Source organism: Micromonospora lutea, assembly GCF_016863535.1.
GTDB classification, from domain to species: domain Bacteria; phylum Actinomycetota; class Actinomycetes; order Mycobacteriales; family Micromonosporaceae; genus Micromonospora; species Micromonospora lutea.
In genome coordinates, this window is the sequence record NZ_BOPB01000007.1 from 113,165 (window position 1) to 169,681 (window position 56,517).

Consider the following 56,517-nt stretch of genomic DNA (forward strand, 5'->3'; position numbering starts at 1 on the left):
GCCGCCTGCACCGGGCCCACCGCGGCCTCGTTCTGGACGACCAGGGCGGACAGCTCCGGCTGTCGGGCGAACAACTCCACCACCCGGGCGTGCACCTCGGCGGCGTTCTCCTCACAGGGCAGCGTCACCGCCTCGACGCCGTGCCGGGCCGCGGCCTCGACGACCCCCGCGCGGGTGCGGTGAGCGAACCCGGTGCCCCGGTCGTAGACGGCGGACGGGGCACCGAGCAGCGCGATCCGGCGGTGACCGAGGCTCACCAGATGATCGACGCAGACCTGCCCGGCCCGGTGGAAGTCCAGGTCCACACAGGTCAGGGCGTCGGTGTCGGCGGGCAGGCCGATCAGGACACTGGGTCGACCCAGCTCGCGCAGCAGCGGCACCCGCACGTCGTGCAGTTCCACGTCCATCACCAGCACCCCGTCGACCAGGGCGCCGGCGGCGATGCGGTGCAACCCCTGCGGGCCTTCGTCGGAGGTCAGCAGCAGCACGTCGTGGTCGTGCCGGCGGGCGGAGGTCACCACCGCCGTGGCGAACTGCATCACCACCGGCACCTGGATGCCCGAGCGCAGCGGCAGCACCAGGGCGATCACGTTGGCGCGTCGGCTGGCCAGGGCCCGCGCGCCGGCGTTCGGGTGGTAGCCGAGCAGCCGGACGCTGGCCAGCACCCGGTTGCGGGTCACCTCGGAGATGGCCCGTTTGCCGCTGAGCACGTACGACACGGTGCTCACCGCGACACCGGCGTGTCGGGCCACGTCGGAGATGGTGGGCTGACCGGACGGTACCCGGCCGCGCCCGCTCACCGGACGCCGCTCGTGGCGCGCGGCCGGTTCGGTCGGGCGTGGGGCTCGCCGCGTACGGCCACGGCACCGACCAACCGGACGTCGGTGGCGGACCGCCCGACCAGAACGGTGTGGGTGGCGTCCTCCACCACGGTGGTGCCCCGGTCGGCGTCCCACCAGCTCAACTCGGCGCTGCGCAGCCGCAGCGTGACGGTGCGCCGTTCACCGGGAGCGAGGACGATCCGGGTGAAGTCGCGCAGTTGCCGGAGGGGCTGCTTGACCCGGGAGCGCCGTTGTCGGGTGTAGAGCTGCACCACCTCCACTCCGGGGCGGTCGCTGGTGTTGGTGACGTCCACACTCACCTCGACATCCTCTCCGACGCTCACCGACGTGGCGCTCAGCCGCAGGTCCCGGTAGTCGAAGTCGGCGTAGGACAGCCCGTGCCCGAACGGGTACAACGGCTCACCCCGGTAGTACAGGTAGGTGGAGTCCGCGCCGATCACGTCGTAGTCGAGCAGGTCGGGCAGGTCCGCGGTGTCGGCGTACCAGGTCTGGGTGAGCCGGCCGCCGGGCTCGGCGTCGCCGAGGAGCACCTCGGCGACGGCGTGGCCGTGTTCCTGCCCGCCGTGCGCCGACCAGAGCACCGCCGGCAGATGCTGCTGCGCCCATCCGACGGCGTACGGGTAGCTGCTGGTCACCACCAGCACGGTGCGCGGGTTGGCGGCGTGCACGGCACGCAGCATCGCCTCCTGCCGAGCCGGCAGGGACAGGTCGGTTCGGTCCTCGGTCTCACGTCCGTTGACCATCGGGTGGTTGCCCAACGCCACCACCGCCACGTCGGCGGCGGCGGCCAGTTCGGCGGCCCGCGCCGCACCGTCGGTGATCACGTCGATGTCGAAGGGGGTGCCGGCCTTGCGGCCGTCACCATCGACCCGCAGCCGGTCGTCCTGGTCGACGGTGACGTACCGGTCGGTGGCCAGGTGGCGCAGCAGCACGGTGCCGTCGGGTAGCGGGTCGAACTGGAAGGTCTCCCGGACCACCCAGCCGCCGGGTCCGGGCCGGTCGTTGACCAGCGCGCCGTCGTCGTCGACACCGACGTGGCGGCCGTTGCCGGCGGCGCGGAACGCCACCGTGTCCCGGCCCCAGTCGAACACGTCGAAGCAGGCGGGGTCGCCGCCGACGCGCAGCGGCCCGCCGTCGGCGCTGTCGGGGCATCCCACGTAGCGGTCACCCACCCGCAACGTGATCCGGTCGGTGCCCGGGTGGCTGGTGATCGTCGGCAGTCGCTGCGCCAGCCCCGCACAGATGCTGACCGAGTACGGCAGGGTGCCGCTGTACCAGTCGGTGTGCACGACGTCGGCGAGCGGACCGAGCACCGCGATCCGCAGGTCGGGGGCGAGCGGCAGCAACCCACGGTTGCGCAGCAGCACGATGGACTGTCGGGCGGCTTCCCGGGCCAGGCTCCGGTGTGCCGGGCAGTCGATCACCTCGGGGCCGATGGCGGCGTACGGGTCGGTGTCCGGCGCATCGAGGTCACCCAGCCGCAGTCGGATGGTGAGCACCCGCCGGACCGCCCGGTCCACGTCCGATTCGGTGATCAGGCCACGGTCCAGGGCTTCGGTCAGGTGACGTCGGGTGGGCGCGCTGTCGGCGTCGTCCTCGGTGAAGCTGTCGATTCCGGCGCGCAGCGCCGCGGCGAATCCGCTGACGTCGTCGGGCAGGTGGCCCTGTACTCCGGCGATGTTGCTCACCGCGCCCGCGTCGCCGACGACCAGCACCTCGCCGGGTGCCCACCGGCGCAGCTCGTCGTCGATCAGCGGGCTCAGGTGGGCCGGCACCCCGTCGACCAGGTTGTAGGAGGCCATCGCGGCGACCGCGGCGTCGGCGGCGAGGGGTGCCCGGAAGGCTGGCAGTTCGTACTCGTGCAGCACCCGGGGTGGCAGGTCGCTGGAGGTGGTGGCCCGGTCGGTCTCGTTGTTGTAGCCGAGGAAGTGCTTGACCGTGGGGGCGGTGCGCAGCCGCTCGGGATGCCCGCCGCGCAGCCCTTCGGCGTAGGCGGTGGCGAGCCGGCCGGTCAGCCACGGGTCCTCCGACCAGCCTTCCTCGTTGCGTCCCCAGCGCGGGTCGCGCAGCGGGTTGACCACCGGGGCCCACACGTTGAGGCCGACGCGCTGCGGGTCGGCGTGGTGTTTGGCGCGTACCTCGTCGCCGACGGCGTCGCCGACGGCGCGTATCAGGTCGGGGTTCCAGCTGCTGGCCAGGCCGACGGCCTGGGGGAAGACGGTGGCTGCGCCGAGCCAGGCGACGCCGTGCAACGCCTCGGTGCCGGTGCGGAAGCCGGGCAGGCCGAGCCGGGGGACGGGTGCCTGCCACTGGTGCAGCAGCCCGATCTTCTCCGGCAGGGTGAGCCGGGCCAGCAGGTCCTCGACCCGGTCCCGAATGGGGGACGTGGTGCGGTCGGTCATGGTGGATCGCCTTCCAGTGCCCGGCGTGCCGGAGGTCGAAGCGCTTCGACGGTGGATGGCCGAGCGGCCTCGCAGGTCATGGTGGGGTGACGGTCGTCGGCCCGGACGCTGGCGAAGCGCTTCGACAAACCGTGGAAATCAAGCCGCCCCGGGTGCCCGTGCGGAGCGGCTCGCTTCGAGGTTGGCACTCACGGCCGGTCGGGTCAAGACTCCGACCGGCCAAGCGGGCGCGGACCGCCAACCTGGCCGCCGATCAGCGCACGGGCAGCCGTCCGGCCTCGACGGTGGCCAGGGCGGCGGTGGCGCCGCCGAGCGCGCCGGCCGTGTCCAGGGTGGAGGCTTCCAGTCGGCAGCCCCCGGCGCCCGGGGCGTGGGCGCGGGCGGCCAACTCCGACCGGGCGGCCGGCAGCAGCCACGGTGCCAGGGTGGCGAAATGGTCACCGAGTACGACCGTCTCCGGGTTGAGCAGGTCGGCCAGGACGGCGACGCCGCGGCCGAGGTGCCGGCCGGTCTCGGCCAGGCCACCGCACACGCCCGGGTCGTCCTGTCGGGCGAGCGCCACGATCCGGGTCAGTTCCGGCAGGTAATCGGTGACCGGGCCGTCGGCCTCGACGTCGGGCAGCAGCCGGCGCACCACAGCGGGCAGGCCGACCAGGGCGGTCAGGCAGCCGTGGTTGCCGCAGGGGCACGGCGGCCCGGACGGGTCCAGTGACAGGTGCCCGATCTCGCCGGCGAAGCCGCGCCCGCCGCGCAGCAGTCGTCCGCCGGCGATGATGCCGGCGCCCACGGCGAGTCCACCGGTCAGGTGCACCAGGTCGGTGCCGCCCGCGTATCCGCCGTGGCGCTGTTCGGCGAGGGCGGCGAGGTTGGCGACGCTGTCGACCCCGACGGCGAACTCCGGTTCCCGCAGGGCGGCGCGTAGTTCCGCGGCGACCGGGACGTCCCGCCAGCCCAGGGCGCTGGCCAGCGGTACCGCGCCGGACGGGTCGACCAGCCCGGGTACGCCGACGGTGAGGCCGAGCACGGTGCGGCCCTGGGCGGTGACCCGCCCGACCGCCCGCCGGGTGAGCGCGGCCAGGGCACGCAGCGTCTCGGTGGGGGAGACGGTGCTGGCGGCGAAGGCGCGTCGCCAGGTGAGCAGCCGGTTGCCGCCGAGGTCGATGGCGACGGCAACCAGCTCGTCGGCGCCGATCTGCAGTCCCAGGGCGGCGTACGGCTCACCGTCGAGCACCAGCATGGTGGCGGGTCGGCCGACCCGGTTCTCGGTGAGCCCGGTCTCCCGGATCAGCCGCTGGTCGATCAGCTCGGTCACCAGGCTGGAGACGGTGGCCTTGTTCAGGCCGGTGCGTGCGGCGATGTCGGCGCGGGAGCAGGGGGCGTGCAGACGTACGTGCCGCAGCACCACCGCCCGGTTGGCGACGCGTACGTCACCGAGGTCGGTCGGCTGCGGTTCGTTGTGGATGTTGATCACGATCTGCCCGCTCCCTGCGCCGGTGTCGCGGCGCGCGTCCATCATCGCGTACCGCGCTGGCGGGACCGACCAGGCCGCCCGCCCTGTCTTGTGGGACGGATTACCGTCGATTAGTTTGTTCGGCTAGAACCCCAACTAATCCTAGCCCGAGCCGTCAGCTCCGCAAACCGTTACCGATGACGAAGGGAGTGCGCCGTGAAGCCTTCCCTGCCGAGCGCATCCACTGACCGACGGACCATGCTGCGGCTGCTCGGCCTCGGCGCCGCCGCGACCGTGGGCGGCGGTGCCCTGGCCGGTTGCAGCAAGGAAGCCGGGAGCCAGGGCAGCGCCACCAGCGCCGACGCCATCAAGGCGGTGCTGCCCACCTACCAGCGGGCCGAGCTGCTCAAACCGGACCTCCCCGGCGAGGGCCCGATCCCGGACGGCTACCTGACGTACCCGACCGAACTGGTCGACGCCGTCACCGAGGCGCCCGGCCGGGGTGGCCCGCCGATCCGGACGATGAGCCCGTGGTGGGGCCCGACCCCGCCGCCGCTGGGCCGCAACTCCTACCTGGCGGCCGTCAACGGCAAGCTCGGCGTGGAGGTCAACCCGAGCCTGCAGGACGGTCTGACCTACGCCGACAAACTCAACGCCATGCTCGGCGCCCGGGACGTGCCGGAGCTGCTGTCCGCGCCGAACTGGGAGGTGGACAAGGTCGCCCGGTTCTCCGACGCGGTCAAGGCGTTGTTCACCGACCTGACCGACCACCTCCAGGGCGACAACGCCGCGAAGTACCCGTACCTGGCGGCACTGCCCAGCGGCGCCTGGGAGTACTCGGTCTGGGGCGGGCGGCTCCACGCCGTGCCGTTCCCCACCGACGGCCCGTTCGCGTGGGCCATGTTCTACCGCAAGGATCTGCTCGGCGCCGCCGGACTGGCCGCCCCCACCAGCCCCGACGAGCTGTACGAGTTCGGCAAGAAGGCCACCGACCCGGCCAAGGGTGTGTGGGCTTTCGGCAGCGTCTTCGAGATGATCCAGCAGTACTTCGGCTGCCACCAGACCTGGCGCAAGAAGCCCGACGGTGGCCTGCAGCACAAGTTCGAGGACCCGGCCTACGAGGCGGCGCTGGCGTTCACCGCCCGGCTGTTCGCCGAGGGACTGGTGCACCCGGACACGGTGGCCAGCAAGGGCGCCGACGAGAAACAGCTGTTCAACTCCGGCAAGATCCTGATGTACCGCGACGGGCTCGGCGCCTGGCAGGGCATGCAGAGCGAACGGGTCAAGGAGCTGCCCACCTTCGACATGCAGCCGCTGCCGGTCTTCGGCGCGCAGGGCGCCCAGCCGGTCATCTGGGGCAGCGAGAAGCCGATCTTCTACACCTTCCTCAAGAAGGACCTGCCCGCCGAACGGGTCGACAAGCTGCTGCGGGTGCTCAACTGGTGTGCCGCCCCGTTCGGCAGCCGGGAGTTCGAACTGCGCGAGTACGGGGTGGAGGGGCAGCACTTCACCCGGGGCACCGACGGCACGCCGGCCCTCACCGAGCTGGGCCGTAAGGAACTCGGCGCGCAGTACACCCACATCGGCGGCCGGGTGCCGGTCAAGGTACGCAGCGGCGACACCCCGAACTACGTGCAGGACTACATCGGGTACTACCGCAACCACATCGGCCAGATGGAGCAGGACCTGTTCGCCGGGATCAAGCTGGAACTGCCGGCGAACTGGTCGAAGATCATCCAGCCGACCGACGACAAGATCCTCGACATCCTGCGCGGCCGGCGTCCGGTCAGCGACCTGGCCCAGGTCCGCAAGGAGTTCCTGGACACCGGGGGCGAGGAGGGCCGCGCGTTCCACGAGAAGGCGCTCGCCGACAACGGCCGATGAACGGGCCGTTGACGAGCCGCCGACCGGCGGCGGGGGTGCGGTCGTGAGCGCCCCCGCCCCCGTCGACACGCGACCACCCGCCGGGCGTACGCCGTCACCGCGGCGTCCCCGGCGGGGCGGTCGGCGCAATCTGCGGGCCCGGCTGCGCCGCGACTGGCCGCTGCTGGCGATGGCCGCACCGGCGGCGCTGCTGCTGCTGGTCTTCCACTACCTGCCCACGCTGGGCAACGTCATCGCCTTCCAGGACTACAACCCCTTCGTCGGCGACGGCCCGCTGGACGCGTTCCTCAACAGCGAGTGGATCGGCTTCGGCAACTTCGAGGCCCTCTTCCGCGACCCGCTGTTCTGGGACGCGGTCCGCAACACCCTGAGCATCACCGCCTTCCAGTTGGTGTTCTTCTTCCCGCTGCCGATCCTGCTGGCGCTCATCCTCAACAGCGTCGTCTCCGCTCGGCTACGCGGCTTCGTGCAGAGCGTCGTCTACCTACCGCACTTCTTCAGCTGGGTGCTGGTGGTGACCTTCTTCGTGCAGATGTTCGGCGGGGCCGGACTGCTGGCTCAGGAACTGCGCCAGGCCGGCTACGAGCCGTGGAACATCATGACCAATCCGGACACCTTCATCGTGCTGGTCACCGCCGAGGCGGTCTGGAAGGACCTCGGCTGGGGCGCGATCGTCTTCCTGGCCGCGCTGTCCGCGATCGACCAGAACCTGTACGAGGCGGCGGCGGCCGACGGCGCGGGGCGGTGGCGGCGACTGTGGCACATCACCCTGCCCGGCCTGCGCCCGGTGATCGTGCTGCTGCTCATCATGCGGCTCGGTGACGCGCTGTCGGTCGGGTTCGAGCAGTTCATCCTGCAACGGGAGGCGGTCGGTCGGCAGGCCGCCGAGGTGCTCGACACGTTCGTCTACTACCAGGCGATCAGCACCCAGCAGTGGGGGCTCGGTGCCGCCGCGGGCCTGTTCAAGGCGGTGGTCGGGCTGGCGCTGATCCTCACCGCGAACAAGGTGGCGCACCGACTCGGCGAGCAGGGGGTGTACGCGAAATCATGACCGCACAGATCAGTGGTGCCGGGCCGGCGGCACCGACCACGGCGGGGCCACCCGCGCCACCACCTCGACGACGCCACCCCGGGCGTCCGGTGTGGGCGGGCCGCCCCTCGACGTCCCTGACCATCGGCAAGGGGGTCGTGCTCACCCTGCTGGTCGCGGCGGTGCTGGTGCCGCTCTGGGCGGTGCTGGTCACCAGCCTCGCCTCACGCGGCACCATCGACGACGCGGGCGGCATGGTGATGATCCCCCGGGAGATCGACCCGTCGGCGTACATCACCATCTTCAGCGGCGGTGACGTCACCCGGGCGGTGTGGGTCAGCACCCTGATCACCGTCTTCGGTACTGCGGTCAGTTTGGTGCTCACCGTGCTGGCCGCGTACGGACTGTCCCGACCCGGTTCGGTGGCCCACCGGGGGCTGCTCTTCTACTTCCTGCTCACCTTCCTGATCTTCCCGGGGCTGGTGCCGAGCTACCTGGTGGTCACCGGTCTGGGGCTCAAGGACAGCCTCTGGTCGCTGATCCTGCCCAGCGCCATCAGCGTGTTCAACCTGGTGGTGATCCGGGCGTTCTTCATGAACGTGCCGGCGGAGTTGCTCGACAGCGCCCGCATCGACGGTGCCGGCGAGCTACGCATCCTGACCCGGATCGTGCTGCCGCTGTCGAAAGCGGTGATCGCCGTGGTCGGGCTCTTCTACGCCGTCGGCTACTGGAACGTGTACTTCAACGCGGTGCTCTACATCGACTCCAACGACAAGTTCCCGCTCCAGCGGGTGTTGCAGAGCTACATCCTGGCCGGGCAGTCACCGAACGTCTCCGGCGCGGCGGTGAGCCTGCCCGGGGTGACCGCGTACCCGCCGACGCTCGCGGTCAAGATGGCGGTGGTGGTGGTGACGGTCATCCCGGCCGTGATCATCTACCCGTTCGTGCAGCGTCACTTCACCAAGGGCGTGATCACCGGCGCGGTGAAGGGCTGACCACCCGTGCCAGGGTGGCCCCCGTCCGCGCGGCGCCCGGCTCCGTCCAGCCAGGCGCCACGCGGAACGGTCAGCCCTGCGCGGGGAAGAACCCCGCGAAAGGCACGACGGTCACCGCCGCACCGTTGAGCAGTGACCGGGCGGGCCGGTCGATTTCACCGACCCCCGCGAGCGCCAGCTGCCCCACCAGCAGCGGGCCCCGGGTCTGGATCCGCAACTCGTCGCCGTCGCGGATCGCCTCAACGATCGTGTCACCATCCACATCGTGCACGACGGTGTCGCCGTCCGCCGCCCCCCAGCTGACCAGGGTCACGTTCCGGAACGGTCCGTCGCCGACGGTGGCCTCGGGCGCGACCAGCGGCAGCACCGCCCCCCGGCGCACGTACAACGGCATCCGGTCCAGTGGCGACCGCACCCGCAGATGCCGGCCGCCCGGATACAGCTCGCCGGTGGCGGCGTCGAACCAGTCGTCGCCGACGGGCAGGTACACGTCACGCTCCCCGGACGCGTCGGTGACCGGCGCGACCAGCAGGTCCGTGCCGAGGCGGTACTGCAGGTCGGTGGTCCAGGCCGTCGGATCCTGCGGGGTGTCGACCAGCAGGGCCCGCATCATCGGTACGCCGGTGCGGGCCGCCGCCACCGCCGCGGACCAGAGGTACGGCATCAGCCGGTAGCGCAGCCGCAACGCGGCCACCGCGAGTCGTTCCGCCTCGGCCGGGAAGTCCCAGGGCAGCCGGCTGGTGGTGCCGTGCAGCCGGACCAACGGCGACAGTGCACCGAACTGCGACCAACGTACGTAGAGGTCGGGCTCGGGGGTGCCGTGGAAGCCACCGGTGTCGTGGCTCCAGAACGGCACGCCGGACAGGCCGTGCGACAGCCCGCCCCGCAGCGTGCTGGCCAACGCCGGCCAGGTGGCGTTGACGTCGCCACTCCACTGCGCGCTGTGCCGTTGCCCACCCAGATACGACGAACGCGCCCACACCGCCCGGTGACCGGCGACCTCCTCGGTGACAGCGGCCACCACGTCGTTGAACAGCAGGGCGTACACGTTGTGCAGCTCGACGCCGCTCATCCCGTTGTGGGCCATCGCGTCGGCGGGCACCCCCTCGGCGAAGTCGGTCTTGAACACCGCCACGCCCTGCTGCAGCAGTGGTCGCAGCAGCCCGGTGAACCAGTCGACCGCCGCCGGATTGGTCAGGTCCACGATGGCCGAGGCCGGGTAACTGCCGTGCCACACGTCGGCGACGTACGTGCTGCCGTCGGCGCGACGCAGGAAATATCCGGCCGCGTCGGCCTCGGCGTACAGGGGGCTGGCCGTCATCAGGTAGGGGTTCATCCAGAGGCAGACCCGGAAGCCCTGCTCGGTCAGGGTCCGCAGCATCCCGGCCGGATCGGGGAAGGCCTCGGCGTCCCAGCGCAGGTCCGACCAGTTGCCGGCGACCTGCCAGTAGCAGTCCAGGTGCAGCACGTCGCAGGGAATGTCGCGCTCACGGATGCGTCGGGCCCGCTCCAGCACCCGTTCCTGACTGTCGGGGTAGAAACCCGAGGAGACCCAGGTGCCGAAGGCCCAACGCGGCGGCAGGTACGGCTGCCCGGTCAACTGGTGCAGCCGGTCGAGCACCTCGGCGGGGGTCGGCCCGGCCAGCACGTAATAGTCGAGCAGGTCGTCGGGGACCAGGATCTGCACCGCGCTGTGGGTGGACTGGCAGACGTCGAACTGGACCGGCAGCCCACTGTCGACCAGGATCCCGTAGCCCCGGTTGGACAGGTAGAACGGGATGTTCTTGTGCGCCCGGTCGGATTCGCTGCCGAAGGCGTCGAAGTTCCACATCAGGGCCCGCTGGCCGCGCTTGTCCAGTGGCGTGAACTTTTCGCCGAAACCGACGAAGCGTTCGTCGCCGGGGGCGACGAAGCTCTCGTGCCAGGCGACTCGGACCCCGTCGGTGGTGGAGTGCCCGAACGGCAGGGTGCGCCGCCGACCGCTGATGTCGACCGTGCCCGGGTCCTGCTCCAGCAGCAGCGAACCGTCGGGGCGCAGGAACCGGATGTGCCACGGGTCGAGCCGGATCTCGGCGATCACCGCACCGGCGTCGACCCGTACCTGCCGGTCGTCGACGGTGACCGTGGCGGGGTGGGGACGCGGGTGCACCAGCGGCATCAGCCGGGCCGACCGGCTGCGGGCCTGCGGATCCTCGGCCAGGCGTACCCGGATCATCCCGTCGCCGGCCGCGTCGACGCGGACCACCGCCGTCACCCCGTCGGCCAGCACGGCCTTGACGGTCGCACCGTGTGCGTCGGTGCCGGCGACCTCGGCCCGGCTCACCACGGCCGGGCCGCTCTCACCGGGAGCACGCACCGGCAGGTCGGGTGGGTCGGCGACGAAGGTCTCGTAGGGCACCAACGGCGGACGGTACGGCATCAGCTCTCCTCGACGGGGGTTCGTGGCGGTGCCGTCAGTTTCTTTAATTACCCAACGAACTGTCAACGATGATCGTGGATGTGGCCGGATGGCGGGCGGTTGACATGCGTAGAGATGATCCATAGTTTGGATGCATCCCCAACTAAGTCGGGCGGGTGATGGTGATGTGGACCGACGGCCCGCTCTGCTACGGCGGTGACTACAACCCGGAGCAGTGGCCGGCGCAGGTCTGGTCCGAGGACGTCGAACTGATGCGTCAGGCCGGGGTCAACCTCGTCACCGTCGGGGTGTTCGCCTGGTCCCGGCTCGAACCGGCACCCGGGCGGTACACCTTCGACTGGCTCGACCGGGTGCTCGACCTGCTGCACACCAGTGGCATCCGGGTCGCCCTGGCCACCCCCACCGCCTCGCCGCCGCCCTGGTTCTCCCTGGCCCACCCGGGTGCGCTGCCCGTCACCGCCGACGGGATCCGCCTGCACCACGGCAGCCGGGACACCTACTGCGCCGCCGCCCCCGCCTACCGCGCCGCCGCCCTGCGCATCGCCGCCGCCCTGGCCGACCGGTACGCCCACCACCCGGCGCTGGCCGGCTGGCACGTGCACAACGAGTACGGCACCACCTGCCACTGCGAGCACGCCGCCCAGGCGTTCCGGCGTTGGCTGGCCGACCGCCACGGTGACCTGCGCACCCTCAACGACGCCTGGACCACCAGCTTCTGGAGCCAGCACTACTCCGACTGGGCGCAGATCAGCACCCCCCGGACCACCCAGTACCTGCCCAACCCCGGTCAACTGCTCGACTTCCGTCGCTTCTGGTCCGACACCCTGCTCGCCGCGTACACCGAGCAACGCGACCTGCTGCGGGCGGCGAACCCGGCGCTGCCGGTCACCACCAACTACGTGCTCGGCGACTGGGTACCGGTCGACCACGCCCGCTGGTCCACCGAGGTGGACCTGGTCGCCGTCGACCACTATCCGTCGGCCGTCGACGGCGGCGCCGAGGAACAGACTGCGCTCGCCGCCGACCTGGCCCGTGGCTGGGCCCGGCACGCCGCCGCCCAGCGCCCCCACACCCCGTCGTCCGCGGCGTCGACGTGGCTGCTGATGGAGAGCGCGCCCAACCAGATCCACACCGCCGGGCGGATGCACACCAAGGAGCCGGGGCGGATGCTGCGGCACAGCCTCGCCCACGTCGCCCGCGGCTCCCACGGTGCGCTGTTCTTCCAGTGGCGGGCACCGGTCGGCGGCGCCGAACGCTTCCACTCCGCCCTGGTGCCGCACGCCGGACCGGGCAGCCGGGTGTTCCGGGAAACCGTCGCACTCGGCGCCGCGCTGCGCCGGCTCACCGAGGTCCGTGGCGACGTCGAGGCGTCGGTGGCGTTCGTCGTCGACGCGGCCAGCGCCTGGGCGCTACGCCATCCGGGTCTGCCGTCGACGCTGCCGGACCACCACGACGAACTCGCCGCCGCGCACCGCCTGCTCTGGCGCGCCGGTCACGCCTGCGACACCGTCACTCCGGGCGACCCCCTCGACGGGTACCGGCTGCTCATCCTGCCCGCCCTCTACCTGATCGACGACGCCACCGCCCGCTGGCTAGGCGACCATGTCCACGCCGGCGGTCACCTGCTGGCCACCTACCTCAGCGGCGTCGCCGACGAACACGCCCGGGTACGCCTCGGCGGTTACCCCGGCGCGCTTCGGGACCTGCTCGGGGTCCACGCCGAGGAGTTCCACCCGCTCGCCGTCGACGACCACGTCCGGCTCGATGACGGCGGCACGGGACGGATCTGGGCCGAGACACTGCGCCTCAGCGGCGCCGAGACCATCCTCTCCTACGTCGGGGGCGTCCTCGACGCGATGCCCGCCGTCACCCGGCACCGGGTCGGCGACGGCACCGCCTGGTACCTGTCCACCCGCCCCGACGACACCACCTACCGACGGCTGCTCGACGCCGCCGCCCGCGCGGCCGGCGTCACCCCGGTCTGCCCCGGCGCACCCGAGGGCGTCGAGGCGGTCCGCCGCCGCCACGCCGACACGAGCTGGCTGTTCCTGCTCAACCACACCGACGGCGAGCAACGCGTACCGGCACGAGGCTGGGAGTTGCTCCGCGCCACACCGGTCGAGGACGCGGTGGCCCTGCCGCCTGGCGGTGTCGCGGTGCTCCGCGAGCACCAGGGTTGATCCGTCGACCAGTGCTGGCTAGTGTCGAGGCAGCGCGTCGGGAACGCGTCGAGACTCGCCGGTAGGCTTGAAGCCACCCCCACCACCTCATTCGAGCGACGGACACCGAAGCTCATTTCCGCCCGTGCGGGTCCGGGCGAGAAGCGAGGTGCCGTGTGAAGGATCTGCCCGACAACCCCAGCCTCGACCACCTGCGTCAGCAGGCCAAGAATCTGCTGGCCGGCCTGCGCGACATCGACCCGACCGCGACGCTGACCGTCGCGCAGACCCGGCTGGCCGAGCAGTACGGCTTCCCCAGCTGGACAGCCCTGAGGACCGAGGTCGACCGGATGCGCGGCCGGGCCGAGACCGCTGCGGTGTCGCTGGCCCGCGCGATCGCCGACTGCTACGGCCTCGGTGACGTGGTCGCCGAGATGCGCACTGTCGCCCGCGCCGACGACATGGGACGCCGGTGGTCGCTGGTGACGGACCGGGGCCGCTGGGCGGTGCGCACGATGGACACCTGGTGGCCCATCGTCGACGCCGAGACCGACGTGGCGTTGCAGCGGGCCGCCGCGGCCGCCGGCATTCTGCTGCCCGCGCCGGTGCGCAGCCGCGCGGGACAGATCGTGGAGACGATCGGCGGGCACCGCTGGCGGGTCTGCCATTGGCGGCACTCCGGCCCGCCGCTGCTGGCACCGGCTCGTTCGTCGGTCACCCGGGCGGTCGGCGGCGTGCTCGCCACGATCCACGGGCTCAGGCTGCCGGTGGGTCGGGTCAGCCCCTGGCACGCCTCCCGGCTGGCCACCGAAGGCTGGCCCGACCTGGCTGCCGCTGCCGCGGCACGCCACGCTCGTTGGGCTCCGGCGTTGGCCGCCGCCGTAGCCACGTTGACCGACCTCGACGGCATCGGGGGCGACGCCGAACTGCCGGAACCGGTGCTCTGCCACAACACCCTGGGCCCGTCGAGCACCCGGCTGGCCGCGAACGGCCGGCTCGTCGTCGTCGGTTGGGAACACGCTGGTGGCCAACCACCCGGCTGGGAACTGGCGAACGCCCTGCTGGACTGGGCTGTGGCCCCCGGTGGAACGGTCAACGTGGCCGGTGCGCGCGCCCTGGTCGACGGCTATCGCACGACGGCGGGCACCCTACCGCCGCTGGACCTGGCCGCATTCCGCGGTACGGTCACCAGCCTCGCCAACTACGTCTGCGAACAGGTGCGCGGCGCCCTGGACGCCCGCGGCGAGGAAGAGCGGCGGTACGCCGACCGTAGCGTCGCGCACCTGTTGTCGCAGCTGCCCACCCGCGCGGTCCTGGAGCGCCTGCTGGACGCGGTGACCAGCGGGATCCGCCGCTGACCCAGCCGGTGGCTCAGCCGGTGGCGACGGCGGCGCGTGAACGGTCGGCGGCGATCCGCACCGCCAGCGCCGCCAGCACCGTGCCCATCACCATCCGCTGGGCGCGCAGCCACAGCGGCCGCCGGCTGAGGAACCCGGCGATGCCACCGGCGGTCAGCACGATCAGCGCGTTCACCGTCAACGCCACGGCGATCTGGGTCAGCCCCAGCAGCAGACTCTGGCCGGCGACGTTGCCGCGTGCCGGGTCGATGAACTGTGGCAGCAATGACACGTACAGGATGGCGATCTTCGGGTTGAGCAGGTTGGTGACCAGGCCCATGGCGAACAGCCGCCGGGCCGGATCCGGCGGCAGCGGCGTCGGGGTGAACGGCGACTGCCCGCCCGGGCGCATCGCCTGCCACGCCAGCCACAGCAGGTACGCCGCGCCGGCCAGCTTGACCGCCGTGTACAACGCCGGCACCAGCACGAACACGGTGGCGATGCCGGCCACTGCCGCGCCCAGGTAGACGGCGAACCCGGCAGCCACCCCGAGCAGTGAGATCAACCCGGCCCGCCGGCCCTGGGTCACCGAGCGCGACACCAGATAGACCATGTTCGGCCCCGGCGTCAGCACCATCCCCAGGGCAACCAATGCGATTCCGACAATTCCCGCCGTACTCACCATGCCCGTGGCCCCCGTCTCACTGTGTGCCTGAGCGTAGACCAGCGGGGAATGCCGGCCGGGCCGGTAACGCTGCGCCATCGGGAGATGGCGGTCACGTTACGGTTGTCCGGGGAGGTGGCGAGGTTGGAGATGCGGTGGGAAGCCTCGGTCGAGGCGCAGATCAGGTCGGCCCAGCAGCGCGGAGAGTTCGACAACCTGCCCGGCGCGGGCAAGCCGCTCGCCGGACGAGGGCTGCCCTACGACGAGTCCTGGTGGATCAAGAGCTTCCTGGAACGCGAGCAGATCCCCAGCGACCTGCTGCTGCCCACCCCGCTGCTGCTGCGCCGCCGCATCGAGCAGCTCGACGACGAGGTCCGCGATCTGCCGACCGAACAGGCGGTACGCGCGTGCGTGGCCGACCTGAACGCCGAGGTGCTGGCCTGGCTGCGCAACCCGTCCGGGCCCCGGGTGGTGGTGCGCCCGGTCGACGCCGACACCGTCGTACAGCGCTGGCAGAGCAACCGCCGTGCCGCAACCGCCCCCGCCGAACCCGCCGAGGCACCGCGGTCGCCGGCGCGCCGACGAACGTGGTTTCCGTTCCGCCGGCGCGCCGCCTGACCCCGCCAACCCGGCCCGCGCTCCCCGTCGCGACTGCGGACCAGGCGCTCAGCCGGTCCCGTCGAGCACCGGGATCAACTGCTCCTCCTCGTACGCCAGGTGCGCCTCCAGTTCGGCGATGAGCTGGTCGACCTGCTCGCGGACCTGGTCGCGGTCGGCGCCGTCGGCGGCGAGCGTCTGCTGCAACCGGGCCACCAGTTCGGCCACCCGCCGGTGCTCCGCGCGCAGCCGGTCCAGCACGGGTGCCAGCTCCGGTCGCTGCGCGCCGATGCCGACGAACATGCCGCTGTCCTCGGTGGTGTGGTGCGTGTGCAGACCGCCGCAGAGCCGCAGGCAGTTCACCCGCAGTTGGGCGCCGAGCGTCGGACCGGAGTGGTGGATCTCGGCGCGGATCAGCGCCAGCTCCCGCCGGAACGCGTCGTGGACCAGTTTCAGCGCCGCGCCCCACGACGGCGCGTCCGGCGGACCAGCGGCCAGCTGGTGCAGGGCGACCACCGGGATGACCCGCGACGTCATCGCCTGGTACTCGCCCCAGCCGGGGTCGGCCGCCACGGCCCGGGCGAAGAGGCGGTCCCGCTCGGCGCCGGTGAGCACCTCGGCGCGCGCCGGGTAGGTGAAGACGCCGTCCTCGACGGTGACCTGCGGGTCGGCGACCAGGTTGCGGTACCACTGCGGATGCCTGTCGGCGCCCCCGGCGGAGGCGATGACCAGGATCCGTTCGTCGTCGGGCAGGTATCCCACCGGAGTGGTGTGCTTGGCGCCGGTGCGGATCCCGGTGGTGGTGAGCAGGATCAGGCGGGAACCTTCGAACGGGCCACCCACCCGGCCCTGGTTGGCCCGGAACTCGTTGATGATTTGCTGGTTGAAGTCGTTCGGCATGCTCTGCTTTCTGCTGCGGCAGGAGTCAGCCACGTCGAAAACGCCGGTGGCCACGGCGACGATCGCGCCTGAAGCGGCGCGGGGTAGGGCACGCAGCGCCGCGAAGATGGGCGCAGCACGATGATGGGGGAGGGCGGCGGGCCACGGGCCCGCGTACACCTCACCGGCGGGCCGGGTACCCCGTCCGCTCGTGGCCCATGGCCGACCCGGCAGTCACCCGGTCGACCCTAGTAGACACATCGAGCACGGGCAACGGATCGCCCGACAGCGCCTCCACGTCTAGCCAGTGCCCGTCGTGACGGTCCGTCTGAACCCTGTCACGTCGTCGCCGGTATCGCCGCGTGGCAAGAGGTCAGAACGCTTGTCAAGTGATGACCGGCGATATATCGTCTCCTTACTCTCAGTCGGGGAGGCAACAGATGATCCGCCGATTCGTGCACCTGCTCATCGCCGTCCCCATTCTGCTGCTTCCCGCGCTGGTGGCCACGCCCGCCGCCGCTGCGGAGCGACGCTGTTGGACGTCGCTCGGCACCGGGTACGGCCCGGTGTGGGTCTGCACCCTCTCCAGCGGCAACAACGGTCGCGCAGCCCTCTACAGTCCACTGACGGGGCAGTACAGCTATCAGAGCGGATGGATCAGGTCCGGGGTGGAAATCTCCAACTCCGGAATGGTCACCGCAACCGATGGCTATCGGGGTTACTTCATGGGCGGTTCCGGACTGGCCACCGGCTACGGCACGGCATCGTTCGGTGCGCAGTACCAAGGGCCGAATACGGCAGCCAGTAAGGCCCGCTACGGCTGGTACAACCTCCTCACGCTGCAGTTCCATCCAAGCAGTGGGTGGCTCAACGCTGGCGCCTGACCGGCGAGCGCCGGTGGAGGACACGTTCATCGCGGCGGTCCGCGCGGGGGATGCCGCACGGTTCGCGATGCCGCCCGAGCCGGGCACCTGGACCACGACGGCCAAGGAGGCGGTGGGGGGTTGGGTCGCCCACGGGCTCTTCCAGCGCGGTTACGACGACTGGCGCTGTGTCAGCGCGACGCTCAACCGCATGCCCGCCGCCGTGCTGTACCTCCGCACCCCCGATGACCCGGAGTACCGGCTGGTCACCATCGCAGTCCTGCACATCGTCGACGGGAAGATCGCCGAACTCACCGGATTCGACGTCACCGACAAACGGTGGCTGGGTCTGCCCCCGACACTGTGATGCCCGTGCTCATCGCCGTGTCTCGTATCGGGTCAGTACCACGCCGCCGGGAAACGTCCGCGTCTCCAGCAGGTTCAGGTTCACCCACCTGTCCAGGGCCGTGAAGAACGGTGTGCCGCCGCCCAGCAGGACCGGTGCGGTGGCCAGCACGTACTCGTCGATCAGCCCGGCCCGTATGGCCGCTGCGGTGAGGGTGGCCCCGCCGATGTCCATGGCACCGCCGTCTTCGGCCTTGAGTCGGGTGATCTCGGTGACCGCGTCACCGGTGACCAGGCGGGCGTTCCAGTCGACCGTCCTGATGGTGGAGGAGAACACCACCTTCGGCATGTCCCGCCAGCGGCGGGCGTACTCGACCTCGGCCGGTGTGGCGTCGGGCTGCTGGTCGGCGGTCGGCCAGTGGGAGCTCATCGTCTCCCACAGCCTGCGCCCGTACAGCGCCAGGTCGGTCGCCCCCACCCGGTCGGACCACCACTGGAACAGTTCCTCGCTCGGCACACTCCAGCCGAGGTCGTCGCCGGGGGCGGCGATGTAGCCGTCCCGGCTCACGTTCATCCCGAAGATCAGTTTCCGCATCAGTGGCAGCCTCTCGTGAGTCGATCCCACCCGTACCGACGGCGGTGGCGCGGAAACCTCATCGGTGCACCATCGACGACCCTTACCCAATTACTGGATTACCGGTTACATCAATCCAGTAAACATTGCCCAGAAATCGGGCATACCGTACGCACATCATAATGACTGTTAATGTGCGTAAGGACTCACGCTGGTGTAATCGGGCGCTCGGAGCCGATCTGCCTGCACCTAGGGTGGGGCGCATGGCATTGCGGCTCGTACAGGTGAACTTCAAGGCTCGCGACGATGCAGCCCTCGGCCAGTTCTGGGCGGACGCGCTCGGCTGGGGTGTCTCCAGCGAGGGACCCGGCGTGACCAACATCGAACCCCTCGGGTTCTCCTGGCCGGACCCGACCGCTGTCTGCATTGACGTCGTCAGCGTGCCGGACCCGGAGACGGTGCGGTACCGCGTGCACCTCGACCTCGCCACCACGTCCGAGGCTCATCAGGCGGAGCTGGTGGGCCGCCTGATGGATCTCGGTGCGACGCCCGCCGACGTGGGCCAGGGGGACGTCCCGTGGACGGTGTTGGCTGACCCGGACGGCAACGTGTTCTGCGTGCTGGAGCCTCGGGAGATCTACCGGGACACCGGGCCGATAGCCACGGTCGTGGTCGACTGCGCGGATCCGCGAGCCATGGCCCGGTTCTGGGGTTCGGCGACGGACTGGACCCTGCACGAGGTGACCGACGACCATGCACGGCTGCGTTCAGCCGCAGGCGTCGGACCGTACCTGGAGTTCCTTCGTACGCCGCAGCCGAGGACCTGGTGGAGTCGGGTCCATCTCGACCTGAAGCCGTACGCCGGTGACGACCAGGCGGCGGAGGTGGCCCGGCTGACAACTCTCGGTGCGACCGTCATCGACGTCGGCCAGAGCGACGACGTGTCGTGGAAGTGCCTCGCCGACCCGGAGGGCAACGACTTCTGCGTCCTCGCCCCGGGCTGACGCCAGGTGACGTCAAGGGCCTGGCTGATCTTGTCGGTGCAATGCACGATCTTCACACGGCGGACGGTCCAGTGCTTGACTGACAGCAATCCGCGAGCTTTGAGGGGCAGGTCCCATGAAGGCTGTTCAATACACCAAGGTCGGAAATCCTCCCGAGCTTCGGGAGGTTGACAAGCCCACTCCTGGTCCGGGTGAGATTCTCCTGCGAGTTACGGCCTCGGGGCTGTGCCACTCCGACGAGGTCGTCATGAGCTACAGCGCGGAGCAGTATCCCTACCCGCTGCCGATGACGCTCGGGCACGAACCGGCGGGCGTCGTCGAGGAGCTCGGCGCCGGCGTGACCGGCGTGCAGATCGGTGACAGCGTGATCGTCTACGGCTGTTGGGGCTGTGGCGTGTGTCGGATGTGCGCCGACGGATCCGAGAACCTCTGCCTGACGGGCATGGTTTCTCCGGGACTCGGTCGCGACGGAGCCATGGCCGAGTTCATGCTGGTCGACGATGTACGCCACCTGGTGCCCATTGGGGATCTGGACCCGGTCAAGGCGGCCTCTCTGACTGACGCGGCCCTGACTCCGTACCAGGCCATCAAGAAGGTGCTGCCGAAGCTCGTCGGGGGGAGCAGCGCAGTGGTGATCGGTGCTGGAGGACTGGGGCACGTGGCGATTCAGCTGCTTCGGGTGCTGACTCCTACCCGCGTCATCGCGCTCGACCTCGGCGAGGAGAAGCTTGCCTTCGCCGCCGAGATGGGAGCCCACGAGGTACTGGAGTCCAAGCCTGAGGCGGCGGACCGGATCAAGGAGTCCACCGACGGTCGCGGAGCGGACGTGGTGTTCGACTTCGTCGGGATCGACGCGACCGGAGATCTCGCACTGGCTTGTGTCGGGGTGGGCGGCTCGGTCGTTCTCGTCGGCGCCGGCGGTGGCAGTGCACGGGTCAGCCTGCTCACGGCGCCGTACGACGCACAGGTGAGCACCTCTCTGTGGGGACGCCGCAAGGAACTGCTCGAACTCGTCGACATGGCGCACCGTGGTGAAGTCTCTATCCAGACGGTCACCTATCCCCTGGACGACGCCGTGCGCGCCTACAGCGACCTGCACGAGGGCAAGATCCGCGGACGGGCCGTCATCGTCCCCTGATCCGGTGTTCCGCGGGTGGCTGATCGTGGCCGGCGCGACCCGCACAAGCACGGCGGGGTCGTGATCTCTATGCGATGCTGAGAGCGGTCCGTTCGTTCGGCACTGGGAGCCTAGGAGGAAGTCATGAAGGCACTGATCTACAGCGTGCCGGGCGAGACGGAGGTCCGGGAGGTTCCGGATGCGGTGATACAGGAGCCCACCGACGCCATCGTCGACGTCATCGCGACATCCATCTGTGGCTCCGACCTGCACGTGGTCTCTGGGGACCTGGTGCCGGACACCGGATTCATCCTCGGCCATGAAATGGTGGGCCGTATCCGTGAACTCGGCTCCGCGGTGAAGAACTTCTCTGTCGGCGACCGCGTGACAGTCTCCCCAGCTCCGTACTGTGGCGTTTGCGCGAGCTGCCGCCGCGGGAACTACGCGCATTGCCAGTTCGGCGGGGTCTACGGCTGCGGCGAGACGTACGGAGGCTTCGCCGGTTCCCATGCCGAGCGGCTGCGAATCCCCTTCGCCGCCCGCGACATGATTCGGGTACCCGACCACGTGTCCGACGAGTCCGCACTCGCGATCTCCGACGCACTCACCACCGGAGCCGGTGGCGTCACCAAGGCGGTGACACAGCAGGGACGCACCATCGCCGTCTTCGGCTGCGGCCCGGTGGGGCTCTCGGCAATCCACTACGCGACGATCTGGAAGCCCGCGAAGCTGATCGCCATCGACCTCGTGCCGGAACGCCTCGAGATCGCCCGGCAGATGGGAGCAACCGACGTCATCTCCGCCGCCGATCCGCGCGAGGAGCTGCAGCGCATCACCGGCGGCGTGGGCGTGGATGCCGCGATCGACTGCGCAGGCGTGGAAGCCACCTTCCAGGCGGCGATCGACTCTCTCGCCCCGGAGGGTTTCCTGTCGATCATCGGGATTCCCCACAAGCCTGTCAGCTTCGATATCGCCGGCGCGCTGAGAAACGGCCTCAACCTGTGGACGGGACTCGCGGATGTGGGCCCCGCACAGACAATCATGGATTACATCGCCGACGGACTGCTCAATCCCGATGCGATCTTCAACCACGAGACCACCCTCGATGAGGCGCCCGCGCTCATCAAGACGCTCATGACCAGCCGCGACCACGGCATCGTCAAGGCTGTGATCCGACCGTAACCCCCGCCGGAGGCCGTGGCCGGGTCAGGACGGCCCTCGACCGTACGCCGTGCGGGCTTCGGCGACCTCGGCCGCCTGGCGTTCACGCCAGCGTTTCTGCGCCAGGCGGTTGCAGGTGCGACAGACCCGTCGCAGGCGGTCGGTGCCGGGCTCGGTTTCCCGCTCGTGACCGTTGCGGCAGCGCAGGCGCTGGGTTCGTTGCCGGCAGTTGTCCGCGTGGTTGAGCTGGCGCAGATGGGTCGGCTCGATACAGTCCGGGACTCCGCAGTCGTGGTGGACTTCGAGGGCGGGATCGTAGCCGCCGACGAAGACCGCGTACGCCGCGATGTGCGCCCACGCCCGGCCCGCGAGTTTCTGGTACACGCCGCGCCGGCTGCCGTAGCCGCGCACGATGAGGCATCCGCTGTCGGTTCGCGTCGTGCGGCTGAGCAGGTACGCCCGCAGCGTGTCTTCGGTGAAGTGTCGGGACAGGCCGTTGATCTCAGACAGCACCACGTCAGGGTAGGTCGCCGCCATGCTGTCCGGTGGATGCGCGCCGGTGCCGGAGAGAATGCGCCCGCTACCCGGCCGCGCCGCGACGCCCGATCGGATGATCAATTTCTGCCGGCGCGCCTGTTCGCGTACCTCAACCGGAGCTGAGAACCTTTTTCACATGCGCTCCTCCGACACCCCGGTGCGGTACCACCCCCCGATCCACCCCGCCCTGCCCGGTGGGCCCCATGCCGTGACCGAGGCATGGTTGCGCAACCGCCGGCTCAGCGAGCACACCCGTGACGCGTACCGTCGGGACGTCGCCGGGTGGTTGGCCTGGTGCGAGCTGCGTCGGCTGGATCCGCTGCGCGCGAACTTCCTGCACGTCAACGAGTACGGCCGGACCTTGGAGAGCAGCCTGTCCGCGCGGACCGGACGTCCGCTGACGCCGGCGACCGTCGCCCGGAAACTGTCCGCGCTGTCGAGCTGGTACGACTTCCTGGTCAAGCTGCGGGCGGTCGAGTCCAATCCGGTCTCCGGGGCCGACCGGCCGCGCGTCGATCGGGACCACTCGGTCACCGTCGGTCTGACCCCGGACGAGGTGGACGCGCTGCTCGCGGCCGCCGAGGCGGAGACCGGCCCGACCGCCGCCCGCAACCGTGCCGCCGTCGCCCTGCTCGCCGATCTGGGGCTGCGGGTGGGGGAGCTGGTCTCGCTGAACCTGGACGACCTGGGTGCCGAGCGGGGGCACCGCAGCGTGCGGTTCGTCGGTAAGGGCGGTCGGTCACGCCGCCGGGCGTTGACCCCGGGCACGGCGTACGCCGTCGACGCGTACCTCGCCGAACGGGCCGCCGCGCAGCGGGTGGACGTGACGCAGTTGAGCGGTCCATTGCTGGCCACCGCCAGCGGTGCCCGCCTCGACCGGCACTCGGTGTTCCGGCTGGTCCGACGACTCGCCCGCAGCGCGGGGATTCCCGCGTGGGCGCGGCTGTCGCCGCACTCCCTGCGGCACGCCTTCGCCACCACCGCCCGCGCCGAGGGGGTGCCGCTGGAGGACGTGCAGGACGCCATGGGCCACGCCGACCCGCGCACCACCCGCCGCTACGACCGGGACCGGCACAACCTGGACCGGGATCCCGCGTACGCCATCTGGGCGGCCCGGGCCCGCCGCCGCGGCTGACCGGACGTCGGGCAGCCGTACCGCTGGGAACGGGGTCGCGCTGCGCCGGATCAGGATGCCGTGGGGACGCAGTACACGTCGCCGGAGTTGGCCTCGTGCGGCAGCGCGAGCAGGTACGCGGCCATCTCCTCGGCACCGACCCACCGCCCGAGGGCCAGCGCCTTGTCATCGCCCAGGGCGAGGTCGAACCCGCCGAAGCCGAGCGCGGCGAGCCGGCGCAGGCAGCGCAGCGCGACCGCCCGTCCGATCGTGGTGAACTCGAACGACAGCGCGGGCAGCGGTCGGCTCAGCCCGGCGAGCACGGCGTCCTCGAAGCCCTCCACGTCGATCTTGACGAAGGCCGGCGTGCCGTGCTCGGCGATCAGCGTGTCGACGGTGGTCACCGGTACCTCGATCCGGCCGTCCCAGACCTGGTCCTCCCAGCCGCCCGCGCCGGCCGCGGCGGCGACGAAGTCGGTGGAGGCGGTGGAGACGGTGGGGTTCGCCGAGTTGACCAGAAAACCGATCCGACCCGGTTCGGCACCACAGGCTCCCTCAATTAGCGTGACCTGGTCGTCGTCGGCGTAGATGGCCCGCAACGCCCGCAGGCACAGCGGTTGCGGTTCGACGGCGACGACCCGGGCACCGAGCCGGCGGAAGCTGCCGATGTGGTCTCCCACGTGCGAACCGATGTCGAAGACCAGGTCGCCGGGGCGGACGAAGCGGGCATAGAAGGCGTCCATCGCCGTGTCCCGGTCGGGATTGCCGTAGTAGACCTCGAGTGAGCGGCGCAAGGAGGCAATGCGCGGGTCTGCCTTGAGCGCCTCGACCGCGGCGGAATGGGTACCCATCGCAGCACCCTAACCCGCCCGACGAACTCGCCGTGGCGGTCCGCGCGGCCGCCGTTCACCCCGTGTGACGTACCTCGGTGTCCCAGATGTCGGCCCAGGGACGCCGTAGCCCACGGCACAGCCAGATCGGCCCACCGTTCTCGTCGTTGTCCACCGCCACCCCCAGGTCCACCCGTCCGGCCGGGGTGACGTCGGTGAACCAGGCCCGCAGCCGGTCCGGTCGCGACCAGCCGACGGCGATCGCCACGTCGGCCCCGTCCGGCGGCCGGCCGAAGTCGGCCACGCTGTTGTGCCCGGAGTACGCGGCGGGCAGCCCGCGCTGCGGGCCGTAGCGGGCCACCGCGCCCGCCTCGCCGTAGTTGCCGGTGAGGATGATCGCGCGGGCCTGCTCCTGCGGAGGTAGGGCGCGGTGTACGGCGGCGAGCGAATCGGCGAATGCCGGCCAACCGATGGTCTCCCCGGCGTCGTAGTTGACCGCCACGACGAAGTCGGGCAACCGGTCGGCCGGCAGGACCGGCAGCAACAGCACCGCGTTGCTGGTGGCGGCGAGCACGACGACCGCGGCCAGCAACGTTCGGCGTACCCGATCGCGTGCCGCCCAGCCGGCGGCGATGACCGCCCCGGCCGCGGTGAGCACCAGCAACAGTGGCGCGTCGTAGTAGCCCTTGCCGCCGACGAGCAGCACGATGCCGGACACGACCAGCCAGGCCCAGCCGAGCGCCCGGTGGCCGCGCCATTGCGGCCGGCGCAGCAGCGCCACCAGCCCGGCCACCCAGATCGGCATCACGAACGGACTGATGATCACGAAGTGCAGCAGCAGGGCGTCGAGCCGGCCGCTGTAGGAGCTGTCCCCGTCGGCGATCGTCGCCGCGACTCCCAGCTGGGGAAAGCCGTTGACCGCCTGCCAGGCCAGGCTCGCCGCAGCGAGGAGCGCGTACAGGCCGGCGGCGGCCAGCACCCAGCGGTCGCGCAGCAGCCGGCGTGGCCCCGCGAGCGCAACTCCGGCCACCAGTCCCACCGCGAGCAGCGCGGGCAGCAGCTTGTTGGCCATGCCGACACCGAGCACCAACGCGACGGCGAGGGCCCATCGGCCGTCGCCGGTGCGCAGCAGCAGCACGGTACACAGTGCGGCGGCCAACCAGACCACGAGGTCGACGGTGGTGGTGCTGAGCAGATGGCCGGTGGACAGCACGATCCCCGACGTGGCGCCGAGCAGGGCGGCGAACGTCTGGGTGCTGCGGTCGGCGCCGAACTGCCGGGCTATCGCCGCGACCAGCAGCACCGCACCGCCGGCCAGCAGCGCCGACGGTGTCCGCAGGACCAGCAGGTTGCCGGGTGCGACCGTGTCCGCGAGCCGGGCCAGAGCCGGCACCAGGGGGCCCTGGTCGACGTACCCCCAGTCGAGGTGGTCGCCGGCCAGCAGGAAGTACAGCTCGTCGCGGTGGTAGCCGTAACGGGCGGCCAGCGCCAGCAGGACCAGCGTGACCGCACCGGCGACCAGCCACGGTCCGGCCGCTCTGGGGCCGGGGCCGGAGGGCGGCGGGTGCTCTGGCGTACCGGTTCGTGCCTGCGGCGTCGCCGTTGTCACTCTGACATTGTCGAGCGCGACCACCAGGACCGGAATCCACCAGACGGTCCCTGAGCGGCAGATCGGCGAGCCGTACGGTCAGCCGTCGATCATCGGTGGGTCGGGGGTCTCGACCGGTCCGATGAGCCGCCGACTTGACGCTGGGCGACGGACGAGCTAAACAAGAAGTGGAAGTTGAGTCGACCAGACTCAACTAAGGATCCTTCGGCCAGGAGAACCGAGGAGGTACCCGATGCTGATGCGCACCGACCCGTTCCGTGAGATCGACCGGCTCGCCGAGCAGTTCTTCGGCAGCACCAGCCGCCCGGCCGTCATGCACATGGACGCCTACCGCGACGGTGACTACTTCTACGCCGCCTTCGACCTGCCCGGAGTCGACCCGGAGAGCATCGACTGCACGGTGCAACGCAACGTGCTGACCGTCCGCGCCGAACGTCGCCGCCCCGCCGGCGACAACGTCGAACTGGTCGCCGCTGAGCGTCCGATGGGCGTCTTCAGCCGCCAGCTCTTCCTCGGCGACACCCTCGACACCGACAAGCTTGAGGCCGGCTACGACAACGGCGTGTTGACACTGCGGATCCCGGTCGCCGAGCGGGCCAAGCCTCGCCGGGTCACCATCAGCGCGACCGGAAACGGGCGCAAGGAAATCAAGAACTGACCAGGGTTCTGACGTGGGCGTGGCCGGGCGTGATCGCCCGGCCACGCCCACTTTCGGCCCGCCACGGCGGCCGATTCTCTACCGTCGAGTGGTGTGGGCACTGCGCAGCCGTGGAGCAGACCGGCCCGGCGACGCCATCCGATGCGGACCGGCCTCGCCGTCGCCGGCGCTGGCGTGGCACTGTGCTGCGTCGGAGTGGCCGGGCTGGGCGCCTGGAACCTGCAACTGGTCACCCAGGCCTCCACCCCGGTCCGGGAGACCGCCGAGGGGTTCCTGCGCGAGGTCACCGCAGGTGACACCGGCAGCGCGTACGAACGGCTCTGCGCCGACGCCCGTACCCGGTGGAGCGAACTCGGCTTCACCAGCTGGATCCGCACCCCGCCGGTGGTGCGCGACTACGAGATCGTGGACGTCTCCGTGGCCACCCGTGGCGGCCGGCCGCACGGCAAGGTCACCGTCCTGCTGACCCGCGACACCGGCAGCACCGAACAGCGGGACCTGTCGGTGGTGCGGGAGGACGGCGGATGGCGGGTCTGCGGCGACCCGTACTGAATCCGGTCACACCCGAACCGGCTCGGCCGCCTCGACCAGTCGACCGTCCCGCAGCACCAGCACCCGGTCGGCCATCTCCACCAGCGTCGGATCGTGCGTGGCGACCAGCGCGGTCATCCCCCGGGCGTGCACCAGCGCCCGCAACAGGTCCATCACCGCACGGCCGGTCTCCGAGTCCAACTGGCCGGTCGGCTCGTCGGCGATCAGCAGCGCCGGATCGTTGGCCAACGCCCGGGCGATCGCCACCCGTTGCTGCTGCCCGCCGGACATCTCGTACGGCCGCTGCGCGGCCTGGCCACCCAGCCCAACCAGTTCCAGCAGCACCGACACCCGCTCCTCGCGTTGCGTGGCCGGGACCCTCGCCAGCCGCATCGGCACCCCCACGTTCTCCGCTGCGGACAGGATCGGAATCAACCCGAACGACTGGAACACGAACCCGATGGTGTCCCGGCGCAGCCGCAGCAGATCCTTCTCACCGGCCGCGGTGACCTCCTGGCCGGCCACCCACACCCGCCCCGCAGTGGGCCGGTCCAGGCCGCCGATGAGATTCAGCAGCGTGGTCTTGCCCGCCCCAGAACGGCCCCGCACCGCGACCAACTCACCCCGGCCGGCGCGCAACGACACGTCCCGGATCGCGTGGACCACCCGATCGCCGCCGCCGTAGTCACGGCTGAGCCCGTCGACCCGGATCAGATCCTGCTCGCTCACCGCGTACTCCTCTCGTCGCCGGAGCGGACCTGCACGTGGTCCGGCTCCAGGGTCAGCCTCACCCGGTCCCGCAGGGCCAACGCATCGACGAAGCCCGCCGGCAGCTGCATCCGTCCGGCCCGGTCCAGCACCGCGTACTCCTCGGTGACCAGTTCCTCGACGCCGTCGGCACCGACCCGCGCGGTGCGGTGCACCTCCGAGGCGGTGCGGCCGTCACGGATCGCGACCGTACGCCGAACCTGGGTGGCGACCTGCGGGTCGTGGGTCACCACCACCACGGTCACCCCCAGCTCGGCGTTGATGGTGCGCAGCGCGGCGAAGACCTCCCCGGCCGTCGCCTCGTCCAGTTCACCGGTCGGCTCGTCGGCGAAGAGCACCTCCGGGTCGTTGGCCACCGCCACCGCGACGGCGCAGCGTTGCTGCTCGCCGCCGCTGAGCTGCCCCGGCCGACGGTCCGCGCAGTAGCCGACGCCGACCATCTCCAGCAGCTCCGCCGCCCGCCGCCGCGCGGCCCGGCCACCCCGGCGCGACAGCCGCATCGGCAGTTCCACGTTCTCCCGCGCGGTCAGGTACGGCAACAGGTTGCGTCCGGTCTGCTGCCACACGAACCCGACGGTGTGCCGCCGGTACCGCAGCCGCCTGGCCGCCGACATGGTCAGCAGGTCGTAGCCGGCCACCCGGGCGATACCCGCGGTCGGCGTGTCCAACCCGGACAGGATGTTCAACACCGTCGACTTGCCGGACCCCGACGCACCCACGATGGCCAGCAGCTCACCACGGTCGACCACCAGGTCGAGGCCCTGCAACGCGACGACCTCCACACCCTCGCTGGTGAAGATGCGCACCAGGCCGTCGCAGACGATGTGCCCGCGCAGGCGGTCGACCCCGCCGGCCCGGGCGGCCGCCCGTTCCGCCGCACGCCGCTGCAACGTTGCCAGGTCCGGAACATCCGGCACCACCGTCATGGGTTCTCCTCTCCCAACCGCAGCACCTCACCGAGGCGCATCCGTCGGTTCATCAGGTTCTCCACCGCCAACCCGGTCACCAGGCCCACCACCACCAGCCCCAGCACCGAGGCCAGGACCAGCGGATCCAGGTGCTCGCGGATCGGCACACCGGGCGCGAACGCGGACAACCCGAGGGTGGATCCCAGGATCCGGGGCAGGGTCGCACCCACCGCCGCCCCCGCCAGGGCCGCGACCAGGACCAACGGCACCAACTCGTACACCAGCAGTCGTCGGCCACGCCCGGCGGACAGGCCCAGGGTCCGCAACCGGGACAGCATCCGACCCCGATCGGCGGCACCGGCGGCCACCGCGAACCCGACGGCCAGCACGGCCAGCGCGGTGCCTCCGGCGGCGCCGGCGGTGAACGCCAGAGTCAGCACGTCGTTGGCCCCGGTACGGTCCAGTTCCTCGCGGTACGCCCGCCAGGTCTGCACCGACGCCGGCAGCTGCGTGCGCGTCACCTGCACGCCGAGCACCTCGGACTGCCGCTGCCGCTGCGCGTCGTCGGCCACCCTCAGCAGGTGCGCCTCGTCGATGTCGTCACCGGCGACCAGATAGCGGTTCGGGATGATCGGCGTGTACTCGTACTCGGGCAGCGCCTGCCACGGCAGCACCACGAACCGCTCGGTGCCCAGCCCCAGGCCCGGGAAGGCGTCGGCCACCCCGGCGACCCGGAACTCGTACAACCTGCTCTGCACGTCGACGGCGGCCCGGTCGCCGAGCCCCTCGGCCACCGCCGGGGACACCACCGCCGGTACCGGCCCGTCGTCGCGGGCGGCCGACAACAGCGCCGCCGGCACGTCCACGTCGACGCCGCTGTGCGCCACCACCTCGGCGAAGGCGGGGGCGTCCACCACCAGTACCCGTACCGTGCCGAGCTGCCGCGACGGCGTCGCCGCGTCCGGCACCAGCCGCCGGTTCGAGTCCACCCGCACCCGGGCCAGCGCCGTCACCCCGGGCGTGCGCGCCAACGCGTCCTCCGCGTCGGGGGAGAAGGTGTACCCGGTCAGCCAGGCGTCCGCCGGCACCGTCAACGTGGCCCCCCGGTCCCGGGCCGCGTCGACGGCGGTGGTGACCACCCCGCCGAAGACCCCGGTGCTGACCGCGACGATCAACACCGCCAGCGGCCCCAACGCCACCGGCGCACCCCGTCCGGCACGGGCGACGCCGAGGAACAGCGACGCACCGCGGGCCCGCGCGGCGAGCCGACCGGCCAGCCGCAGCGGCCACGGCAACAGTCGTACGGCCACCAGCGCGGCGGCCACCGCGACCAGCACCGGCACCGAACTGAGGTACACGTCGACACCGGCGTCCGGGTCGAGGCCACGGCGGCGCAGCAGCACCACCCCGAGCCCGGCCAGCACCAGCACGCCCGCCTCGACGGTCAGCCGCCGGGCCGACGGGCGCCGCCAGGCGACATCGGCGCGTCCGCTGACCACGCCGACCCGCCGCTGCGAGTGCATCGCCAGCACCGGCACCACCGCGGTGGTGAGCACCGCCAGCGCCACCACCAGCCACGGAAACGCCCCCTGGCGGCCCGGCACCTGGCTGCCGACGAGCCAACCGATCAGCACCGCGACCGGCTGCACGGGCGCGGACTCGGCCAGGGACCGTAGCCCGATGGCGGGCAGAGCGGCGCCCCGGGCCCGCAGCAACGCGAACTCGTCGCGTCGCCGCAGCACCGTCAACCGGGCCGCCAGCAGGATCAAGCCGAGCAGGCTGGCGAGAAGACCCGCCTGCACGACGGCGAGCAGCGCCTGTACGGCGTGCAGCTGCGCCGCGAACCGCGACAGCGCACTGTCCAGCGACGTCTGCACGGTCGCCCCCGAGTGCCACGACATGCGGCGCGTCTCGGCCACCGCCGCCGTCACCGACTCCAGCGTCGCCGTGGTCAGCCGCCGCTCGTCGAAGCGGTACCGCCAGCCGCTGACGGCGGCTACGCCAGTGCCGGCGGAGACCACGTCCACACCGATCCAGTCGGTCACCCCGGCCACGATGTACGGCTCACCGTCCAGCACCGGGATCACCGGCTCCAGGGCGTGCCCCAGGTCGTCCCAGACCGGGTCACCGGCGTCGCGCGGTTCGAACACCCCGACGATCCGCGCGGGTGCCTGACCGTCCCGCCCGGCGAAGGACAACCGCTGGCTGGCGCGCAACGACAGCGTCTCGGCCACCGCCTGGGACACGACCACCTCGGCCGGGCCACCCGGACGGGTGCGCGGCCAACGGCCGGCAATCAGCTCGGCTGCCTCGATGACACCGGTCTGGGCACGCAGGCCGAACACCTTCCGCGCGCCGCCGTCCATCGGCGGCGCGTCGCCGCTGGCGAGCAGGTGTTCCTCGTCCAACGATGCCGCGTACCAGCGGCGATCCACCAGGTCCGGCAGCGGCGACGGCAACTCGGCGGCGTACCGGTCCAGGTCGGCCTGCCCGGTCTCGGCCGGCGCGGGCCGCTCCACGGCCAGCGACACGTCACGCACCAGATGCGGCAGCCGGGCCACGTCGGCACGCAGCCCCCGGTCGGCGTACTCGCCGGTCAGCCGGGGCGCGGCGGTCAGCAGCAGCGCCGCGACCAGTCCCAGCACCGCCAGCAGGCCCAGCTGAACGCCGTACGCCCTGATCCGCCTCACGCTCACCGGACCGGCCTTTCGTTCGCGGCTGCGACATCCCGTCTCGCTGCGCTGGTCGCGTTCACTGGTCCTCCCCGGCGCGCAGCTGTGCGGCGGTGAGCCGTCGCCGCACGCTGACCGACGCCGCGGCGCTGAACGCCAGGGCCAACGCCAGCAGTCCGACGCCGGTGACCAGCACCGGCGGCCAGTCGACGCTCAGCAACGGTGGGGGGTCAGGACGGTCCGCCGACGCGGTCAGGATGACCAGCGGAGCCATCGTCGCCGCCACGCCGATTCCCACGGCCAGCCCCACCAGCACACCCATGCCGGCGAGGAACGACTGCTCGGCCAGCAACGACCGGGCCACCAGGCGGTGACCCGCACCGAGCGTGTGCAGCACCGCCAGTTCCCTGGCCCGACGCCGGGCCGTCGCGCTGACGTCCACGGCCACACCCACCGCGGCCAGCAGCACCGCGGCGAGAGCGGCGACGAAGAGCGCACCACGGGCACCCACCCCGAACGGGTCGCGGGCCAACTCGTCGGCGACGTCCTGACGATCCAGCACGGTCAGCTCACCGAGCGCGGCGGCGGCGCCGGCCACCTGTGCCGCCGCGCCGGGCTGGGCGGCGACCCACCACTCCTGGGGCGCGCGGACGATGCCACGCTCGTGGAACAGCCGGGTCCGCAACGACGGCAGGTCGACCAGCAACGCGGCGTCCGTCACGTCGCCGGGCAGGGCTGCCACCCGGTCCACCAGGACGACGTCGACCTCGGCGCCACCGAGGAACAGTCGGGTCTGCGCCCCGACGTCGACGTGCAGCAGGTCCAGCGCCGCGCCGGTGGCGACCACCGGCACCCGGTTCGGGTCGGCCGCCGTGGTGACGGCCAGTTGCACGGGGGTGTCCCGGGCGTACCAGCCCACCGATATGTCCCGTTCGTAGCGGCCGGCCAGGGTGGTGCCGGAAACCGTCGACGCGGTGGCGGTACCGGCCCGGTCGACCAGCTGCCAGGGGCCGGCCAGCTCCACCGGGGTGCCGTTGGTCGAGTCCGGGCTGGCCCGCAGGTTCGACAACCGCCAGTCGAGGCTCAGCTGGGCGGCGGCGACGGTGTCGGTGGTGAAGCCGGCCAGCCGCCACGGCTCGTCGCCGGTCGGCAGCTCGACGGAGAACCGCAGCGGCTCGCCGTCCCAGCCGGTGGTGCCCAGGGTCAGCCGGTGATGTTCCCCCCGGGCGTCGGTGAGCACCACGTCGTGGCGGATGCGCATGCCGTTGTCGACGTCGCTGCGGGTACGCAGTTGGCCGGTCAGTCGCCGGGTGCCCGCCGGCAGCAGCGTCTCCGGTGCCTGCGCCCGCGCGTCGGCGAGGCCGCCGAGCAGCCGGTCGGTGGAGCCGCCGGCCAGGTCGGGGCGCAGCCGCAGCACCGCGGTCGCGGCCTCGGCGTCCATCGCCAGCATGGTGGCCGATTCCACGCCGGAGCCCAGCCGCACCGGCTCCCGCCAGACCGGTAGCACCGATCCGACTCCCGGCAGGTCGGCGAGCTGGTCGGCGCGGTCGTCGGGGGTGGTGCCCTTGACCTCGGTCAGGCGCAGGTCGGCGCCGACCCGGTGGGCGGCCTGGTCGTCGAGGGACCGTTGCGACGTTCCGGCGAGGGACCAGGCGAGGGTGCCGACCGCCACGGCGAGGGCGAGCAGCAGCACCGGGCCGGCGTGCGGGCGCCGCCCGGCCTGCCAGGTGCCGAGCATGACGGCGGTCCACGACCTGCGGTCCAGCCAGCGTTCCGCCAACCGGACCAGCGGCGGCAGCAGCCGCAGCGCGAGCACCGCGCCGGCCAGCACACCGAGCGTCGGCGCGGCTGCCAGCAGCGGATCGACGCCCAGTTCGCCGCCCCGGGACCGGGCCAGCGGAGACGAGTACCGGCTGAGCTGGTACCAGCTCAGCAGGGCCAGTCCGACGAGCAGGATGTCCATACCGGCCCGCTGCACCATGCCACGTCGGCTCGGGCGGGAGCGGCTGGCCAGCTCGGCGACGTAGTCGTCGCCCCGGCGCAGGCTCGGGCCGATCATCGCCACCGCGCAACCGGCGGCGGCGAGCCCGGTCACCAGCCATACCATCGAGTCGGTGGACGCCTCCGGACGGAACGACACGGCGGCGAGTCCGGGTAACCGGCCGGCCAGCCTCAGCAACTCCGCGACGAGCGGTGGGGCGAGGAGCACGGCAGGCAGGACGACCAGGGTGGCCTCCCGGGCGGTCAGCCCGGCCACCTGCCAACGGGCCGCGCCCCGGGCCCGCAGCAGCGCGGTCTCACCTCGCCGGTGCTCGGTGAGCAGGATCGCCACGAGCAGCAGCGCGTACCCACCGAGCACCACCACCAGCAGCATCGGGGTGACCAGGGCGGACCGGCCGACGAGGGTGGCCTGCTGCAGGCGGTGCACCAGGGCCACCAGGTCGCTGGTGACCACCGCCGACTCGCCGAGGCCGGCATCGGCCGCGGTGCTCGTGGTGATCCGGCCCGCGGCGGTGCCGAGCCGGTCCAGAGCGGTCGGGCCGACGCCGGCCAGGTCGGGTTCGACCAGCCAGCCGGCGGAGGCGTTGGCCAGGAAGTGCGTGACGAAGTCGTCCCGGGACACCGTCATCGGGCCGTAGGTGGCTGCCTGCGGCAGCGAACCGGTCGTCGTCTCCGGCGCCAGCCGCCAGTACGCGGCATCCGGGTCGACGGGAGCGAACACACCCGTCACGACGACCTCGGTGACCCGCCCGCTGAGCCCGTCGGTGATCGGGATGCGGTCGCCGACACCCACCCGCAACGTCGTCGCCGCGACCTCGGCGATCGCGGTCTGCACCGGACTCGCCCCGGTCTGCGGCCACGCCCCGGAGACCAACCGGGCGTGCGCGGGCAGATCGTCGAGGAACATCACCGACGCGTAGGTGGCGCCGCTGCGGTCGGCGGCGGCGTCGCCGGTGTCGCCGCGCAGCTGCCGACCGGCCGCGTACCCGGCGGTGCTGACCCGGGCCGGAAGACCGGCCAGGTCGGCGGCGACCCGTTCCCGCAACGCGCTGTCGTGTTGCCGCAGCGCCTCGTCGGTGCGTCCGGCGGAAGCGCGCACCAGGATCGACCGTTCCTCGGCGGTGGCCGCGGCCAGCACGTTGCGGGTGCCGGAGTCGACGACGTCGCGGTTGTACGCCGCCAGGCCGGTGAGCGCCACGGTGGCCACCAGAGCCACCCCGGCGGCGGCCAGCAGCAGGCCCTTCGTGGCGCGGGCACGCCGCAACGCGAACCTCATTCGTCCTGTACCCCCGCCGGTTCGCGGGCCGGTGCGGCCCCTGGTTGCTTCCGTCATGCATCAGAAGGGGCCGGCACCGGGGAAAGGTTCGCCTGGTGATCGTTCCGTTATTCAGTTCGGTGTGTTCAGCCGCCGGGCCGGGCGCTGCGCGGGCCGAGGTCACCGGCGCGGTGGTGCCGCCGGCAGAGCACCTGGTAACGCACGTCGGCGGTGTCGACCGTGTCGCCGATGACGACCTGTGCGCCCTCGCGAGCCACCTGCCCGTCGGCGACGCGGGCGTTGAGCAGGCCCTCGCGGCCGCACCAGCAGAGCACCTCGACCTGGATCCGGGCGACCGAGTCGGCGAGTTCGAACAGCCGCTGCGCCGCGGGGAACAGGTGGGAGCGGAAGTCGGTGGCCAGGCCGAAGGCGTACACGTCGACGTCGTAGCTGTCGACCAGGTCGGCCATCTGCTCGACGTGCTCGACCGCGTAGAAGCTGGCCTCGTCACAGATCAGGTAGTCCACGCGCACCCCGTCGGCCCAGGCGTCGCGTACCAGCGTGCGCAGGTCGAGCGAGTCGGTCACCTCGATCGCCTCGTGGGCCAGCCCGATGCGGGTGGTCACCTGCGGGCCGAGCGACCGGTCGATGCGGGTGGTGACCAGTCCCCGGCGTCCCTGCCGGGCATGGTTGTGGTTCATCTGCAGCGCCATCGTGGACTTGCCGCAGTCCATCGGCCCCCAGTAGAACCGCAGCGCGGCGGCGTGCGCGGGGCGTCCGTCGACACCTCGGGCGGCGACGCACCCGGCCGGGTTGTCGCCCTCACCGGGCAGCGGCGTGCGGGCCAGGCAGGTCGGTACGGCGTCGTCGGTCGTCACGGACCGGCAGCCTAGTGCGCGGTGCCCGCCGTACGCGCGGCTGGCCCGCCGCTGGTGTCGATCATCGCACCGGTGACGGGTCAGAGCACCCGGGGCGGGGTGTTGCCGGCGGCGATGATGGCCCGTCGCATCGGCACCGCCAGCAGCAGCAGGAAGCCGACCACGAAGAAGATCAGCAAGGAGACCAGGCCGACCCGGTAGGAGTTGGTGAGCTGGAACACCAGGCCGAACGCCAGCGGGCCGAGCCAACTGGTGCCCTTGTCGCTGATCTCGTAGAAGCCGTAGTACTCGCCTTCCTTGCCGGTCGGGATCAACTGGCTGAACAGTGACCGGCTCAGCGCCTGGCTGCCGCCCAGGACCAGACCGATGGCCGCGCCGAGCACCATGAACGGCAGTGGCGCCTCGGCCGGCAGCCGGAACGCCGCGACGATCACCCCGGTCCACAACACCAGGCTGAGCAGGACCGTCTTCCAGGCTCCGATCCGCCCGGCCAGGGCGCCCAGCCCCAGCGCGCCCCCGAAGGCCAGGAACTGCACCAGCAGGATCGTCACGATCAGGGTGCTCTGGCCCAGCCGCAGTTCCTCGGTGCCGTACTGGCTGGCCAGGGTGATGACGGTCTGGATGCCGTCGTTGTAGACCAGGAACGCCAGCAGGAAGAACAGCGTCAGCGGGTACGCCTTGATCTCCCGCAGGGTGCGGCCGAGTTGCCGGAACCCGTCGGTGAGCACGTTGCCCCGGCCACCGGCGGCCAGCGCGGCGGCGGTCGGGTGCTCCCGCAGCCACCGCAGCGGCACCAGGGTGAACGCCGCCCACCACAGCCCGGCCGAGACGATGGACCAGCGGGCCAGATCCAGGGTGCGTTCGGCGGTGCCGTTGTCGAACGACTGCACCGCGACGAGGTTCAACGCCAGCAGCAGGCCGCCGCCCAGGTAGCCCAGCGCCCAACCCCGGCTGGAGATGGCGTCACGCTCGTCCGGCCCGCCCAGTTGCGGCAGGAACGAGTTGTACACCACGATCGCCGCCCCGAAGCTGATGTTGGCGATCATGAACAGCGCGCCACCGAGCAGGTACCGGTCGCCGGTGACGAAGAGCATCCCGATGGTCGCGCCGGCACCGGTGAACGCCGCGGCGGCCAGTAGCCGCTTCTTGTGCAGTGTCCGGTCGGCGATCGCGCCGACCACCGGCAGCACGAAGACCGTCAGCAACACCGACAGTGAGATCAGGTACGGGTAGTAGGAGCCGGCGGCGACCTTGATGCCCAGCGGGTACACGTACCCGACGCACTCGTCCGCGCCGAGTTCGCACCCGGCGGCCACCTTGGCCACGCTGGTCAGGAAGGGCCCGAGGAAGACGGTGATGACGGTGGTCTGGAAGGCCGAGTTGGCCCAGTCGTAGAAGTACCAGCCGGTGCGCTCGCGGCGGGTGCTTCTCGGTGGTGGAACGTCCTGCGCCGCCGGGGTGACCGTCTCGGCCATGGGATCCTCCGCCCAGGTGTTCAGGCGGCCCAGTGGCCGCGGCTGCGGTAGACGTCGCGCAGCACGCCGACGTGGTCGGTCATGATGCCATCAACCCCAAGATCAAGTAACTCGTGCATCTCGGTGGGTTCGTCGATCGTCCAGACGTGCACCTGTAGGCCGAGGCGGTGAGCCATCCGCAGGAAGCGACGATCGACCACCGGCACCCGCCCGTAGCGCACCGGCACCTGCGCGGCCACCACCGACGGCGGCAGCCGCAGCGGTCGACCGGTCCACGAGGCCCACCGCAGTCGGGCCACCCCCCGCATCCCGAGGCTGGTGGCGACCCGCCCGCCGGTCAGCGCCCGCAGTCGGGTCAGCCGGGTGTCGCTGAACGAGGCCAGCAGCACCCGGTGGGCGGCGCCGGCCCGGTCGATCGTGGTCACCGTGGGCGTCACGCCACGGTCGGACTTGACATCGATGTTGAACCGCACCTGTGGCCATGCGCCGAGCACCTCGTCCAGCCGGGGCACCACGGCGGAGCCGCCGACCCGCACCGTGGCCAGATCCGCCCAGCGCATCGCACCCACCCGACCACGTTCCCCGGTGACCCGCTCCAGGGTCTCGTCGTGAAACACCACGGCCACCCCGTCGACGGTGCCGTGCACGTCGGTCTCGACGTACCGGTAGCCCAACGCGACCGCCCGGGCGAAGGCGGCGGCGGTGTTCTCGTCGCCGTCGGCGGCACCACCCCGATGGGCGAAGGCCAGCGGGGCGGGCGAGTCGAGGTAGGGGTGCACGGTCGGTGACACGCCGGGCAGTATGCCTGCCCCGGGTGGCCTCCGGGTAGCCGACCGGAGACGAGCCGGCATCGACCCGTCGCCATCGGTAACTGCCGGATGCCGGACAGTGGCATGTCCTGTCCGGCCGCCACCGGCGACACTGTCGCTGTGATGGTGTGGACGGATCCTGCACGGCGGCGCACCGAGAAGCTCCCACCGCCCGCGGCGCTGATCTCCCGTCCGGTGCACCCGCTACCGGCGCGCGTCACGGCGCCGACCCGCACGGCGCCCCGCACGGCGACCCGGAGCGTCCCGAGCGGCTTCGTCACGGTCCTGTTCACGACGCTGACCGTCGGCAGCCCCTGGGGATTCGAGACGCTCCACGAGTTGAGTGGGGCGCTGCCCCACACCGACAACCCGGTCGGGATCGCCACCGCCATGCTCGACGCGATGCTGCTGGGCCTGTCGTGGCTGCGTTGGGGCAACCTGGGCACCACGGAGCTGCCCTCCACCTACCTGCTGGCCCAGAACATCCAGGTGGCGCTGTTCCTGTTGATCCTGCTGGTGCTGCTGCGCCGGCTGGCCGCCGGGGTCGCCCCGCCGCAGGCGTACCGGTTCCTCGGCGCGCTCGGCGCCACCGTCGTGGCGGCGGCACTGGCCATGATCGGCGGCGCCGTCGCGCACATGGCCGTCGACACCGGCGTCTACGTCGGTTCGGCGATGCGCGGGGAACTGCTCACCGAACTGGCCCGGGCCCTGCTGTGCGGTCTCGTGGTGGGTCTGCTGCTGGCCGTGGTGTCGATCCAACGGTCCCGGTGGCGACCGGCCTTCCCCGGCCTGGAAGAAGGAAACTGACATGGTGATCCGGCAGGCCACCGGCGCGGATCCGACGGACGTCACCAGCGAGGCCACCCGATATCTGTGTGTGGCGGCGCACACCGATGACACGTTCGTCGAGTCGGCCCTGGCCGAGGTCTTCGACGACGAGTTGCGGGCGGTGGCGCCCTCGGTCGGCTTCGACCTGACCACCGTGCTGCGGCACTGCCTCGACGCCCGCCAACGACGCATCCGTCGGGACATCGGCCTGGTGATCGCCGGGAGCCTGGCGTTGCTGCTGGCGCCGCTGTGGACGCTGCTGGTCGCGGCGGTGCTGGCGATGGGCATGTCACTGTCCCGGATCAACCGGCACGGCCCGCTCGGTCCGCTCGGCCCACTCGGTCCGCTCGCACCGGTCCTGGCACTGGTGGCGGTCACCGTGGCGTCGCTGTGGCTGTTGACCCCGTTCACCCGGGTCGACACCCACGAGGACAGCCCGCTCAGCTGGATCTTCGGTATGCCATGGCTGGCGTTGCTGGCCGGGATGATCGCGTACCTGATCCTCGTGATGCACCTGCTGGGCACCCGGCAGCTACTGGTGCAGCGGCTCCGTCGCGGACACTTCCGGCCCACGGCGGCAGAGACCGACCCGGTGCCGCAGCGCTACGCCGCTCGCCTGGCGATGCTCGACACGGCCCAGCACGGCAACGTGACGATCTACAGCGGCTACACCCCGTTCGTCGGACACGGCGCCCCGGTGGCCGGCTGGTCGTTCGCCCTGCCGATCCAGCGCGCCGAGCAGCGCCTCATCGAGTCGTCGACCAGCGTCGCCGAAGACGACGCGGACCCCACCGTACGGTTCGCCGTGGTGGATCTGATCGACCACGTGCGGCAGCGGCTGGCGGCGATCCGCCTCGACCCGGCCGGCGATGCCGAGCTGAATCCGGAACGGCTCGCCGGGCTGGTGCTGGAGGATCGCGTCTTCGTCCACGGCGGCCTGCTGACCGACGATCCGCAGTTGCTGCCCGACCGCGGTCGGATGCCCCGGCAGAGTTGGTCCGACGAGCGGTTGCGGACGGTCGCCAGCCGGCCGCAGGGCGCCGCCCGGCACTACCTGTGCGCCCTGGTGCCGTCCTGGGGCGGCGAGGTGGTGGCCTGCACGTTCCTGCACTTCTCCACCGATGGCCGGGTGCTGTACCTGGAGTGCGCCCGGACCCTGCTGGAGCCGCCCCGCATCGAGTATCACGACGTCGACAGACTGACCGAGTGGATCCCGGTACGCCAGTTCGTCCAGTTGTTCACCGCCGCCGCCGAGCAGTTGACGCGTACCGCCTTCGGCGCGCCGACGCGGCTGGTACGCGACGGGGCCCGGGTGCTGCGTCACCGGATCCGGCAGGCGCGGTCACGCCGGATGGCCCGTGAGGATCTCGGCTACGACTACGGTGCGCGGGCCGGGGTGCGGGAGATGGCCACCGGGACCACCTACCACAACTACTTCCAGGTGCTCGACGCCGCGAAGCACCTGAAAGTCGTCGAGCGTCACGTGTTGGCGGGCATCGTCGACTTCCTGGAGGACAGGGGAGTGGACACCGCCGAGTTCCGCACCCGGCAAACCATGATCCTGAACCAGGGTGTGATCCAGACCGGTGGCCTCAGCGTCGTCGGTAACCAGGCGGTGGGTACCGGCGCGCGGGCCGAGCAGCAGAGCACCACCGAGCCGCCGACGCCGCAGGGCACGAGCCGCCGACCCGACGCCGGGAGGCCGTCGTGACCACGTCCGACAACTCGATCAACTTCGGGGTTCAGCAGTCCGGTGGGGTGAGCCAGGTCGGCAACCAGGCGGTGGGGCCGGGGGCACACGCGGTCGGTGGGTCGCTGTGGGCCACGGCGCCGGGGGTGGACGTGCCGGCCCTGGTCGCCCAGTTGGTGCAGACCCTCGACCGGCACCGCGACGAACTGCCGGAGCAGGCGCGGGCGGTGGCCGCCGAACTGCGCGCCCACCTGGCTCAGCCGGACCCGCACCCGGCCCGGGTGACGGCGCTGTTGCAGCGGCTGGCGGCGCTGGCGGCACCCGTGGCACCGGTGGCCTCGGCCGTGACCGAGGTACTGCGGGCGGTGCAGCAGGCGACCTGAGCTCAGCCGGCGGCCCGGTGGCGCCGGTGTGCGCGGCTGGTGTCGACCGGCCGGCCGGGGTCGACGTGGCGGGGCCGGTCCGGTTCGTCCGGGCGCAGTGGGGCCAGGGTGTCGGTGAGCGCGTCGATGATCCGGTCGGTGGCCCGCCGGGCCGCGCCGGGTGCGGCGTGGGTCAGGTCGTCCAGTTCCACCGGGTCACCGAAGTGCACCCGCACGGTGGGTCGGCGCACCAGCGCCCGGGCGATGCCGCGCAGCATTCCCTTGGGCGCGCGGTAGGGCAGCACCTCGTGCGATCCCCACTGGGCCACCGGGATGACGGGTGCGCCACTGGCCAGGGCCAGCCGGGCGGCGCCGGTCTTGCCGCGTTCGGGCCAGATGCCCGGGTCGAGGCCGATGCGCCCCTCCGGGTACACCAGGATCGGTGCGCCGGCGGCGACCGCGGTGGCGGCGGCGTCCAGGGCCCGGTGCACGCCGTTGGTGCCCCGGTCGACGCGGATGTGCCCGGCGCTGCGCATCGCGGCGCCGATCAGCGGGGCACGGAACAGTCCGCCGGTGGCCATGATCCTGGGCGCCAGCCGGCGGGCCCGGCAGGCCGCGGCGAGCACGATCGGGTCGAACGGGCTGATGTGGTTGGCGGCCAGGATCAGCGGCCCGCCACGCAGCCGGGCCGGGATGTCGCCGGTGACCTCCAGCCGGGCCAGCATCCCGACGACGACACGGGCCAGCAGCAGCGCCGCGCGCCAGATCAGTGGCGGACGCCAGGGGGAGTGGGCTGCTTCCATCAGCGGGACATGGTCGCACGACCGGCGCGGGCCGGGGCGGCCAGGGCGGGCCGCACGGTAGAGGTGAGCAGGGTCATCGGTTCCGGTCCGATGCCTGCCACCCACCCTCACCAACCCACTTACGACGCCCTGTAGTATTTACTACGTCTCGTAGTAAGAATGGCTGGGGGTTGCAGGTGGACGCGTTGGACGTCGCCCGCTGGCAGTTCGGTGTCACCACCGTCTACCACTTTCTCTTCGTACCGCTGACCATCGGCCTGTCCGTCCTGGTCGCCATCCTTCAGACACTCTGGCACCGCACCGGGGACGAGAAGTACCTCAAGCTCACCAGGTTCTACGGCAAGCTCTTCCTGATCAACTTCGCCATGGGCGTGGTCACCGGCATCGTGCAGGAATTCCAGTTCGGCATGAACTGGAGCGACTACTCCCGCTTCGTCGGCGACATCTTCGGCGCCCCCCTGGCCATCGAGGCCCTGGTCGCCTTCTTCCTCGAATCCACCTTCATCGGCCTGTGGATCTTCGGATGGGACCGCCTGCCCGCCCGCCTGCACCTGGCCACCATCTGGGCCGCCGCCATCGGCACCAACCTCTCGGCGTACTTCATCCTCGCCGCGAACTCGTTCATGCAGAACCCGGTCGGCTACCGCTACAACCCGGACACCGGCCGGGCCGAACTGACCGACTTCGTCGCCGTGCTCACCAACAAGGTCGCCCTGATCACCTTCCCGCACACCATCGCCGGCGCCTTCCTGGTCGCCGGCTCGCTGCTGGTGGCCGTCGCCCTGTGGCACCTGATCCGCAACCGCGACAGCACCGACACCCCCGCCTACCGCTTCGCGGCGCGCTTCGGCGCCTGGGTCACCCTGATCGCCGCCGGAGCCGTCGTCATCACCGGCGACATCCAAGGCAAAATCATGACCGAGGTGCAGCCCATGAAGATGGCCGCCGCCGAGGGCCTCTACCAGACCGAGAGCCCCGCCCCCTTCTCCGTCCTCACCATCGGCAGCCTCGACGGCAGCCGCGAACTGTTCGCCCTCAAGATCCCCTACCTGCTGTCCTACCTGGGCACCGGCGACCCCAACGGCACTGTGCACGGCATCAACGACCTCCAGGCCCTCTACAGCGCCCAGTACGGCCCCGGCAGCTACACCCCGATCATCCCGGTCACCTACTGGAGCTTCCGCTTCATGATCGGATTCGGGCTCGCCGCCGCCGCCATCGCCCTGCTCGTCCTCTGGACCCAACGCAAGGGCCGCGCCATCCCCGACAACCGATGGCTGCTGCGCGCCGGCCTGGCCATGCCCATCCTGCCGCTGCTGGCCAACTCCTTCGGCTGGATCTTCACCGAGATGGGCCGCCAACCCTGGATCGTCTTCGGCGAGATGCTCACCCGCGACGGCGTGTCCCGCAGCGTCTCCCTCACCGAAGTCCTCACCAGCTTCACCGCCTTCACCCTCATCTACGCCGTCCTCGCCGTCATCGAGGTGAAACTGCTGATCCGCTACGCCAAGGCCGGCGTACCCGACGTCACCCCACCACCCGAACCCGACGACACCGACGACGCCGAGCGCCCGCTCGCCTTCGCCTACTGACCTGCGGAGCCCGCCGTGGAACTGACCACCATCTGGTTTCTCCTCGTCGCCGTGCTGTTCACCGGCTACTTCATCCTCGAAGGCTTCGACTTCGGCGTCGGCATGCTGCTGCCCGTACTCGGCCGCGACGACAAGGAACGCCGCGTCATGATCAACACCATCGGGCCGGTCTGGGACGGCAACGAGGTCTGGCTGATCACCGCCGGCGGCGCCATGTTCGCCGCCTTCCCCGAGTGGTACGCCACCCTCTTCTCCGGCTTCTACCTGCCCCTGCTGCTCATCCTGCTGGCCCTGATCGCCCGAGGCGTCGCCTTCGAATACCGCCACAAGCGACCCGAGGCAACCTGGAAACGCCGCTGGGACAACGCCATCGTCATCGGCTCACTCGTCCCAGCCATCCTGTGGGGCGTCGCCTTCGCCAACATCCTGCGCGGCGTACCCCTGGACGCCGACCACGAGTACGTCGGCGGACTACTCAACCTGCTCAACCCGTACGCCCTGCTCGGTGGCGCGACCACCGCGACACTGTTCGCCACCCACGGCGCCGTCTTCATCGCCCTCAAGACCATCGGCGACATCCGCGACCGCGCCGCCGCGCTCGCCGTGCGCCTGGGCATCGCCGCGACAGTCCTCACGGTGACCTTCCTGAGCTGGACGCTGACCATCCGCTCCAGCACCGCCGCAGTCGTGCTCGCCGCCGCCGCCGCGCTCGCCCTGCTCGGCGGTCTCGCCGCCGCCACGGTACGCCGCGAAGGCTGGGCGTTCACCGGCACCGCCACCGCGATCGGCCTGGCCGTCGCCACCCTGTTCACCGCCCTCTTCCCGAACGTGCTGCCCTCCACACTGGACCCGGCCGGCACGCTCACCGCCACCAACGCCGCCTCCACCCCCTACACCCTCACGATCATGACGTGGGTGGCGGTCTTCTTCACCCCGATCGTGCTGGCCTACCAAGGCTGGACGTACTGGGTGTTCCGCAAGCGCATCGGCGTCGCCCACATCCCGCAACACTGACGGACGTAACATCGTCCACAGCACGCCGTCACCGCGACCGGAAAGACCGACCATGGCCCGCGCGCACCACTACGCCACCACCGTCACCTGGACCGGCAACCTCGGCACCGGCACCAGCGGCTACCGCGACTACCGACGCGAACACGAGGTCACCACCGACGGCCGGGCGCCCATCGCCGGCAGCTCCGACCCCACCTTCCGGGGCGATCCGACCCGCTGGAACCCGGAACAACTCCTGCTGGCCTCGCTGTCCCAGTGCCACATGCTCGCCTACCTGCACCTGTGCGCCGACAAAGGCGTCGTCGTGACCGACTACGTCGACCACGCCACCGCCACCATGACCACCGACAACACCGGAAACGGGCGCTTCACCGAGGTGACGCTGCGCCCCCGGGTCACCGTCACCGACCCCGCCACCGCCGACCTGGCCACCGCCCTGCACGACGAAGCCCACCACACCTGCTTCATCGCCAACTCGGTCAACTTCCCGGTCCGCCACGACCCCGTCACCACCACCTGACCCGCACGATCAAACTCGGTGGACAGCAGCACCACGACCGCTATCGTCGACCGGTGCCCGACGTGCGTGAGCTCACCCCCGACGATCTGGACGACGCCTGGCAGCTCAGCCGGCTGGCCTTCGGCTACGACCCGCAGCCACCCCCACCACCGCCCACCGCCGGCCGCACCAGCTACGGCGCGTTCGACCCGGCCGGGCAGCTCATCGGAAAGGCCGTCGACCTGCACGACGAGCAGTGGTGGAGCGGACACGTGGTACCCGCCGCCGACGTCGCCGGTGTCGTCGTCGCGGCCGAGGCACGCGGCACCGGAGTGGCCCGCGCCCTGCTGACCACACTGCTGCGCGGCGCCCACGACCGAGGCGCCGCGGTCAGCGCCTTGTTCCCCACCACCGCCGCCCCCTACCGTGCCTGCGGCTGGGAGGTCTGCGGTCAGCTGCGCACCCTCGACCTGCCCACCGAGGCCCTACCCCGGCACCGGCGCGACCCTCGACTGACCGTCCGCGCCGGCACCGTCGCCGACCTGCCCGCCACCGTCGAGCTGTACCGACGCGTCGCCCACCACCGCAACGGCCTGCTCACCCGCACCCACCGCCGGTTCACCACCACCGACGACCTGCCGTACGACGGACTCACCCTCGTCGAACACGACAGCCGCCTGGTCGGCTACGCCGGCTGGAACCGGGGCAGCGGCTACGGCCCCGACGCAGTGCTCACCGTCGAGGACATCCTCGCCACCACCACCGAGGCCGCCCGCGCTCTGGTCGACGTGCTCGCCCACTGGAACAGCGTCACCCCGACACTGCGACTGACCCTGCTACCCGACGACGCCGTCAGCGCCCACCTGCCACTGGAACGCGCCCGCGAACACGAACGCGACGCCTGGATGCACCGACCCGTCGACATCGTCCGCGCCGTGCAGGCCCGGGGCTGGCCCGCCCACACCCGTGGCCAGGTCACCTTCGCGCTCACCGACGAACTCGCCGACTGGAACACCGGCACCTGGCACCTCACCGTCGCCGACGGCCAGGCCGAACTGCGCCGCAGCACCGCCGAGGCCCACCTGCACCTGACCGTACGCGGCTTCGCCCGCCTCTACACCGGCACCGCCACCGCCCGAGCCCTCGCCGAAACCGGTCTGCTCCACCACAGCACACCCGACCCGAGCGCCCTGGACCTGCTCGCCGCCGGACCCACCGCCCACCTCGTCGACTACTTCTGACCGGTGGCCCGGCCACGACGGCTGTCCGCGCGGCCGGGCCACGCGCCGGCTCAGCCCGCCTCGCGCAACTCCGCCAGCCGGGCCTCGATCTCCGCCAGCTCCGCCCGCAACTTCTCCGCCTGCCGCTCCGCCTCGGACCGCTCCGCGGCCAGGATCTGCTCCACCGCCTCCTGCACCCCCGGCACATCCACCAGCGCCACCATCCGCAGCGCCTCCGCCGGCTTGAGCACGTACGGCTTGGCCAGCACCTTGCCACCCTGCTGCGCAGCCACCGTCCACTCACCGTCGGCGTAGGCCAACGTGACCGTCAACCCCGCCGGCCCCTTCGGCTTCGCCGCCTTCACCGCCCGCCGAGCCGGCCTGGCCTCCGTCTTCGGCTCCACCGTCTCCACCTTCGACTCCTCCCGACGCGGCTGCTCCTGCGGCACCCGGTCCAACACGAACTCCGGCGTCGCCACCGCCGGCTCGGCCGGCGTCGACTCCACCTTCGGCTCCGCCGGCCGACGACCCGCGCCCTTGGGCGCCAACGCCACGTCAGCGGGGGAGAAGGGCAACTCGTCACGCCCGAACCGCACCACCACGAACTCGTCGGAGGCCACCGGATCGGCCAACTCCACCACCTGACCCAACTGCCCGGCGATCTGACCAGCCGCCGCCGTGAACACCACCTTCGGTTTACGCCCCGCGGCCAACGCCTCCCGGATGCCGCGCACCTCGTCCTCGGACAATCCCTGACCAGCGGCACCCATCGCCCAACCTCATTCCTCGTACACGTGTTCAGCCGCCTGCCTTGATACCAGCCGCCAGCGACAACCCGAAGATCAGCCCCCCAACGCCCGCAACGCCCGATCGGCATGCTCGTTCATGCTCAACTCACTGTGCACCACCTCGACGACCCGCCGATCGACCCCGATCACGAACGTCATCCGCCGCGTACTCAACGCCCCCAACGGCAGCCGCCGCCGCACACCGAACCGCTGCGCCACCACACCATCCGCATCAGACAGCAACGGGTAGTCGAAGCCGTGCAACCGGGAGAACTCCGCGCGCTCCTCCCTCGACACCGTCGCCGGCGAGCGTATGCCACGCCCGGTCACCGACCGTGTCCTCGCCCACACTCGGCTACCGGCGTCGGCGACCACACCGGTAACGTCGCCGCCACCAACTCGGGGCAGGGGAGAAGGCCAATGGCACCGGTCACCGTCATCACCGGCGGCGGACGCGGCATCGGCGCGGCCACCGCGCGGCGGCTGGCCCGCGCAGGCCACGACCTCGCCCTCGGCTACCGCCGCGACCACGCCGCCGCCGACGCCGTCGTGGCCGACCTACGCGCCACCGGCGTACGCGCCATCGCCGTACCCGCCGACACCCGCGAACCAGACCAGGTCGCCACCCTGTTCGACGCCGCCGCCGAACTCGGCACCATCACCGGCCTGGTCAACAACGCCGGCATCACCAGCCCGATCGGCCCGATCACCGAGCTGCGTCTGGACGACCTGCGCGACGTCGTCGACGTCAACCTGATCGGTCACGTGCTCTGCGCACAGCAGGCCGCCCGCCGGATGGCGTCCGGCGGCGCCATCGTCAACATCTCCTCGGTCGCCGCCACCCTCGGCAGCCCCGGCGAGTACGTCCACTACGCCGCCGTCAAAGCGGGCACCGACGCGCTCACCGTCGGCCTGGCCAAGGAACTGGCCCCGCGTGGCATCCGGGTCAACGCGGTGGCCCCGGGCATCATCCGCACCGACATCCACGCCCTGTCCGGGCAGCCGGACCGGCCCGAGCAGGCCGCCGGCCGCATCCCGCTGGGTCGCCCCGGCGAACCCGACGAGGTCGCCGCCGCCATCGCCTGGCTGCTGAGCCCCGACGCCTCCTACACCACCGGCGCCGTCCTGCGCGTCGGCGGGGGACTCTGACCCGCCACAACCCCCACTCGCACCACCGGCTCTGCCACCCGGCAGCCTGAACCGCCACCGCCGGCTGCGTCGCGGGAATGCACCCCGGTCGGGCGGGTAGGCACCCGCACGCCGCCCACCCTGCTCGAGGCGCGAACGGCGGCTGCTCGACGGAGGAGGGGTAGACATGCAGGCCAGCTACGACTCGGTGGATGATCTGGCCGCGGCGCTACGCCGGGCCGCGTCCGCGCACGACCGTCACGAGAAGGAACTCGGGCACCCCGACCCGGACTGGCCGGACTGGTACGCCCGACACATGGTGAACGAGCGCGCCGGCCAGGAACGTCTCCGCTGACCTGAGCTGACCGCGAGCGCAGCGCGGGCCGCCACCGGCTGCTCCTGAGCCGTCCGACTCCCCATGCGCTGATTCGATAATGCACATTATGTAAAGTTGAGTGGGTGGGCCCTGCCCCTACCGCGTCGGTGGTCCTGCTCCCGAGGTCGATTGTCAGGCGGTCGAGTTGAAGCTGACCTCGTCGGTGTCGACGGTCCCGGCCCGGCGGCCGGGCGCACTCTGGAAACTCCAGTAGAGATTGGTGTGGGCGACGACCTGCTCCGGCGGCGGCGCGCCGTAGGCGGTCAGATCCTCCGTGGTGTGCGCGTCGCCGACCAACGTCGCGTCGTACCCGCGGACGAATGCCCCATGCAGGGTCGACCGAATGCACACGTCGGTCTGCGCGCCGGTGACGACCAGCCGGCCCACGCCACGCTCGGCGAGCACCGCCTCCAGGTCGGTGTCCTCGAACGAGTCTCCGTAGCGCTTGTGCACCAGCGGCTCCGTGTCCTCACGAACCAACTCGGACACGTACTGCCAGGCCTCACTGCCCTGCGCGAGACCCTCGCCGGAGTGCTGCACCCAGACGACCGGAGCGCCCTCGGCGCGGGCCTGGCCCAGCAGCTTGTTGATGTTGGCGATGACGTCGTCCTGGTTGTGGGCGCCCGCCACCACCCCGTTCTGCACGTCGATGATGAGCAGGGCCGTGTTCGGCCGGTCGGGCAGGGTTGTCACAGGTCGCCTCCGGGTGCTGGCGGGTTGGGTAACCGCACCGTAGACCTGACCGCCGACAGAACTACTCCCCCCGCCGTGACGCGCGGAACGCGAAAATCATGCATAATATCCCTTATGCATGACAAAAAGGGCGAATCGGTAGTCGTACTGATCGAGGAGTTCCTGACCGCCCGGGCGACCCGCAAGCCCTCCCCCCACACCCAGGCGGCCTACCGTCGGGATCTGACCGCCGTCGCCGCGCTCGCCGCCGAGCTGTCCACCCCTCCCCTCCCCCTCGCCGAGCTGCCGGTCGACGCGCTCTCCCCCAGGCTGATGCGGGCCGCCTTCGCCCGTTTCGCCGCCGGCCGGGCGGCCAGCTCGGTCGGTCGGGCCTGGTCCACCTGGAACGGTTTCTTCTCCTTCCTGGTCGCCGAGCAGGTGGTGCCCGGCAATCCGATGCCGGCCGTGGGGCGTCCCCGCACTCCCCTGCCGATACCCAAGCCGCTGCGTGGTGAGGACACGCCGGAGCGGCTGCTCGCCTCGGCCGCGCGGGGCGAAGGGCGGCAGCGGGATCCGTGGCCGGAGCGGGACGTGGCGGTGTTGGCGTTGGCCCTGTGCGCGGGGCTGCGCCTGTCGGAGTTGCTGGCGTTGCGGGTCGGTTCGCTCGGTGGCCGGCCCGGTGAGCGGCGGCTGGAGGTGTCCGGTAAGGGTGGGCGTCCCCGGGTCCTGCCGGTCGAGCCGGATCTCGACGCGGTGCTGGCGGGCTATCTGGACAGCCGGGTCCGCCGTTTCGGCGCGCGTACCGTGCGGCCGGTGTCGCCGTTGCTGGTGGACCGTCGCGGTGAGCCGCTGCGGCGGGGTGGCCTCCAGTATCTGGTGGAGTCCTGCTACCGGCGGGCCGGGATCGGTGACCGGGTGCCGCGTGGGGCGCGGTTGCACGCGCTGCGGCACACGTTCGCCACCCGGTTGGCCGAGGACGGCGCCGGGGCGGCGGAGATCATGCGGTTGTTGGGGCACGCGTCGTTGGCGTCGTCGCAGACCTACATCGAGGTGACGTCGGGGCAACAACGCGAGGCGGTGCGGGCCAACCGTACGAACCGGGTGTTGGCCGGGCTGCTGGCGGCGCGCGACTGATCCGGTGGTGGCACACGTCGGTGGTGTGGCAGGGTGGCGGTGACGCGACTGGCGGCATCGGGGATGGGATCGACCATCGGGAAGCTCGTCGTGGGGGCCGTCCGCCTGGGCCCGCCACGGGCGAGGTGATGCCATGTCGACGACGGTGACGGGCGCGCAGTTGCTGCCGGGTGCGCCGGTGGCGGAGGCGGTTCTGGCCGAGGTGGCCGAGGGTGTGGCGCGGTTGCGGACGGCGGGGGTGACTCCGACGTTGGCGACGGTGCTGGTGGGTGACGACGAGGCCAGTGCCGGTTACATCCGGATCAAGCAGCGGCAGGCGGCGGCGCTGGGTTTCGCGTCGCCGCATGTGCGGTTGTCGGGGTCGGCGTCGCAGGCCGATGTCCACGCGGTGCTGGGCGATTTCAATGCCGATCCGGGGGTGCACGGGGTGTTGTTGCAGTATCCGGTGCCGGAGGGGTTGGACTACGACCGGGCGTTGCAGGCTCTCGACCCGGATTCGGATGTGGACGGGATGCATCCGGTGAACATGGGGCGGTTGGCGTTGGGGTTGCCGGGGCCGGTGCCGTGTACGCCGGCGGCGATCGAGGCGTTGTTGGCGTTTCACGGGGTGCCGGTGGCCGGTCGTGAGGTGGTGATCCTGGGTCGTGGGGCGACCTTGGGGCGGCCGTTGGCGATGCTGTTGGCGCAGAAGCGGTCGACGGCGAACGCGGCGGTGACGGTGGTGCACACCGGGGTGGCGGACTGGCCGCGGTATACGCGTCGGGCGGAGATTCTGGTGGCGGCGGCCGGGGTGCCGGGGATCGTGCGGCCGGAGCATGTGCGTCCGGGTGCGGTGGTGGTCGGTGGTGGGGTGCGGTACGCGGGGCGTCGGTTGCTGCCGGATGTGGATGAGTCGTGTGCGCGGGTGGCGGGGGCGATCACGCCGAGGGTCGGTGGGGTGGGTCCGGTGACGGTGGCGATGTTGTTCCGCAATGCGTTGCGGGCGGCGTGGTCAGCGGCGGGTCTGGCGGGCCAGTCGTAGGGCGTCGGTGACGGCGGTGGGGATGTCGGTGACCGGGTAGATCGCGGCGGTGATCGTCCGGGTGTGGTCGACGACGAGGATGAGGCGTTTGAGGCGGGTCTGCTGGCCGGCGCGGAAGGTGGGCAGGCGCAGCGCGGCGGTCAGCCGCAGGTCGGTGTCGGAGAGCAGGCCGAACGGGATGGCTTCGGTGGCGGCGAAGGTGGCCTGTTCGTCGGGGCGTTGGGTGCTGATGCCGTGGATGGTGGCGTCGGCGGCGGTGAAGTCGTCCCACTGTTGGCGGAAGAGGCGGTTTTCCAGGGTGCAGCCGGCGGCGCCGGGGATGTCTGTCCAGTGTGGCGGCGAGGGGGTGAGGATGCCGGTGCCGGGATAGGTGAACAGCACGGTGGTGCGGGTGATGGCGATCGGGTCGGTGGGAGTGCGGTCGGTGGCGGTGAGGGTGATGTCGGTCGGCACCCGGGTGCCGACGAGGGTCTGGATGCGGGTGGCCTCGGCCCCGTCGGGGCTGGTGGTGGCGGTGAGGTTGCCATCGCCGAGCACCCAGCGGTCGGCCCAGTCCTGCATGGCGACGAGGGTGGGTAGCAGCGCGCGGCCACGGTCGGTGAGTACGTATTCGTGGCGGGGTGGGTGTTGTTGGTAGGGGCGGCGGGTGAGGACGTCGTGGTCGACCAGGTCGTGCAGGCGTTGGGTGAGCACTTTGCGGGAGACGCCGAGTTCGGTGACGAGGGCGTCGAAGCGGTGGTGGCCGCGGGCGATCTCGCGTAGGACGAGCAGGTTCCACCAGTCGCCGAGCACGGCGGCGGCCTGGGCGATGCCGCAGGTGTCGTCGGTGCGGCGGCGGTTGGTCATGGTCGGATCCTGCCTCAGTGGTGGGCGGGGGGTGTACGGGGCCACACCTTCATAGTAAGTTCCCTTTGGGAACTCACTGGGGGTGTGACGTGTCGGTCATGGGGGCCACCTTCGTGCGCAACTGGCGCATCACGCTGCGCGCGTACCCGTGGACGTACTTCGTCGGCACCCTGGCCACCGGTGTGCTCACCATCGGGGTGTCGCTGTTGGCGTACCGGGCCATCGGGGGCGGTCGCGTCGGGGCCAGCTTCACGGCGGCCACCGGCAGCGCCGACTACCTCGGCTACGTCACCGTCGGCGCCGCCGCGCTGACCTTCGTCACCCGCATGGTGCTGTGGGTGGCGAAGGCGCAGATCACCGAGTACCGCGAGGGCACTCTGGAGAGCCAGTTGCTCACTCCGGCGCGGCGCCTGCCGTACCTGGTGGGGGTGACCGCGCAGGCGTTGAGCACCACCGCGGTGGAGGTGACGGTGCTGGTCGCCGTGGCCAGCGCGCTGGGGGTGCGGCTGAGTGTGCCCGATCCGCTGGTGTTGCTGGCCGCGATGGTGGCGGCGACCGTGGCGGTGGTCGGCATGTCGGTGCCGTTGAGTGCGCTCATGTTGGCCGCTGGTGAGGCGCACATCACCCAGAACACCCTGTTCACCGCGATGGCGCTGCTGTGCGGGTTCACCTTCCCCACCAGTTATCTGCCGGCGGCGGCCCGATGGCTCGGGGAGGCGCTGCCGGTCACCTGGGCGCTGCGGGTGCTGCGGGCGGCCACCCTGCCCGGTGCCGACGTCGATCCCTGGCCCGCCTTCGCCGTCTGTCTCGTGCTGGGCGGGGCGTACCTGCTGGTGGGACTGTCCATTCTGCCGCCCGCCGAGCGGCGGGCCCTGCATCGGAGCGCGCGCGCATGAGCACTGGCATCGTCACCACCGACCTGCGTAAGACCTTCCCGGCGCGGCGCTGGCAGGGCTGGCGTCGCCGGCACGTCGCGCCGGTGGCGGCGGTCGACGGGCTTTCGTTGCGGGTCCCGCCCGGTCAGGTGACCGGCCTGCTGGGGCTCAACGGTGCCGGTAAGACCACCACCATCCGGATCCTGTCCACTCTGCTGCGGCCCACCGGCGGCACCGTGACCGTGGACGGATTGGACGTGGTCGATCACGCGCGTGAGGTGCGCCGACGAATCAACGTGATCTCCGGTGGTGAGCGGATGGTGTACGACCGGCTGACCGCCCGGGAGAACCTGTGGTATTTCGGTCAGTTGTACGACGTGCCGCGTGCCCGGCTGCGTACCCGTGTCGGTGAGCTGCTCGACCTGGTGGGGCTGACCGAGGCGGCGCAGCTGCCGGTGGAGCGGTACTCGCGGGGCATGCGTCAGCGGCTGGTCATCGCCCGGGGTCTGATCAACGATCCGGCGTACCTGCTGCTGGACGAACCGACCCTGGGTCTGGACGCGCCGATCGCCCACCAGTTGCGGGCGTTGATCGCCCAACTGGCCGCCGACGGGGTCGGGGTGCTGCTGACCTCTCACTACCTCGCCGAGGTGGAACAGCTGTGTCGGCACGTGTATCTCATCGCCCGAGGGTCACTGGTGGCCCAGGGCAGTCCGGCGCAGTTGGCGGGCCAGACGGTGCGCCGGCACACCGTACGGCTCGTGCTGAGCGTGGCCGACCCGGCGGTCACGGCTGCGCTGCGTGCGCTGGCCGCGCGGCACGACGCGGAGCTGATCGTCGACGTGGACGACGGGGGGCGGCCACGGTTCGCGCTGCGTCACCCGGAGGATCTGGTGGGGGTGGTGGTCACGGCGGTGGTCCAGCGGGGCGCGACGATCGTCGGGTTGACGGTCACCCCACCGACTCTGGAGGACGCGATCCTCACCTTGACCGATCCGGCGGTGATGGCGCGGTGAGTCACGCTCTGCGGGTCGTCGCGGCCGAGGCGCTCAAGCAGCACCGGCGGCTGTTCGGGCAGCCGCTGGTGTTGTTCTCCATGCTGCTGTGGCCGCTGCTCACCCTGGCCGCCACCTACTACACGGTGCTGCCGGTGATGGAGTCCGCGACGGCGTCGCAGCGGTGGCCGGTGGCGGCCGATCCGCGTCGGTTGTTGGCGTTTCTCGCCGCTGGGGCGCTGGCGTACACGTTCTTCTTCTCTCTGGTGCAGTCGGCCTGGCATTTTTCGTTCGAGCGGGTGAGCGGCACCCTGGAGGCGTTGTTCCTCTCCCCCGCCAACCGGATGGCGTTGGTGATCGGTAATGGTGCTGCGGCACTGACGCAGAACGCCTGGTTGTTCGGCTGCTTCGCGGTGGCCGCGGCGACCGCCGCCGACGTGTTGGACGTCGCCCATCCCGGCATGTACGTGGTGGCGGCGTTGGCGCTGGTGGTGCCCGCGGTGGCCTGGGGCGCGTTCCTCAACAGCCTGTTGATCTTTTCTCGGGATTCGGCGTTCCTGTACACGCTGCTGGACGATCCGCTGTGGTTCGTCGCCGGGGTGCGGCTGCCCCTGTTCGCCCTACCAGTGTGGATCAAGGCGGTTGGGGTGGCTTTTCCGCTGACCAGCAGTTTGGTGGTGCTGCGTGGGGCGCTGCTTGATCGCGCGGACCTCGGCGACCTGGCGGGTGCGCTGGGGTGGCTGGTGGTGCTGACCGTCGGGTTGTTCCTGGCGGCCTCGGCGCTGCTGCGCCTGGGTGAGGCACGGGTTCAGCGCACCGGCAATCTTCAGGTGTTCTAGTGCGGTGGCCAGAAGCGTTCACCGGGCCGCACCGGGCCCAGCCGACGACCGGCGGCGTTGGAATCGGGCCTGGATACAACACCGGTATCCAGGCCCGATTCCGCCTTGCCGGATCGCCGCCTGGACCTCGCCGCGACACCGCCAACGTTCCTGGACACCGCACTAGCTAGCCGAGGTCGACGACCAGGGGCCGGTGGTCGGAGATGGTCGAGCGTGGGGTGTGCACGTCGGTGACCGTGGGTAGCTGGTCGAGGCCGTGCCGGTCGGCGAGGATGTGGTCGAGTTGGACGCGGGGCTGGGCGGCCGGGTAGGTCGGTCGGCGGGCCAGCAGGTGCCAGCCGGAGACGGCGCGGGTGGCCCAGGCCGGCAGGTTCAGGTCGCCGAGCAGGATGCGGGGGGCGGGCAGGGCGCGTAGGGCGCGGATGACCTGGCGCAGTTGGCGGACGTTCCAGCCGGCGACGAAGGACAGGTGGGTGGCGGCGACGGTGAGCCGGCCGTGCGGGGTGTCCAGCACGGCGGCGAGGACGACCCGGGGTTCGTCGCGGAGCAGGATGAGGCCACCGCCGGGGCCGGGCACGTAGACCGGGGAGCGTACCGGGGCGGGGTGTAGTCGGGTGACGCGCCAGCTGACGACCGGGTGGCGGGAGATCAGGCCGACGCCGTAGCAGGGTTCGCCGTGGCCGTCGTCGTCGTGGGTGAGGGGGCGGAACGCCTCGCCGGGGGTGCCGACGACGGCGGCGGCGAAGCGGTGCTCGGGTGCGCCGAGGGCCTGGGCGGCGATGGCGGTGAGGTCGAGGTTGCCGCTGCGGGACTGGTCGCGGTCGACCTCTTGCAGGGCCAGGATGTCGGCGTCGAGGGTGGCGACGGCGGCGGTCAGCCGGGCCGGATCGACCAGGCCGTCGGTGAGGGATCGGCCGTGCAGCAGGTTGAACGTGGCCAGGCGCACGCTGTCACCATAGCGACGGCGTGGGACAGTTGCCCGATGCTGCGAGCGTTGTGCTGTTCGATGCTGGTGTTCGTGGTGGTTGCCGCGGCCGGGCTCTGGGTGCGGCGTCGCCGGGGTCGGTGAGGCTGGCCACAGCCGGCGGCGTGGGGTGGCTGTGGGTGGGAAGAATGCCTGGTCGTGGAGTTGGACCCGACGACCGTGATGATCCTGCTGACCGCTGCTGCCCTGGCGGGCTGGGTGGACGCGGTGGTGGGTGGTGGCGGGTTGCTGCTGCTGCCGGCGTTGCTGGTGGCGGCGCCGGGGATGCCCCCGGCGACGGCGTTGGGCACGAACAAGTTGGCGGCGATCGCTGGCACGTCGACGGCGGCGGTGACGTTCGCCCGCCGCACGAAGATCGACTGGATGGTGGCGGGTCCGGCGGCGGCGCTGGCGGTGGTGTGCGCGGGGCTGGGTGCGGCGGTGGCCGGGGCGGTGCCGCCCTCGGCGTACCGGCCGGTGCTGCTGGTGGTGCTGGTGTCGGTGGCGCTGTTCGTGCTGCTGCGTCCCCGGTTGGGGGTGTTGGCGGTGCCGCAGCGGCGCACCCGGGTGCGGGTGGCGGTGGCGGTGTTGGTGGCCGGGGTGGGCATCGCCACCTACGACGGGTTGATCGGCCCAGGTACGGGCACGTTCCTGGTGTTGGCGTTCACCGCGCTGGTGGGTGCGGATTTCCTGCATGGTTCGGCGATGGCGAAGGTGGTCAACGCGGGCACGAACGCCGGTGCGTTGGCGGTGTTCGCGGCGACCGGGCATGTGTGGTGGCTGCTCGGTGCGGCGATGGCGGTGTGCAACATCGCGGGTGCGGTGGTGGGGGCGCGGATGGCGTTGCGGCGCGGTTCCGGGTTCGTGCGGGTGGTGCTGCTGCTGGTGGTGTTGGCGTTGGTGGCGAAGCTCGGCTACGACCAGTGGCTGGCCGGCTGAGGGTGGGCGGATGCCGGTGCGTTCTGAGCGCTGCCGGCCGCTGACGGCGGGGATTCTCGGTCGCGTCGGCGGGGTGGCGGTGGGCAGGATGCGGGGATGATGCAGGTGAGGTTGCGTACCGCCCGGCTCGTGCTGGCGCCGTTGGCGGATGAGCATCTGGCCGGT

General features: G+C 71.5%; 53 protein-coding genes and 1 riboswitch (2 of these 54 only partly in view). Of the genes, 30 read left to right on the plus strand and 23 right to left on the minus strand.

The window, feature by feature from the left end:
- From Vlu01_RS07290 to Vlu01_RS07300, 3 genes are all read right to left on the minus strand, one after another.
- Positions 1 to 800: the 5' portion of a LacI family DNA-binding transcriptional regulator gene (locus Vlu01_RS07290; protein WP_203995728.1), read on the minus strand. Its footprint begins 274 nt before the window's first position; the window shows 800 of its 1,074 coding nt (coding positions 1-800); it begins with the start codon at positions 798 to 800; its stop codon lies beyond the left edge, outside the window.
- Positions 797 to 3,244 carry a beta-glucosidase family protein gene (locus Vlu01_RS07295; protein WP_203995730.1) on the minus strand — a complete coding sequence of 816 codons (2,448 nt, stop codon included), beginning with the start codon at positions 3,242 to 3,244 and terminating at the stop codon, positions 797 to 799. The genes Vlu01_RS07290 and Vlu01_RS07295 overlap by 4 nt, the downstream gene beginning before the upstream one ends.
- Before the next feature lie 253 nt (positions 3,245 to 3,497).
- The gene (locus Vlu01_RS07300; protein WP_239095759.1) at positions 3,498 to 4,715 is read right to left on the minus strand and encodes an ROK family transcriptional regulator; all 1,218 of its coding nucleotides are present in this window, start codon (positions 4,713 to 4,715) and stop codon (positions 3,498 to 3,500) included.
- 195 nt (positions 4,716 to 4,910) lie between these two features.
- Between Vlu01_RS07300 and Vlu01_RS07305 the strand changes: the two genes are divergently transcribed.
- Genes Vlu01_RS07305 through Vlu01_RS07315 form a run of 3 tightly spaced genes read left to right on the plus strand, consistent with a single transcriptional unit; the run spans position 4,911 to position 8,603 of the window.
- Positions 4,911 to 6,578, plus strand: a complete 1,668-nt coding sequence (locus tag Vlu01_RS07305; protein WP_203995740.1) for an extracellular solute-binding protein — start codon at positions 4,911 to 4,913, stop codon at positions 6,576 to 6,578.
- A gap of 43 nt (positions 6,579 to 6,621) precedes the next feature.
- Entirely contained in the window at positions 6,622 to 7,629 is a 1,008-nt protein-coding gene (locus Vlu01_RS07310; protein WP_203995741.1) for an ABC transporter permease, read from the plus strand.
- On the plus strand, positions 7,626 to 8,603 hold the full coding sequence (locus Vlu01_RS07315) for a carbohydrate ABC transporter permease (protein ID WP_203995742.1): 978 nt from the start codon (positions 7,626 to 7,628) through the stop codon (positions 8,601 to 8,603). Before Vlu01_RS07310 ends, Vlu01_RS07315 begins: the two co-directional genes overlap by 4 nt.
- A gap of 70 nt (positions 8,604 to 8,673) precedes the next feature.
- Here the strand turns inward: Vlu01_RS07315 and Vlu01_RS07320 are convergent, their stop codons facing one another.
- Positions 8,674 to 11,022 (minus strand): TIM-barrel domain-containing protein, encoded by a 2,349-nt coding sequence (locus tag Vlu01_RS07320; RefSeq protein ID WP_203995743.1) that lies wholly within the window; start codon positions 11,020 to 11,022, stop codon positions 8,674 to 8,676.
- A 158-nt stretch (positions 11,023 to 11,180) separates the two neighbouring features.
- Between Vlu01_RS07320 and Vlu01_RS07325 the strand changes: the two genes are divergently transcribed.
- Both Vlu01_RS07325 and Vlu01_RS07330 read left to right on the plus strand, forming a co-directional pair.
- Positions 11,181 to 13,202, plus strand: a complete 2,022-nt coding sequence (locus Vlu01_RS07325; protein WP_373307303.1) for a beta-galactosidase — start codon at positions 11,181 to 11,183, stop codon at positions 13,200 to 13,202.
- Positions 13,203 to 13,357: 155 nt separating this feature from the next.
- Positions 13,358 to 14,539, plus strand: coding sequence for a phosphotransferase (locus Vlu01_RS07330; RefSeq protein WP_203995745.1), 1,182 nt, complete (start codon positions 13,358 to 13,360; stop codon positions 14,537 to 14,539).
- Positions 14,540 to 14,552: 13 nt separating this feature from the next.
- On the opposite strand, the gene Vlu01_RS07335 is transcribed toward Vlu01_RS07330, so the two are convergent.
- Entirely contained in the window at positions 14,553 to 15,203 is a 651-nt protein-coding gene (locus Vlu01_RS07335; RefSeq protein WP_203996007.1) for a LysE family translocator, read from the minus strand.
- 84 nt (positions 15,204 to 15,287) lie between these two features.
- Between Vlu01_RS07335 and Vlu01_RS07340 the strand changes: the two genes are divergently transcribed.
- On the plus strand, positions 15,288 to 15,800 hold the full coding sequence (locus tag Vlu01_RS07340) for a DnaJ family domain-containing protein (RefSeq protein ID WP_203995746.1): 513 nt from the start codon (positions 15,288 to 15,290) through the stop codon (positions 15,798 to 15,800).
- Between the two features lie 48 nt (positions 15,801 to 15,848).
- Here the strand turns inward: Vlu01_RS07340 and Vlu01_RS07345 are convergent, their stop codons facing one another.
- Entirely contained in the window at positions 15,849 to 16,679 is an 831-nt protein-coding gene (locus Vlu01_RS07345; protein WP_203995753.1) for a nitroreductase/quinone reductase family protein, read from the minus strand.
- Between the two features lie 419 nt (positions 16,680 to 17,098).
- On the opposite strand from Vlu01_RS07345, the gene Vlu01_RS07350 reads away from it, so the two are divergent.
- A complete protein-coding gene (locus Vlu01_RS07350; RefSeq protein ID WP_203995754.1) occupies positions 17,099 to 17,542 on the plus strand; it encodes a hypothetical protein in 444 nt (147 codons plus the stop codon).
- Positions 17,543 to 17,555: 13 nt separating this feature from the next.
- Complete coding sequence (locus Vlu01_RS07355; RefSeq protein WP_203995756.1) at positions 17,556 to 17,888, plus strand: sigma-70 family RNA polymerase sigma factor family protein; 333 nt, start codon at positions 17,556 to 17,558, stop codon at positions 17,886 to 17,888.
- A 9-nt stretch (positions 17,889 to 17,897) separates the two neighbouring features.
- On the opposite strand, the gene Vlu01_RS07360 is transcribed toward Vlu01_RS07355, so the two are convergent.
- The gene (locus Vlu01_RS07360; RefSeq protein ID WP_203995761.1) at positions 17,898 to 18,461 is read right to left on the minus strand and encodes a dihydrofolate reductase family protein; all 564 of its coding nucleotides are present in this window, start codon (positions 18,459 to 18,461) and stop codon (positions 17,898 to 17,900) included.
- Positions 18,462 to 18,703: 242 nt separating this feature from the next.
- On the opposite strand from Vlu01_RS07360, the gene Vlu01_RS07365 reads away from it, so the two are divergent.
- From Vlu01_RS07365 to Vlu01_RS07375, 3 genes are all read left to right on the plus strand, one after another.
- The gene (locus tag Vlu01_RS07365) at positions 18,704 to 19,444 is read left to right on the plus strand and encodes a VOC family protein (protein ID WP_203995763.1); all 741 of its coding nucleotides are present in this window, start codon (positions 18,704 to 18,706) and stop codon (positions 19,442 to 19,444) included.
- A gap of 115 nt (positions 19,445 to 19,559) precedes the next feature.
- Positions 19,560 to 20,582, plus strand: coding sequence for an NAD(P)-dependent alcohol dehydrogenase (locus Vlu01_RS07370; RefSeq protein WP_203995764.1), 1,023 nt, complete (start codon positions 19,560 to 19,562; stop codon positions 20,580 to 20,582).
- A gap of 123 nt (positions 20,583 to 20,705) precedes the next feature.
- On the plus strand, positions 20,706 to 21,743 hold the full coding sequence (locus Vlu01_RS07375; RefSeq protein ID WP_203995766.1) for a zinc-dependent alcohol dehydrogenase: 1,038 nt from the start codon (positions 20,706 to 20,708) through the stop codon (positions 21,741 to 21,743).
- 24 nt (positions 21,744 to 21,767) lie between these two features.
- Here Vlu01_RS07375 and Vlu01_RS07380 read toward each other — a convergent pair whose 3' ends face one another.
- Positions 21,768 to 22,235 carry an HNH endonuclease gene (locus Vlu01_RS07380; protein ID WP_203995768.1) on the minus strand — a complete coding sequence of 156 codons (468 nt, stop codon included), beginning with the start codon at positions 22,233 to 22,235 and terminating at the stop codon, positions 21,768 to 21,770.
- 160 nt (positions 22,236 to 22,395) lie between these two features.
- On the opposite strand from Vlu01_RS07380, the gene Vlu01_RS07385 reads away from it, so the two are divergent.
- Positions 22,396 to 23,394, plus strand: a complete 999-nt coding sequence (locus tag Vlu01_RS07385; protein ID WP_203995777.1) for a tyrosine-type recombinase/integrase — start codon at positions 22,396 to 22,398, stop codon at positions 23,392 to 23,394.
- A gap of 50 nt (positions 23,395 to 23,444) precedes the next feature.
- Here the strand turns inward: Vlu01_RS07385 and Vlu01_RS07390 are convergent, their stop codons facing one another.
- Both Vlu01_RS07390 and Vlu01_RS07395 read right to left on the minus strand, forming a co-directional pair.
- The gene (locus Vlu01_RS07390; RefSeq protein WP_203995782.1) at positions 23,445 to 24,224 is read right to left on the minus strand and encodes an FkbM family methyltransferase; all 780 of its coding nucleotides are present in this window, start codon (positions 24,222 to 24,224) and stop codon (positions 23,445 to 23,447) included.
- A gap of 55 nt (positions 24,225 to 24,279) precedes the next feature.
- Positions 24,280 to 25,812, minus strand: a complete 1,533-nt coding sequence (locus Vlu01_RS07395; RefSeq protein ID WP_203995783.1) for an ArnT family glycosyltransferase — start codon at positions 25,810 to 25,812, stop codon at positions 24,280 to 24,282.
- 232 nt (positions 25,813 to 26,044) lie between these two features.
- Between Vlu01_RS07395 and Vlu01_RS07400 the strand changes: the two genes are divergently transcribed.
- Both Vlu01_RS07400 and Vlu01_RS07405 read left to right on the plus strand, forming a co-directional pair.
- Entirely contained in the window at positions 26,045 to 26,470 is a 426-nt protein-coding gene (locus tag Vlu01_RS07400) for an Hsp20/alpha crystallin family protein (protein WP_203995784.1), read from the plus strand.
- Positions 26,471 to 26,611: 141 nt separating this feature from the next.
- The gene (locus Vlu01_RS07405) at positions 26,612 to 27,022 is read left to right on the plus strand and encodes an Rv0361 family membrane protein (protein ID WP_203996009.1); all 411 of its coding nucleotides are present in this window, start codon (positions 26,612 to 26,614) and stop codon (positions 27,020 to 27,022) included.
- A gap of 6 nt (positions 27,023 to 27,028) precedes the next feature.
- On the opposite strand, the gene Vlu01_RS07410 is transcribed toward Vlu01_RS07405, so the two are convergent.
- The 7 genes from Vlu01_RS07410 to Vlu01_RS07440 form a co-directional block, all read right to left on the minus strand.
- On the minus strand, positions 27,029 to 27,730 hold the full coding sequence (locus Vlu01_RS07410; protein ID WP_203995785.1) for an ABC transporter ATP-binding protein: 702 nt from the start codon (positions 27,728 to 27,730) through the stop codon (positions 27,029 to 27,031).
- Positions 27,727 to 28,695, minus strand: a complete 969-nt coding sequence (locus tag Vlu01_RS07415) for an ABC transporter ATP-binding protein (RefSeq protein ID WP_203995786.1) — start codon at positions 28,693 to 28,695, stop codon at positions 27,727 to 27,729. Before Vlu01_RS07415 ends, Vlu01_RS07410 begins: the two co-directional genes overlap by 4 nt.
- A complete protein-coding gene (locus Vlu01_RS07420; protein ID WP_203995787.1) occupies positions 28,692 to 31,373 on the minus strand; it encodes an ABC transporter permease in 2,682 nt (893 codons plus the stop codon). The genes Vlu01_RS07415 and Vlu01_RS07420 overlap by 4 nt, the downstream gene beginning before the upstream one ends.
- A 55-nt stretch (positions 31,374 to 31,428) precedes the next feature.
- The gene (locus Vlu01_RS07425) at positions 31,429 to 34,626 is read right to left on the minus strand and encodes an FtsX-like permease family protein (RefSeq protein WP_203995788.1); all 3,198 of its coding nucleotides are present in this window, start codon (positions 34,624 to 34,626) and stop codon (positions 31,429 to 31,431) included.
- 125 nt (positions 34,627 to 34,751) lie between these two features.
- On the minus strand, positions 34,752 to 35,453 hold the full coding sequence (locus tag Vlu01_RS07430; RefSeq protein WP_373307309.1) for a thymidine kinase: 702 nt from the start codon (positions 35,451 to 35,453) through the stop codon (positions 34,752 to 34,754).
- Between the two features lie 110 nt (positions 35,454 to 35,563).
- Positions 35,564 to 36,958, minus strand: coding sequence for an MFS transporter (locus Vlu01_RS07435; protein ID WP_203995790.1), 1,395 nt, complete (start codon positions 36,956 to 36,958; stop codon positions 35,564 to 35,566).
- Positions 36,959 to 36,978: 20 nt separating this feature from the next.
- Positions 36,979 to 37,809 (minus strand): glycerophosphodiester phosphodiesterase family protein, encoded by an 831-nt coding sequence (locus tag Vlu01_RS07440; protein ID WP_203995792.1) that lies wholly within the window; start codon positions 37,807 to 37,809, stop codon positions 36,979 to 36,981.
- Between the two features lie 42 nt (positions 37,810 to 37,851).
- Between Vlu01_RS07440 and Vlu01_RS07445 the strand changes: the two genes are divergently transcribed.
- From Vlu01_RS07445 to Vlu01_RS07455, 3 genes are read left to right on the plus strand one after another with little or no spacing between them, the layout of a single operon-like run.
- Positions 37,852 to 38,574, plus strand: a complete 723-nt coding sequence (locus tag Vlu01_RS07445) for a hypothetical protein (protein ID WP_203995794.1) — start codon at positions 37,852 to 37,854, stop codon at positions 38,572 to 38,574.
- Position 38,575: 1 nt separating this feature from the next.
- Positions 38,576 to 40,306, plus strand: a complete 1,731-nt coding sequence (locus tag Vlu01_RS07450; protein WP_203995803.1) for an AbeC-like domain-containing protein — start codon at positions 38,576 to 38,578, stop codon at positions 40,304 to 40,306.
- A complete protein-coding gene (locus Vlu01_RS07455) occupies positions 40,303 to 40,668 on the plus strand; it encodes a hypothetical protein (RefSeq protein ID WP_203995805.1) in 366 nt (121 codons plus the stop codon). Before Vlu01_RS07450 ends, Vlu01_RS07455 begins: the two co-directional genes overlap by 4 nt.
- Positions 40,669 to 40,670: 2 nt before the next feature.
- On the opposite strand, the gene Vlu01_RS07460 is transcribed toward Vlu01_RS07455, so the two are convergent.
- Entirely contained in the window at positions 40,671 to 41,450 is a 780-nt protein-coding gene (locus Vlu01_RS07460) for a lysophospholipid acyltransferase family protein (protein ID WP_203995807.1), read from the minus strand.
- Positions 41,451 to 41,626: 176 nt separating this feature from the next.
- Here Vlu01_RS07460 and Vlu01_RS07465 point away from each other — a divergent pair, with 176 nt between their 5' ends.
- Genes Vlu01_RS07465 through Vlu01_RS07480 form a run of 4 tightly spaced genes read left to right on the plus strand, consistent with a single transcriptional unit; the run spans position 41,627 to position 45,796 of the window.
- Entirely contained in the window at positions 41,627 to 43,042 is a 1,416-nt protein-coding gene (locus tag Vlu01_RS07465) for a cytochrome ubiquinol oxidase subunit I (protein ID WP_203995809.1), read from the plus strand.
- Positions 43,043 to 43,057: 15 nt separating this feature from the next.
- On the plus strand, positions 43,058 to 44,056 hold the full coding sequence (gene cydB / locus Vlu01_RS07470) for a cytochrome d ubiquinol oxidase subunit II (RefSeq protein ID WP_203995811.1): 999 nt from the start codon (positions 43,058 to 43,060) through the stop codon (positions 44,054 to 44,056).
- Between the two features lie 52 nt (positions 44,057 to 44,108).
- Complete coding sequence (locus Vlu01_RS07475) at positions 44,109 to 44,576, plus strand: OsmC family protein (protein WP_203995813.1); 468 nt, start codon at positions 44,109 to 44,111, stop codon at positions 44,574 to 44,576.
- 53 nt (positions 44,577 to 44,629) lie between these two features.
- Entirely contained in the window at positions 44,630 to 45,796 is a 1,167-nt protein-coding gene (locus Vlu01_RS07480; protein ID WP_203995815.1) for a GNAT family N-acetyltransferase, read from the plus strand.
- 50 nt (positions 45,797 to 45,846) lie between these two features.
- Here the strand turns inward: Vlu01_RS07480 and Vlu01_RS07485 are convergent, their stop codons facing one another.
- Together Vlu01_RS07485 and Vlu01_RS07490 are read right to left on the minus strand one after the other, a co-directional pair.
- Positions 45,847 to 46,545 carry a hypothetical protein gene (locus tag Vlu01_RS07485; protein ID WP_203995817.1) on the minus strand — a complete coding sequence of 233 codons (699 nt, stop codon included), beginning with the start codon at positions 46,543 to 46,545 and terminating at the stop codon, positions 45,847 to 45,849.
- A 72-nt stretch (positions 46,546 to 46,617) separates the two neighbouring features.
- A complete protein-coding gene (locus Vlu01_RS07490) occupies positions 46,618 to 46,860 on the minus strand; it encodes a redoxin domain-containing protein (RefSeq protein ID WP_239095762.1) in 243 nt (80 codons plus the stop codon).
- Between the two features lie 123 nt (positions 46,861 to 46,983).
- On the opposite strand from Vlu01_RS07490, the gene Vlu01_RS07495 reads away from it, so the two are divergent.
- Positions 46,984 to 47,712 carry an SDR family oxidoreductase gene (locus tag Vlu01_RS07495; RefSeq protein WP_203995818.1) on the plus strand — a complete coding sequence of 243 codons (729 nt, stop codon included), beginning with the start codon at positions 46,984 to 46,986 and terminating at the stop codon, positions 47,710 to 47,712.
- 166 nt (positions 47,713 to 47,878) lie between these two features.
- Positions 47,879 to 48,046, plus strand: a complete 168-nt coding sequence (locus tag Vlu01_RS07500; RefSeq protein WP_203995819.1) for a hypothetical protein — start codon at positions 47,879 to 47,881, stop codon at positions 48,044 to 48,046.
- Between the two features lie 153 nt (positions 48,047 to 48,199).
- Here Vlu01_RS07500 and Vlu01_RS07505 read toward each other — a convergent pair whose 3' ends face one another.
- Entirely contained in the window at positions 48,200 to 48,760 is a 561-nt protein-coding gene (locus Vlu01_RS07505) for a cysteine hydrolase family protein (protein ID WP_203995820.1), read from the minus strand.
- Between the two features lie 114 nt (positions 48,761 to 48,874).
- Here Vlu01_RS07505 and Vlu01_RS07510 point away from each other — a divergent pair, with 114 nt between their 5' ends.
- Positions 48,875 to 49,873, plus strand: a complete 999-nt coding sequence (locus tag Vlu01_RS07510) for a tyrosine-type recombinase/integrase (protein WP_203995822.1) — start codon at positions 48,875 to 48,877, stop codon at positions 49,871 to 49,873.
- A 34-nt stretch (positions 49,874 to 49,907) separates the two neighbouring features.
- Positions 49,908 to 49,991, plus strand: a riboswitch (ZMP/ZTP riboswitch).
- A 15-nt stretch (positions 49,992 to 50,006) separates the two neighbouring features.
- On the plus strand, positions 50,007 to 50,894 hold the full coding sequence (locus Vlu01_RS07515) for a bifunctional 5,10-methylenetetrahydrofolate dehydrogenase/5,10-methenyltetrahydrofolate cyclohydrolase (RefSeq protein ID WP_203995823.1): 888 nt from the start codon (positions 50,007 to 50,009) through the stop codon (positions 50,892 to 50,894).
- Here the strand turns inward: Vlu01_RS07515 and Vlu01_RS07520 are convergent.
- Positions 50,865 to 51,740 carry a winged helix-turn-helix transcriptional regulator gene (locus tag Vlu01_RS07520; RefSeq protein WP_203995824.1) on the minus strand — a complete coding sequence of 292 codons (876 nt, stop codon included), beginning with the start codon at positions 51,738 to 51,740 and terminating at the stop codon, positions 50,865 to 50,867. The two genes, Vlu01_RS07515 and Vlu01_RS07520, sit on opposite strands and share 30 nt — an antisense overlap.
- Positions 51,741 to 51,838: 98 nt before the next feature.
- Here Vlu01_RS07520 and Vlu01_RS07525 point away from each other — a divergent pair, with 98 nt between their 5' ends.
- From Vlu01_RS07525 to Vlu01_RS07535, 3 genes are read left to right on the plus strand one after another with little or no spacing between them, the layout of a single operon-like run.
- Complete coding sequence (locus tag Vlu01_RS07525; protein ID WP_239095763.1) at positions 51,839 to 52,636, plus strand: ABC transporter permease; 798 nt, start codon at positions 51,839 to 51,841, stop codon at positions 52,634 to 52,636.
- Positions 52,633 to 53,631 (plus strand): ABC transporter ATP-binding protein, encoded by a 999-nt coding sequence (locus Vlu01_RS07530; protein WP_203995827.1) that lies wholly within the window; start codon positions 52,633 to 52,635, stop codon positions 53,629 to 53,631. The genes Vlu01_RS07525 and Vlu01_RS07530 overlap by 4 nt, the downstream gene beginning before the upstream one ends.
- On the plus strand, positions 53,628 to 54,449 hold the full coding sequence (locus tag Vlu01_RS07535; RefSeq protein WP_203995829.1) for an ABC transporter permease: 822 nt from the start codon (positions 53,628 to 53,630) through the stop codon (positions 54,447 to 54,449). Before Vlu01_RS07530 ends, Vlu01_RS07535 begins: the two co-directional genes overlap by 4 nt.
- Positions 54,450 to 54,615: 166 nt before the next feature.
- On the opposite strand, the gene Vlu01_RS07540 is transcribed toward Vlu01_RS07535, so the two are convergent.
- Complete coding sequence (locus Vlu01_RS07540) at positions 54,616 to 55,395, minus strand: endonuclease/exonuclease/phosphatase family protein (protein ID WP_203995837.1); 780 nt, start codon at positions 55,393 to 55,395, stop codon at positions 54,616 to 54,618.
- 201 nt (positions 55,396 to 55,596) lie between these two features.
- On the opposite strand from Vlu01_RS07540, the gene Vlu01_RS07545 reads away from it, so the two are divergent.
- Together Vlu01_RS07545 and Vlu01_RS07550 are read left to right on the plus strand one after the other, a co-directional pair.
- Entirely contained in the window at positions 55,597 to 56,352 is a 756-nt protein-coding gene (locus tag Vlu01_RS07545; protein ID WP_203996019.1) for a sulfite exporter TauE/SafE family protein, read from the plus strand.
- Positions 56,353 to 56,448: 96 nt separating this feature from the next.
- A protein-coding gene (locus Vlu01_RS07550; protein ID WP_203995839.1) for a GNAT family N-acetyltransferase crosses the window boundary here: on the plus strand, positions 56,449 to 56,517 show its beginning. The gene runs 498 nt beyond the window's last position; 69 of the gene's 567 nt are visible here — the first part of the coding sequence; its start codon is at positions 56,449 to 56,451; the stop codon falls past the right edge of the window.

Coding starts and splice junctions, on each gene's coding strand:
- Vlu01_RS07295 (WP_203995730.1), bottom strand. CDS start 3,244: ATGACCGACCGCACCACGTCCCCCATTCGGGACCGGGTCGAGGACCTG.
- Vlu01_RS07315 (WP_203995742.1), top strand. CDS start 7,626: ATGACCGCACAGATCAGTGGTGCCGGGCCGGCGGCACCGACCACGGCG.
- Vlu01_RS07320 (WP_203995743.1), bottom strand. CDS start 11,022: ATGCCGTACCGTCCGCCGTTGGTGCCCTACGAGACCTTCGTCGCCGAC.
- Vlu01_RS07325 (WP_373307303.1), top strand. CDS start 11,181: ATGGTGATGTGGACCGACGGCCCGCTCTGCTACGGCGGTGACTACAAC.
- Vlu01_RS07335 (WP_203996007.1), bottom strand. CDS start 15,203: ATGGTGAGTACGGCGGGAATTGTCGGAATCGCATTGGTTGCCCTGGGG.
- Vlu01_RS07340 (WP_203995746.1), top strand. CDS start 15,288: ATGGCGGTCACGTTACGGTTGTCCGGGGAGGTGGCGAGGTTGGAGATG.
- Vlu01_RS07345 (WP_203995753.1), bottom strand. CDS start 16,679: ATGCCGAACGACTTCAACCAGCAAATCATCAACGAGTTCCGGGCCAAC.
- Vlu01_RS07350 (WP_203995754.1), top strand. CDS start 17,099: ATGATCCGCCGATTCGTGCACCTGCTCATCGCCGTCCCCATTCTGCTG.
- Vlu01_RS07360 (WP_203995761.1), bottom strand. CDS start 18,461: ATGCGGAAACTGATCTTCGGGATGAACGTGAGCCGGGACGGCTACATC.
- Vlu01_RS07365 (WP_203995763.1), top strand. CDS start 18,704: ATGGCATTGCGGCTCGTACAGGTGAACTTCAAGGCTCGCGACGATGCA.
- Vlu01_RS07370 (WP_203995764.1), top strand. CDS start 19,560: ATGAAGGCTGTTCAATACACCAAGGTCGGAAATCCTCCCGAGCTTCGG.
- Vlu01_RS07375 (WP_203995766.1), top strand. CDS start 20,706: ATGAAGGCACTGATCTACAGCGTGCCGGGCGAGACGGAGGTCCGGGAG.
- Vlu01_RS07385 (WP_203995777.1), top strand. CDS start 22,396: ATGCGCTCCTCCGACACCCCGGTGCGGTACCACCCCCCGATCCACCCC.
- Vlu01_RS07390 (WP_203995782.1), bottom strand. CDS start 24,224: ATGGGTACCCATTCCGCCGCGGTCGAGGCGCTCAAGGCAGACCCGCGC.
- Vlu01_RS07400 (WP_203995784.1), top strand. CDS start 26,045: ATGCTGATGCGCACCGACCCGTTCCGTGAGATCGACCGGCTCGCCGAG.
- Vlu01_RS07405 (WP_203996009.1), top strand. CDS start 26,612: ATGCGGACCGGCCTCGCCGTCGCCGGCGCTGGCGTGGCACTGTGCTGC.
- Vlu01_RS07415 (WP_203995786.1), bottom strand. CDS start 28,695: ATGACGGTGGTGCCGGATGTTCCGGACCTGGCAACGTTGCAGCGGCGT.
- Vlu01_RS07425 (WP_203995788.1), bottom strand. CDS start 34,626: ATGAGGTTCGCGTTGCGGCGTGCCCGCGCCACGAAGGGCCTGCTGCTG.
- Vlu01_RS07435 (WP_203995790.1), bottom strand. CDS start 36,958: ATGGCCGAGACGGTCACCCCGGCGGCGCAGGACGTTCCACCACCGAGA.
- Vlu01_RS07440 (WP_203995792.1), bottom strand. CDS start 37,809: ATGCCGGCTCGTCTCCGGTCGGCTACCCGGAGGCCACCCGGGGCAGGC.
- Vlu01_RS07445 (WP_203995794.1), top strand. CDS start 37,852: ATGTCCTGTCCGGCCGCCACCGGCGACACTGTCGCTGTGATGGTGTGG.
- Vlu01_RS07450 (WP_203995803.1), top strand. CDS start 38,576: ATGGTGATCCGGCAGGCCACCGGCGCGGATCCGACGGACGTCACCAGC.
- Vlu01_RS07460 (WP_203995807.1), bottom strand. CDS start 41,450: ATGGAAGCAGCCCACTCCCCCTGGCGTCCGCCACTGATCTGGCGCGCG.
- Vlu01_RS07475 (WP_203995813.1), top strand. CDS start 44,109: ATGGCCCGCGCGCACCACTACGCCACCACCGTCACCTGGACCGGCAAC.
- Vlu01_RS07485 (WP_203995817.1), bottom strand. CDS start 46,545: ATGGGTGCCGCTGGTCAGGGATTGTCCGAGGACGAGGTGCGCGGCATC.
- Vlu01_RS07495 (WP_203995818.1), top strand. CDS start 46,984: ATGGCACCGGTCACCGTCATCACCGGCGGCGGACGCGGCATCGGCGCG.
- Vlu01_RS07500 (WP_203995819.1), top strand. CDS start 47,879: ATGCAGGCCAGCTACGACTCGGTGGATGATCTGGCCGCGGCGCTACGC.
- Vlu01_RS07510 (WP_203995822.1), top strand. CDS start 48,875: ATGCATGACAAAAAGGGCGAATCGGTAGTCGTACTGATCGAGGAGTTC.
- Vlu01_RS07515 (WP_203995823.1), top strand. CDS start 50,007: ATGTCGACGACGGTGACGGGCGCGCAGTTGCTGCCGGGTGCGCCGGTG.
- Vlu01_RS07520 (WP_203995824.1), bottom strand. CDS start 51,740: ATGACCAACCGCCGCCGCACCGACGACACCTGCGGCATCGCCCAGGCC.
- Vlu01_RS07525 (WP_239095763.1), top strand. CDS start 51,839: ATGGGGGCCACCTTCGTGCGCAACTGGCGCATCACGCTGCGCGCGTAC.
- Vlu01_RS07530 (WP_203995827.1), top strand. CDS start 52,633: ATGAGCACTGGCATCGTCACCACCGACCTGCGTAAGACCTTCCCGGCG.
- Vlu01_RS07545 (WP_203996019.1), top strand. CDS start 55,597: ATGATCCTGCTGACCGCTGCTGCCCTGGCGGGCTGGGTGGACGCGGTG.